The organism is Vibrio sp. DW001 (assembly GCF_029016285.1).
In the GTDB taxonomy this organism is placed as follows: Bacteria; Pseudomonadota; Gammaproteobacteria; order Enterobacterales; family Vibrionaceae; genus Vibrio.
This window is the reverse complement of the sequence record NZ_CP091976.1, coordinates 922743-980413: the sequence shown is the minus strand read 5'-3', so window position 1 is coordinate 980413 and position 57671 is coordinate 922743. Positions and strand designations below refer to the sequence as shown.

54 protein-coding genes (2 of these 54 cut by a window edge) are annotated in these 57671 nt (G+C 41.9%); 13 read left to right on the top strand and 41 right to left on the bottom strand.

Features of this window, described 5'->3' with window-relative positions:
* Positions 1-497, top strand: the 3' portion of a protein-coding gene (locus L3V77_RS21765; RefSeq protein ID WP_275136913.1) for a cation diffusion facilitator family transporter. 400 nt of this gene lie to the left of the window's left edge; the window shows 497 of its 897 coding nt (coding positions 401-897); its start codon lies beyond the left edge, outside the window; its stop codon occupies positions 495-497.
* 17 nt (positions 498-514) lie between these two features.
* Here the strand turns inward: L3V77_RS21765 and L3V77_RS21760 are convergent, their stop codons facing one another.
* The 4 genes from L3V77_RS21760 to L3V77_RS21745 all read right to left on the bottom strand — a co-directional run bounded on the left by L3V77_RS21760 (position 515) and on the right by L3V77_RS21745 (position 2583).
* Positions 515-1081, bottom strand: a complete 567-nt coding sequence (locus L3V77_RS21760) for a DUF2850 domain-containing protein (RefSeq protein WP_275136912.1) — start codon at positions 1079-1081, stop codon at positions 515-517.
* Between the two features lie 183 nt (positions 1082-1264).
* Complete coding sequence (locus L3V77_RS21755) at positions 1265-1663, bottom strand: OsmC family protein (protein WP_275136911.1); 399 nt, start codon at positions 1661-1663, stop codon at positions 1265-1267.
* Between the two features lie 151 nt (positions 1664-1814).
* Positions 1815-2105: a putative quinol monooxygenase gene (locus L3V77_RS21750; RefSeq protein WP_275136910.1), complete on the bottom strand. Its 291-nt coding sequence runs from the start codon at positions 2103-2105 to the stop codon at positions 1815-1817.
* 187 nt (positions 2106-2292) lie between these two features.
* The gene (locus L3V77_RS21745; protein ID WP_275136909.1) at positions 2293-2583 is read right to left on the bottom strand and encodes a putative quinol monooxygenase; all 291 of its coding nucleotides are present in this window, start codon (positions 2581-2583) and stop codon (positions 2293-2295) included.
* A gap of 127 nt (positions 2584-2710) precedes the next feature.
* Between L3V77_RS21745 and L3V77_RS21740 the strand changes: the two genes are divergently transcribed.
* Positions 2711-3649 carry a LysR family transcriptional regulator gene (locus L3V77_RS21740; protein ID WP_275136908.1) on the top strand — a complete coding sequence of 313 codons (939 nt, stop codon included), beginning with the start codon at positions 2711-2713 and terminating at the stop codon, positions 3647-3649.
* A gap of 121 nt (positions 3650-3770) precedes the next feature.
* Here the strand turns inward: L3V77_RS21740 and L3V77_RS21735 are convergent, their stop codons facing one another.
* The 9 genes from L3V77_RS21735 to L3V77_RS21695 form a co-directional block, all read right to left on the bottom strand.
* Positions 3771-4979 carry a glycine betaine/L-proline ABC transporter ATP-binding protein gene (locus tag L3V77_RS21735; protein ID WP_275136907.1) on the bottom strand — a complete coding sequence of 403 codons (1209 nt, stop codon included), beginning with the start codon at positions 4977-4979 and terminating at the stop codon, positions 3771-3773.
* On the bottom strand, positions 4972-5871 hold the full coding sequence (locus L3V77_RS21730) for a proline/glycine betaine ABC transporter permease (RefSeq protein WP_275136906.1): 900 nt from the start codon (positions 5869-5871) through the stop codon (positions 4972-4974). Before L3V77_RS21730 ends, L3V77_RS21735 begins: the two co-directional genes overlap by 8 nt.
* A gap of 69 nt (positions 5872-5940) precedes the next feature.
* On the bottom strand, positions 5941-6924 hold the full coding sequence (locus L3V77_RS21725; RefSeq protein WP_275136905.1) for an ABC transporter substrate-binding protein: 984 nt from the start codon (positions 6922-6924) through the stop codon (positions 5941-5943).
* Positions 6925-7081: 157 nt separating this feature from the next.
* Positions 7082-7573, bottom strand: coding sequence for a MarR family transcriptional regulator (locus L3V77_RS21720; RefSeq protein WP_275136904.1), 492 nt, complete (start codon positions 7571-7573; stop codon positions 7082-7084).
* A gap of 342 nt (positions 7574-7915) precedes the next feature.
* Positions 7916-8056, bottom strand: coding sequence for a hypothetical protein (locus tag L3V77_RS21715; protein ID WP_275136903.1), 141 nt, complete (start codon positions 8054-8056; stop codon positions 7916-7918).
* Positions 8057-8095: 39 nt separating this feature from the next.
* Entirely contained in the window at positions 8096-9187 is a 1092-nt protein-coding gene (gene ugpC / locus L3V77_RS21710; RefSeq protein ID WP_275136902.1) for a sn-glycerol-3-phosphate ABC transporter ATP-binding protein UgpC, read from the bottom strand.
* A gap of 21 nt (positions 9188-9208) precedes the next feature.
* Positions 9209-10372, bottom strand: coding sequence for a carbohydrate ABC transporter permease (locus L3V77_RS21705; protein ID WP_275136901.1), 1164 nt, complete (start codon positions 10370-10372; stop codon positions 9209-9211).
* On the bottom strand, positions 10373-11383 hold the full coding sequence (locus L3V77_RS21700; protein WP_275136900.1) for a sugar ABC transporter permease: 1011 nt from the start codon (positions 11381-11383) through the stop codon (positions 10373-10375).
* Positions 11384-11644: 261 nt separating this feature from the next.
* Positions 11645-12994, bottom strand: a complete 1350-nt coding sequence (locus L3V77_RS21695; protein ID WP_275136899.1) for an ABC transporter substrate-binding protein — start codon at positions 12992-12994, stop codon at positions 11645-11647.
* A 282-nt stretch (positions 12995-13276) separates the two neighbouring features.
* Here L3V77_RS21695 and L3V77_RS21690 point away from each other — a divergent pair, with 282 nt between their 5' ends.
* From L3V77_RS21690 to L3V77_RS21680, 3 genes are all read left to right on the top strand, one after another.
* Positions 13277-14317, top strand: coding sequence for a LacI family DNA-binding transcriptional regulator (locus L3V77_RS21690; protein ID WP_275136898.1), 1041 nt, complete (start codon positions 13277-13279; stop codon positions 14315-14317).
* A gap of 34 nt (positions 14318-14351) precedes the next feature.
* On the top strand, positions 14352-16037 hold the full coding sequence (locus tag L3V77_RS21685; RefSeq protein WP_275136897.1) for an alpha-glucosidase: 1686 nt from the start codon (positions 14352-14354) through the stop codon (positions 16035-16037).
* Between the two features lie 232 nt (positions 16038-16269).
* The gene (locus L3V77_RS21680) at positions 16270-17019 is read left to right on the top strand and encodes a flagellar brake protein (protein WP_275136896.1); all 750 of its coding nucleotides are present in this window, start codon (positions 16270-16272) and stop codon (positions 17017-17019) included.
* A gap of 94 nt (positions 17020-17113) precedes the next feature.
* Here L3V77_RS21680 and L3V77_RS21675 read toward each other — a convergent pair whose 3' ends face one another.
* On the bottom strand, positions 17114-19474 hold the full coding sequence (locus L3V77_RS21675) for an ATP-binding protein (RefSeq protein WP_275136895.1): 2361 nt from the start codon (positions 19472-19474) through the stop codon (positions 17114-17116).
* Positions 19475-19777: 303 nt separating this feature from the next.
* Here L3V77_RS21675 and L3V77_RS21670 point away from each other — a divergent pair, with 303 nt between their 5' ends.
* Complete coding sequence (locus L3V77_RS21670; protein ID WP_275136894.1) at positions 19778-20920, top strand: GGDEF domain-containing protein; 1143 nt, start codon at positions 19778-19780, stop codon at positions 20918-20920.
* A gap of 6 nt (positions 20921-20926) precedes the next feature.
* Here L3V77_RS21670 and L3V77_RS21665 read toward each other — a convergent pair whose 3' ends face one another.
* The 8 genes from L3V77_RS21665 to napF form a co-directional block, all read right to left on the bottom strand.
* Positions 20927-21256 (bottom strand): hypothetical protein, encoded by a 330-nt coding sequence (locus L3V77_RS21665; RefSeq protein WP_275136893.1) that lies wholly within the window; start codon positions 21254-21256, stop codon positions 20927-20929.
* 284 nt (positions 21257-21540) lie between these two features.
* The gene (napC, locus tag L3V77_RS21660; protein WP_195705670.1) at positions 21541-22122 is read right to left on the bottom strand and encodes a cytochrome c-type protein NapC; all 582 of its coding nucleotides are present in this window, start codon (positions 22120-22122) and stop codon (positions 21541-21543) included.
* 8 nt (positions 22123-22130) lie between these two features.
* A complete protein-coding gene (locus L3V77_RS21655; protein WP_275136892.1) occupies positions 22131-22565 on the bottom strand; it encodes a nitrate reductase cytochrome c-type subunit in 435 nt (144 codons plus the stop codon).
* Positions 22555-23421, bottom strand: coding sequence for a quinol dehydrogenase ferredoxin subunit NapH (gene napH / locus L3V77_RS21650; RefSeq protein WP_275138226.1), 867 nt, complete (start codon positions 23419-23421; stop codon positions 22555-22557). The genes L3V77_RS21655 and napH overlap by 11 nt, the downstream gene beginning before the upstream one ends.
* Before the next feature lie 5 nt (positions 23422-23426).
* Positions 23427-24230, bottom strand: a complete 804-nt coding sequence (gene napG / locus L3V77_RS21645) for a ferredoxin-type protein NapG (RefSeq protein ID WP_195705672.1) — start codon at positions 24228-24230, stop codon at positions 23427-23429.
* 23 nt (positions 24231-24253) lie between these two features.
* Positions 24254-26740, bottom strand: a complete 2487-nt coding sequence (gene napA, locus L3V77_RS21640; RefSeq protein ID WP_275136891.1) for a nitrate reductase catalytic subunit NapA — start codon at positions 26738-26740, stop codon at positions 24254-24256.
* A gap of 10 nt (positions 26741-26750) precedes the next feature.
* Positions 26751-27002, bottom strand: a complete 252-nt coding sequence (locus L3V77_RS21635) for a chaperone NapD (RefSeq protein ID WP_275136890.1) — start codon at positions 27000-27002, stop codon at positions 26751-26753.
* Positions 27003-27536 carry a ferredoxin-type protein NapF gene (gene napF / locus L3V77_RS21630; RefSeq protein WP_275136889.1) on the bottom strand — a complete coding sequence of 178 codons (534 nt, stop codon included), beginning with the start codon at positions 27534-27536 and terminating at the stop codon, positions 27003-27005.
* Positions 27537-27779: 243 nt separating this feature from the next.
* Here napF and narQ point away from each other — a divergent pair, with 243 nt between their 5' ends.
* Positions 27780-29465, top strand: a complete 1686-nt coding sequence (gene narQ, locus L3V77_RS21625; protein ID WP_342752078.1) for a nitrate/nitrite two-component system sensor histidine kinase NarQ — start codon at positions 27780-27782, stop codon at positions 29463-29465.
* A 34-nt stretch (positions 29466-29499) separates the two neighbouring features.
* Positions 29500-30129 carry a response regulator gene (locus tag L3V77_RS21620; protein WP_275136888.1) on the top strand — a complete coding sequence of 210 codons (630 nt, stop codon included), beginning with the start codon at positions 29500-29502 and terminating at the stop codon, positions 30127-30129.
* Positions 30130-30245: 116 nt separating this feature from the next.
* Here L3V77_RS21620 and L3V77_RS21615 read toward each other — a convergent pair whose 3' ends face one another.
* Both L3V77_RS21615 and L3V77_RS21610 read right to left on the bottom strand, forming a co-directional pair.
* Entirely contained in the window at positions 30246-31121 is an 876-nt protein-coding gene (locus L3V77_RS21615) for a hypothetical protein (protein ID WP_275136887.1), read from the bottom strand.
* 96 nt (positions 31122-31217) lie between these two features.
* On the bottom strand, positions 31218-32093 hold the full coding sequence (locus L3V77_RS21610; RefSeq protein WP_275136886.1) for a helix-turn-helix domain-containing protein: 876 nt from the start codon (positions 32091-32093) through the stop codon (positions 31218-31220).
* A gap of 239 nt (positions 32094-32332) precedes the next feature.
* On the opposite strand from L3V77_RS21610, the gene L3V77_RS21605 reads away from it, so the two are divergent.
* The gene (locus L3V77_RS21605; protein ID WP_275136885.1) at positions 32333-33727 is read left to right on the top strand and encodes a diguanylate cyclase; all 1395 of its coding nucleotides are present in this window, start codon (positions 32333-32335) and stop codon (positions 33725-33727) included.
* A 69-nt stretch (positions 33728-33796) separates the two neighbouring features.
* Here L3V77_RS21605 and L3V77_RS21600 read toward each other — a convergent pair whose 3' ends face one another.
* From L3V77_RS21600 to L3V77_RS21590, 3 genes are all read right to left on the bottom strand, one after another.
* Positions 33797-34714, bottom strand: coding sequence for a LysR family transcriptional regulator (locus L3V77_RS21600; protein ID WP_275136884.1), 918 nt, complete (start codon positions 34712-34714; stop codon positions 33797-33799).
* Between the two features lie 146 nt (positions 34715-34860).
* Complete coding sequence (locus L3V77_RS21595; RefSeq protein WP_275138224.1) at positions 34861-35586, bottom strand: MBL fold metallo-hydrolase; 726 nt, start codon at positions 35584-35586, stop codon at positions 34861-34863.
* Positions 35587-35848: 262 nt separating this feature from the next.
* Complete coding sequence (locus tag L3V77_RS21590; protein WP_275136883.1) at positions 35849-36130, bottom strand: hypothetical protein; 282 nt, start codon at positions 36128-36130, stop codon at positions 35849-35851.
* 229 nt (positions 36131-36359) lie between these two features.
* Here L3V77_RS21590 and L3V77_RS21585 point away from each other — a divergent pair, with 229 nt between their 5' ends.
* Both L3V77_RS21585 and L3V77_RS21580 read left to right on the top strand, forming a co-directional pair.
* A complete protein-coding gene (locus L3V77_RS21585) occupies positions 36360-37622 on the top strand; it encodes a hydroxymethylglutaryl-CoA reductase (protein ID WP_275138223.1) in 1263 nt (420 codons plus the stop codon).
* 76 nt (positions 37623-37698) lie between these two features.
* Positions 37699-38466, top strand: a complete 768-nt coding sequence (locus L3V77_RS21580; RefSeq protein ID WP_275136882.1) for a DUF4344 domain-containing metallopeptidase — start codon at positions 37699-37701, stop codon at positions 38464-38466.
* A 79-nt stretch (positions 38467-38545) separates the two neighbouring features.
* On the opposite strand, the gene L3V77_RS21575 is transcribed toward L3V77_RS21580, so the two are convergent.
* Positions 38546-40963, bottom strand: coding sequence for an EAL domain-containing protein (locus L3V77_RS21575; RefSeq protein ID WP_275136881.1), 2418 nt, complete (start codon positions 40961-40963; stop codon positions 38546-38548).
* A 26-nt stretch (positions 40964-40989) separates the two neighbouring features.
* Positions 40990-41721 carry a transporter substrate-binding domain-containing protein gene (locus tag L3V77_RS21570; RefSeq protein ID WP_275136880.1) on the bottom strand — a complete coding sequence of 244 codons (732 nt, stop codon included), beginning with the start codon at positions 41719-41721 and terminating at the stop codon, positions 40990-40992.
* 472 nt (positions 41722-42193) lie between these two features.
* On the opposite strand from L3V77_RS21570, the gene L3V77_RS21565 reads away from it, so the two are divergent.
* Complete coding sequence (locus L3V77_RS21565) at positions 42194-43825, top strand: dihydroxyacetone kinase subunit DhaK (RefSeq protein WP_275136879.1); 1632 nt, start codon at positions 42194-42196, stop codon at positions 43823-43825.
* Positions 43826-43885: 60 nt separating this feature from the next.
* Positions 43886-44968 carry a glycerol dehydrogenase gene (locus L3V77_RS21560; RefSeq protein ID WP_275136878.1) on the top strand — a complete coding sequence of 361 codons (1083 nt, stop codon included), beginning with the start codon at positions 43886-43888 and terminating at the stop codon, positions 44966-44968.
* A gap of 272 nt (positions 44969-45240) precedes the next feature.
* Here L3V77_RS21560 and ugpC (L3V77_RS21555) read toward each other — a convergent pair whose 3' ends face one another.
* The 12 genes from ugpC (L3V77_RS21555) to L3V77_RS21500 all read right to left on the bottom strand — a co-directional run.
* Complete coding sequence (ugpC, locus tag L3V77_RS21555; RefSeq protein WP_275136877.1) at positions 45241-46335, bottom strand: sn-glycerol-3-phosphate ABC transporter ATP-binding protein UgpC; 1095 nt, start codon at positions 46333-46335, stop codon at positions 45241-45243.
* A gap of 46 nt (positions 46336-46381) precedes the next feature.
* Positions 46382-47824: an FGGY-family carbohydrate kinase gene (locus L3V77_RS21550; protein WP_275136876.1), complete on the bottom strand. Its 1443-nt coding sequence runs from the start codon at positions 47822-47824 to the stop codon at positions 46382-46384.
* A gap of 5 nt (positions 47825-47829) precedes the next feature.
* Positions 47830-48666, bottom strand: a complete 837-nt coding sequence (locus L3V77_RS21545) for a carbohydrate ABC transporter permease (RefSeq protein ID WP_275136875.1) — start codon at positions 48664-48666, stop codon at positions 47830-47832.
* The gene (locus L3V77_RS21540; protein ID WP_275136874.1) at positions 48663-49601 is read right to left on the bottom strand and encodes a sugar ABC transporter permease; all 939 of its coding nucleotides are present in this window, start codon (positions 49599-49601) and stop codon (positions 48663-48665) included. Before L3V77_RS21540 ends, L3V77_RS21545 begins: the two co-directional genes overlap by 4 nt.
* Before the next feature lie 167 nt (positions 49602-49768).
* Entirely contained in the window at positions 49769-51049 is a 1281-nt protein-coding gene (locus L3V77_RS21535; protein ID WP_275136873.1) for an extracellular solute-binding protein, read from the bottom strand.
* 85 nt (positions 51050-51134) lie between these two features.
* Positions 51135-52097, bottom strand: a complete 963-nt coding sequence (locus tag L3V77_RS21530) for a transketolase C-terminal domain-containing protein (protein WP_275136872.1) — start codon at positions 52095-52097, stop codon at positions 51135-51137.
* On the bottom strand, positions 52094-52924 hold the full coding sequence (locus L3V77_RS21525; protein WP_275136871.1) for a transketolase: 831 nt from the start codon (positions 52922-52924) through the stop codon (positions 52094-52096). Before L3V77_RS21525 ends, L3V77_RS21530 begins: the two co-directional genes overlap by 4 nt.
* Positions 52921-53826, bottom strand: a complete 906-nt coding sequence (locus L3V77_RS21520) for a MurR/RpiR family transcriptional regulator (protein WP_275136870.1) — start codon at positions 53824-53826, stop codon at positions 52921-52923. The genes L3V77_RS21525 and L3V77_RS21520 overlap by 4 nt, the downstream gene beginning before the upstream one ends.
* Before the next feature lie 491 nt (positions 53827-54317).
* The gene (locus L3V77_RS21515) at positions 54318-55991 is read right to left on the bottom strand and encodes an ABC transporter substrate-binding protein (protein WP_229638323.1); all 1674 of its coding nucleotides are present in this window, start codon (positions 55989-55991) and stop codon (positions 54318-54320) included.
* 157 nt (positions 55992-56148) lie between these two features.
* Complete coding sequence (locus tag L3V77_RS21510; RefSeq protein WP_275136869.1) at positions 56149-56421, bottom strand: DUF2160 domain-containing protein; 273 nt, start codon at positions 56419-56421, stop codon at positions 56149-56151.
* 9 nt (positions 56422-56430) lie between these two features.
* Positions 56431-57231 carry a carbohydrate ABC transporter permease gene (locus L3V77_RS21505; protein WP_195705712.1) on the bottom strand — a complete coding sequence of 267 codons (801 nt, stop codon included), beginning with the start codon at positions 57229-57231 and terminating at the stop codon, positions 56431-56433.
* A gap of 20 nt (positions 57232-57251) precedes the next feature.
* Positions 57252-57671: the end of a sugar ABC transporter permease gene (locus L3V77_RS21500; RefSeq protein WP_275136868.1), read on the bottom strand. Its footprint extends 444 nt past the window's final position; the window shows 420 of its 864 coding nt (coding positions 445-864); the start codon falls outside the window, past its right edge; the stop codon is at positions 57252-57254.

The following is a 57671-nucleotide window of genomic DNA, read 5'->3' as shown; positions in this document are numbered from 1 at the left end:
ATATAGTAAATCGTAGCAGAACGTTCTCTTCTGGATTAATCGAAGCGGAGTCGATGCAATGGAAAATGGATACCTTGTTGAGTGTTGGTGTCACTGCTGGTTTCCTTGTTGCTTGGGCGCTTAGCTACACGTCGTTCGCTGGATATGCTGTCTATGCGGATCCACTGATGATGTGTATCATTTCGGTATACTTTATCAAGGTACCTTTGGATATGCTAAAGGATTCAATGCGAGAATTACTGATGATGCCGCCAAGTGAAGAGATACGCAATCAGGTTGATGAAGGTATAAACAAGGTTGATAAACAAGGCACTCAGCAAATAAAACTGACCGGTTTAACAAAAGTAGGACGTGAACTTCGAGTCAATGTTGATATCAATACGCAGGAAAATCGTTCTATTAACGTAGAGGATATTGAAAAAACGCGGCAGTCTATCGCTCATCAACTTTCAACCATGCCGTTTAATTTACGCTTAAATTTTCATATTGCTCGATAACACAAGTGACAACGACGTTATTTCTTACTTTGAAAATGCTCGGCTAACGAAACACGTCTCGCAGGGCCAATACCATCTTCTTGTGGGAGCGTATGTTCATAGCCTTGTTTTATGAATGACGCTACATGGCCACCACCAGATAAACGCTTTAGCCGTTCATTATTGGCCCCAAACACCTTATATTCATATCGTTCACCACCTGCATTGAAAGAAGCAATAGAGCCATCAAACTCGAAAGTAGAAGCAATATATCTGCTGTCAACCATGACCCCTTCGGGTGTAAGTATAAATTGATCCGTTGACCAACTAGGCGCACCGATCTCTGACCAATGGCCATAGACACGTACTGGATCGATATATTCTTTATAGCTTTTAATGGCAACGTAAATACCTATAGCCGCGGTCACTAGAAAGAAAAACAACCACACATACAGAGCATATTTAGGCCCTCTTTCCAGGTCATCGTCTTTGCTATTTTTACGCGGTGTTGTTCGTCCCAATGATGCCATTACGTTCTCTTCAATTCGCCATCTTCCATTTAATCCTAACCTAGCCAACAAGATAGTGACAGTAATATCGGTCAATTCTGGGTCTGATAAAAACGACGTTGTTGTCAGTGAAATTAGGATTAAATCCTAGATGGGTAAGTACGCACGTAAAGGTATTTTAACGTAATCAGACAACTATCAGGTGACTAAGGATCAGTTATTTACGTATTCGCACAGTAGAATAACTGACCCTAAAATTGGCGCTAGTCGTCAAATTCTTTATACCACTTCCCATGAATGAGTCATGGTTACGCCCTCACCCAACATTAAGCAAACAGAACAGTATTTTTGCAATGAATCTCGAGTCACTTTTTCTACTACAGCCGCATCAAGCCCTTGCCCACTTACTTCAAAGTGAATGTTGACCCTGGTAAATATTCTTGGTGCCGTATCTCTTCTTTCAGTTGTCAGCTTAGCTATACAAGAATCTATTTTTTGACCCGCTGACTTGAGACCATCGACAACATCTACGGAACTGCATCCGCCTGCCGCCATTAGCACCAATTCCATTGGGCTTGGTGCAGATGATCCCCCGTTTCCATCCATTACAATGGCATGACCGGATTGGGAATTTCCGATAAAGGTAAAGTCATTTACCCACTTTACTGCTGCTTCCATTTAGATCTCCACTCTTGGTATTTTCTTTAGTATAAGGCCAACCAATTTAGGCTTACTACATTTATTCTTGAGATCAAACGTCGGAACTTATACAAAAAAGGCAAGCCATTGGCCTACCTTTTCTTATTTCTTTAATTACCGTGCTAATTCATTAGGCTATATGCGTCATTTCACTGACAACGAATTCTTCTACAGCGCCTTCCGTTGCTGCTACATAATCGATCAAATGCTGGTTGCTCATATGAGCCTGCCACAACTCACGTGACGCCCAGTTCTCGAAAAACTGAAAGTGCGCCAAATTATCGTTGTCTTGGTGCAAATCATAATTGATACACCCTTCTTCCGCGCGAGTTGTTTCAATCAACTTCAATAATTCACTTTTAACCAGTTCAATCTTGTCTGATTTAGCAACAATATTTGCAATAATTGTCAACTTTGTCATGTGTTATACATCCTCATAATGACGAGTGATCGAATATTCATTCAGTTCGGTTCAATTATAATAGCGCTTCTTATTAACTTTTAATTTAACCAACAACTTATATTTCAAAAATAACCGTTTGGTTATGAATACTCATCCTAAATCTGACCCTTACAGTAGGAGAACAGCTTTAGTCTAGGCAAACATATTAAGCAATGCTAGTCATCTCATTTAAAATAAACTCTTCCACTGCGCCCTCAGTCGCGACCATATATTCTTGTAGATGTGTATTGCCCATGTGAGTTTGCCAAAGCTCGCGAGATACCCAGTTTTCATAGAAGGTAAAGTGTGCTGGATTCTCATTATCTTGATGCAAGTCGTAGTTGATACAACCTTCCTCAGCACGAGTGATATCGATAAGCTTCAGCAACTCGGCTTTTACTCGATCGATTTGGTCTGCTTTTGCGAAAATATTTGCGACGATAGTTAATTTAGCCATGAAATGTTCCTCTATTTAGATTCCGTGTTTCGGTAGTTCTCTCTTTAAGTTGTGCTCATCGTAACCTTTGATTACACTCCAATAAACAGCAACATAATTGATTCATTATCAAAAATTATTAGATAATATGTTATTAGAAGATCTGAGAGTTATTCTTAAAGTGGCGGAATTTCGCAGCATTACTGCCGCCGCATCACATTTAGATATGCGAATGGCAACAGCAAGTGCTGCGGTCAAACGTGTCGAACGTTCTCTAGGCGCCGACCTTTTCATTCGTACCACTCGTCAGCTTAGGCTTTCTACGGCAGGTGAACGATATATACCTCAATGCGAACAAGCTTTGTTGATGCTAGAGCAGGCTAAACAGAACATGAAAGACGATCTTGATATTGTCGATGGAGAACTTCGTATTGCTCTATCATCCGATTTAGGTCGTAATTTGGTCGTTCCATGGTTGGATGAGTTCTTGCACACCTACCCCGAAGTTCACCTTAGAGCCAATATAAGTGATAGCAATATCGATTTTTATCGCGACGCCATCGATATAGCCCTTCGGTATGGCTCTCCAGATGATGCCAACCTCTATGGATTTAAGATCTGTAATGCACCTAGGCTCTTGTGTGCCACACAAGGATATCTGGATGCAAATGGGACTCCAATGCATCCCGATGACCTAACAGAGCATAACGGGCTTCTCTATCAGCTATATGACGTACTGCACGACGAGTGGGTGTTCTTACGTAAGGATCAACAATATAAGATTAAAATGAAGGGAGATCGGGCCTCCAATGATGGTGATTTGGTCCGGAGATGGTGTGTCGCTGGCGAAGGACTTGCGGTCAAATCGTGCCTAGATATGTCTCAAGACTTATTGGCAGGAAATATCCTTCCTGTCATGACAGATTATCAACCTTATCCCACAGAATTATGGCTTATCTTTCCAAGTCGACAATCTATTACACCTGCTGCAAGATTGATAAGAGATGCATTAAAGACAAAATGCGCCTCTATTTTAAAACAGTTGGTCGATAACGGGATCCTAGACGTCAGTGTTCTGAAAAATTGAATTAAGGTCTTAAATACATCAATACACGTCTGTCAAGATACGAAAAAGGGAGCCGATAAATCGACTCCCTTTAAAATTATGTCTCATTCAACAAACACAAATCGATGATTCTAAATGCAGGCTAACTATTTGATTCTTTCTCAGTGCTTGATTTCTCAGAAAATATTTCAGCGACAGATTCTTTCTCTAAAGAGCCTTTGAAGTTACCTTCACTATCAACAACAGGCAAAGAGTAGTCAGAAGAGATTGTCTCGGTTAACACGTCTTCAATAGCCGATTCGGGAGAGATCGTCGGAACATCTTCATAAATGTCAGGGTGAATAGCCCCACTTGTTTCTAAAGAAACCGCTGACTCTAACTCTTTCTCAGTAATAATACCTTGGAAACCATCTTTGGTGATGTGATAGCCGTAATCATGAGTCGATTTCCTCATTTGAGCTAACGCACCTTCAATAGTTGCGGCCGTTATTCTCATCGCAGGACGCTGCATTACCGTCTCTACAGTCAACGCTCTTGCCCTGTTTACGTCCTTTACAAAGGCTTCAACATAATCGTTTGCAGGTTCGAGTAAGATTTCATCCGGCGTACCTTGTTGAACTAACTCACCATCTTTTAGAATGGCAATTCTATCGCCTAACCTTAATGCTTCATCCAAGTCATGGGTGATGAAGATAATCGTTTTTTGTAACGTCTCTTGCAGATCAATCAGTTGATCCTGCATCTCACTTCTAATCAATGGGTCAAGCGCGGAGAATGCTTCATCCATAAGTAATATTTCAGCGTCAGTACAGAGTGCTCTTGCTAAGCCTACACGTTGTTGTTGACCACCTGAGAGTTGAGAAGGGTATTGCTCTTCATACCCCTTTAAGCCAACTGTTTCTATCCACTCGCTTGCTTTCGCAAGCCTTTCTACTTTATCAATCTTTTGAATTTCAAGTCCATAAGCAACATTAGCGATCACTTTTTTATGCGGGAACAAACCAAAGCGTTGAAAAACCATCGACATTTTGTGGCGGCGAAATTCCTGTAGCTCATGTACACCAAACTCCATAATATTGGTGCCTTCCACCACTATCTTGCCTTCCGTTGGGTCGATTAGTCGGTTGAAATGGCGAATTAGCGTCGACTTACCTGAACCAGAAAGACCCATGATAACGAAGATTTCAGCCTTCTTAATTTCCAGATTTATGTCTTTAAGTCCAACAGTATGTCCCGTCTTTTCTAATATTTCATCCTTACTTAAGCCTTCCGCAATCATAGGGAGGACTTTTTTAGGGTTAGGGCCAAATATCTTATATAGACCAGAAATTTTAATTACTGACTCAGTCATGCTTCTGGTCTCCTAAATGGGCTTGAGTACGCTTTGCGTAAGCTTGTGATGCACGGTCAAAAAGAATCGCCAAGGCAACAATAGCAAAGCCATTAAGTAAACCCAATGTGAAGTATTGATTGGTTATCGACTTTAGAACCGGCTGACCCAATCCTTTTACCCCTATCATCGATGCGATAACAACCATGGATAGAGCCATCATGATAGTTTGGTTGATACCCGCCATAATGGTAGGCATGGCTAAGGGCAATTGCACCCCAGTCAACCTTTGCCATGGGCTAGAACCGAACGCTGTCGCAGCTTCGAGAACCTCTTTGTCCACGAGACGGATACCTAAATTTGTTAAACGTATTACGGGAGGGATAGCGTAAATAATAACCGCAATTAAACCCGGAATTTTACCAATACCAAGTAACATAACAACTGGAATCAGGTATACAAAGGCTGGCATAGTTTGCATGATATCTAGCATCGGTGTCACAACAGACTGCACTCGATTTGAACGGGCCATTGCGATACCAATTGGTATCCCGATGGCTATAGCCAAGAAGGTACATACGGTAATAATACTAAGCGTCCGCATCGTATCCTCCCACATGCCAAAGTAGCCGATAAGCAACAGCGAAACAAAGCACGCGACCGCAAGCTTAACCGAACGACTCGCGACATAAACTAAGCCAGTACAGAGCAGAAGTACTATCCACCAAGGTGTACTTAACAAAAGCTTTTCAAACCAAATTAGAAAGGAGAGCAACGGGTCAAAAATAGACTCTATTAAATCGCCATATTCACGTGAGAACTCTTTATAGGCACCATCAAGTGTTTTTCGTATTGCACGAAGACTTGAACGCTCCATTTCGGGAAAGCTGTACAACCAGCTACTATCAGCCATCTTTAATTCCTTAATGCGAAAAGAGTAACTTGTAGCAAGTTACTCTTTTTATTTTTAAATATTAACTAATTACAGCGCTGCTGCTACTTTCTCAGCCGCTTCTGTAGACAACCAAGACTTCCAAACCGTCGGATAGTTTTCAAAGAAGTAGAACATGGCATCTTCTGAATCTGCTTGTTCTTGTTCCATCCATGCTAGAAGTTTGTTCATATCAGAGTTTTTAAATCCGCGCTTTCCTAAATACTCCATAACCGGTTGGTTATTTTTAGAAAATTCCGTTGAGGTGACCGTGAAGACAGGGGATGCAGGATAAGATGTAACTTTAGGCGACTCGCAACCTTCGATTGTTGTGCAATTAAAGTACTCAGCTTCATTAACCTCTGCACCGAAATCGACTTTAACCATTTCATATTTGCCTAGAATGGCAGTAGGAGCCCAATAATATCCAAACCAAGCTTCTTTACGTTCGTAACTTTTTGCGATTGATCCTGAAAGACCAGCAGCAGAACCTGGATCAATCAATTCAAAATTAGCATCCGCCAGTTTTAGTGCTGTAAATAAATTCGACGCTGAAATTTGACAACCCCAACCAGCTGGACAGCCATAAAAACCACTTACGTCTTTATTTTCTGGGTGTTTAAATAATGCGGCGTGTTTTTTAACACCTTCGATGGTTTTAAGTTCTGGGTATTGCTCTACCATATACTTTGGTACCCAGAAACCTTCTTCACCACCATCAATCAATGACGGGCCAGCAAAAGTTAATCGACCTTCTTTAACACCAGCATCAACCGCTTCTTTTACCGAGTTAGCCCATATTTCAGGTGCTATATCTGGCTGTCCCTTTTCGATCATCGATGTTGTCGTAGGCATGGTATCGCCGGGAATTAATTCCGCATCGCAACCATAAGCATTTTCTAAAATAAACTTATCTACATTGGCTATTAAGCTAGCAGAACTCCAGTTCATGTCAGCGATAGTCACGCTCCCACACTCACTAGCAGATACGTTGGCACTAGCGAGTAAAGCAAGCGCAGCAAGTTTCAGTTTCATAACAATTCCTTTGAAGATATTCCCTAATTAGGTTGAATAGCATACCTACAATTTGATTAGTGTTCAAATGATTAGAGGTATTTGCATTTCAAAGGTAGTTATAATTTACTGAAAAAACGAGGCTATTATTGCAAAAATATCATGAATAATGAGATTTTCATTTTTCAATTGTCACTTCTGGATCCGTGATATTACCCAGTTCCAATACAGGTGCCACATCATACGATTCCGCATTCATCATACTGGCAATGCGCTGCACTGAAGACAGCAATAAACTTCGCTCCCATTCATCTAAGCTATGGAATTTATTGATGAAGCTCTCTTGCAAAGGTAACGGGGCATGGCTAAGTAACTCTGCCCCTTTTGCGGTAAGGTTCGCATGGACTTTACGTTTATCTGTCGTACTACGTATGCGTTCTGCTAGCCCATTTCGTTCTAATCGATCAAGTATTGTTGTCGCCGTAGCTGGACTCATATTAGTATGAGTGGACAATTGCCTAATAGTCACTTCACCTAACTCTCTAATCGAACGCATGAGTATCAATTGTGGGCCAGTAAGACCCGACTCTTTGCTCAATTTTTTTGAGTGCAAATCAATAGCTCTAATAATTTGTCTCAGTGACACCAAAACTTCTTCATGCTTTTCCAACTCGTAACTCCGTAATAATAGGGGCATCCAAAACTACAGCGAAAATAACTGACTTTATACAACTTGAAAAGCGTTGATAAAAGAAAATGCCATAATGCGCCTTAAATTAAGCTTAGGTTAACCGATGCAACGACCTGTAATGATTTGTAATCGAACTATTTATAATACACTTTAGCAGCTAAAACGGAGCCACACCGTGCATTAACAGGATATTCAGTCAGAAAAAATATAAAAATACGAATGCTATTGAACCATTTGGTAGCAATAATAACGTAAGCAGGTGACATACGCGAAAAATGTTTGTTAAAAATACAATGTACACGAATGATTAGTATGTCTGTTTCATAAAATCACCACTCGTCGCCATCCTATTAAACCAGAGACATCCAACACAGTATCGGTAGCACAGACGGCCGTATCGAGAAGGATAGTGACTAAAAAAAGCCAACAGGGCGTACCCACTGGCTCTAATACAAAATCCATTACGCTATCTTAAGACAACACACCAGCCCAATAACTTAGCTATAGATACCGAACGGATATCCCATCGGTATTGAACAGGTGTATTTTGTCTGCTGCGGCTTTCAAATGAACTGTTTCACCTTTGTGAAGATCATGAATACCCGGTATTTTGACTACAATGGCGTCTTCATTATTCGGCACATTAATGTGAAGTTGTGTCACCTCTCCTAACGATTCTACAAAAAGAACGGTACCTGAGACAAAGGCTTCATTTTCAGTTGCTAGTTCAAAATCTTCTGGTCGAATACCAAGTTGCCCGGTTGTGTCAACTAAATGGGTAGGCACAGGAAATGCGTAATCAGCTTCTTTTTTATTATCAAACCTAACTCTACCCGTTTCACCTCCGGCAATAATATCGGACTTAATAATATTCATGGAAGGTGAACCAATAAACTTAGCGACAAAGACATTCGCCGGATTAGTATAGAGCTCTAAAGGCGTACCGACTTGCTCTATTCGACCTGCAGATAAAACGACAATTCGGTCTGCTAGCGTCATTGCTTCAACCTGATCATGTGTTACATAGATCATGGTTGTTTTTGGCATCTTCTCTTTTAGATTGGCTATTTCTATACGAGTTTGAACCCTTAACGCGGCATCAAGATTAGATAGCGGCTCATCAAATAGAAATACCTTGGGATTACGGACAATAGCTCGACCTATCGCAACGCGCTGTCTTTGCCCACCAGAAAGAGCTTTGGGTAGGCGGCCTAGATACTCCGTCAGTTGCAGCATTTCGGCAGCGGACGTCACTCTTTGGTCAATATCTTCTTTTGATTCTTTGGCAATACGCATCGCAAAAGCCATATTGTCATAGACCGTCATGTGAGGGTAAAGCGCATAGGTCTGAAATACCATAGCAATACCACGCATAGCCGCAGGTAGATCGTTAACGATTGCACCTTCGATTTCTAAGTCACCATCCGTGATATCCTCTAACCCTGCAATCATTCGCAATAAAGTCGATTTGCCACAACCAGATGGACCAACGAAAACAATAAACTCACCAATATCGATTTCTAAGTCGATACCATGAAGAACTTCAGTTTCGCCGTAGGCCTTTTTAATATTTGTTAGTTTTAAACCATTCATTGAATTCTTCTCTTAAATCAATTATTTTACTGAGCCAGCCAGAAGGCCGCGTACTAAGTAACGCTGCAAACTAAAGAACACGGTTAAAGGTACCGCAATAGAAACAAATGCTGACGCCGTTAAAATTTCCCAGTTACCGCCACGGGAACCTAATAGCTCTCTTAACCGACCTGTTAGCACCAGTTCATTTTCGCCATTTCCCAAAAATACGGTTGCGACTAACAGATCATTCCACACCCACAAAAACTGGAAAATAGAGAATGATGCCAACGCTGGGAAGGACAATGGCAATACAATACGAACAAATATTTCAAAGTCTGTCGCGCCATCTACACGAGCAGATTCAATGATCTCTTTCGGTAGGTTTGAGATATAGTTTCTCAGAAGGTAAATAGCTAGCGGTAAACCAAACCCGGTATGGGCCAGCCATATGCCAAGATAGGTCTTTGCTCCCACACCAAAAAAAGCACCAATGTCGTTATACAATCGCAACAACGGTATAAGTGACATCTGCAAAGGTACCACCAATAAACCAACAACTAGCGCTATTAGTAATGGACGACCGGGCATGCGCATCCACGACAATGCATATGCAGCAAACGCAGCGATGAGAATAGGAATGACAGTAGCCGGAATAGTCACCGTCAGTGAATTAATAAATGACTGACCAATTCCCTCTGAGGTAAGCACTTCACGGTAGTTATCTAGGCTAAACTTAGGTGGGATATTAGCGGTAAAGAAAACCCGTTTTCCACGAGACCCGGTAAAGGGTTCTGGCGATGTCATCGTATACTGACCAGTAGAGCTCACTGTAAGAGTTTGACCTTTACGCATGGGCGCCAATGCCCCAGGAAGATACGCCGTCGGAGCTTTAGATGTCCAACCGAACATCCTCACATCTACATCTTTCCCATCTTCGCCAATCGATCCTTTCAAAAGATAGACACCATTTTCTTGCACCTGAGTATCCGGGTGTGCAGTGCGTCCAATGAGATTTTGATCCGAGGCCGACAATGCCGTCCACCAGCCGGATATCGCGAGTTGATCTTTGTCTCTAAAAGAAGAAATCAATAGCCCTGCGGTTGGCAGCGTCCATAAAACCACAATAAGCAAAACAGACAGGTGTACCAAAATCGTTAACGGAGAACGCCTTAATTTACTGAGGCTAAGCTTTGCACCTGACATTTAACGACCCTCCATTTGCACATTGGCTTGGCGAATGTTCCACACCATAACGGGTACAACAGCGAGCATAATCACCACTGCAATAGCGGCACCTCTTCCGAAGTCACCACCACCTCTAAACATCCAATCAAACATCATATTGGCCAATACTTGCGTGTCCCATTGCCCATTAGTCATGGCTAGCACAATATCGAATACTTTTAATACCGTTATCGTAATCGTTGTCCAAACAACCGCTATCGTCCCCCAAATTTGAGGAATCAAAATTTTAAAAAAGATCTGAATGCCATTCGCACCATCTAGTACGGCCGCTTCAACCGTTTCTTCTGGAATACCACGAAGTGCCGCAGATAAAATAACCATCGCAAAACCCGTCTGAATCCAAACAAGAATGACCATTAAAAAGAAGTTGTTCCAAAAAGGAATGGTTATCCATGCCTGCGGTGTCCCACCGAAATACTCGACTATTGCATTCAATATACCAATCTGCTCCGACCCTTCAGCGCGGAAATCGTATACGAATTTCCAGATAATTGATGCGCCTATAAAGGAAATAGCCATCGGCATAAAGATCAAGCTTTTAGCAATGTTACCCCAACTGATTTTATCGGTCATTGCTGCGATAACAAGACCAAAAAATGTAGAAGCCGCCGGCACCACGAGTAACCACAGAAGATTGTTAAAGAGAGACTCACGAAATTCACGGTCATTCACTAACCACATATAATTTTTTAGGCCGACAAAATCCTCTCCTGATCTATCGCTCAATGAAAGCATAAGCGAATCAAATACGGGGTAAACGAGATACAATCCTAAAAAGCTTAATGCTGGACCAAGAAACAACCAAGGCCGCACCGACGCTGCTAGACGAATATTCTTCGCCATTTGCATATTGGAAACACCGCGAGTCGGAAATATCAAATTCAATACTATGTTGCTACCAAAAAAGTAAAATACACAGCCAGTAACACCGAGGACCATGATAAAGAGGGAGGAATATAACTGATCCATAACAGCCTCACTAAAGAAAACAGAAAACCAAATTGGGGAGAATCTCCAACGATTCGATACTTAATCATAATGGAGATTCAACCAGTACAGATGCACGTAACGCCGAACGTTTAAAACGACCTAACTTCGTTTTTCCCGCAGATCTGGGAACCTAACGCCACGTAAGTCCCCGCTTTACACGGGATAACAACGATTTTATAAATACGTGTGTTAAACAAACAACATTAAATACAAACTGTACCAGCCAATTACTCTAATAAATTACTTAATTGCATCCCAAGTATTCTGGATTTCGTCTGCAACTTCTTTCGACGATTTGCCACCACTGTAATCAACCATTCCCGTCCAGAATGACCCTGCCCCGATTTTACCCGGCATTAAATCTGAGCCGTCAAAACGGAATGTCGTTGCACCAAGAAGAATTTGACCTTGTTTCTTCAGTGCCTCGTTTGCGTACGCATCAAGATTGGCACCTTTAAATGGAGTCAAGAATCCAGACTGTGCCATCCATATTTCGTGAGCAATTGGTAAACGAAGGAACTTCATAAATTCTCTCGCGGCTTTTGAATCTTTGGTCACACTCCACATTGTTCCAGCACCAAGAACTGGTTTACCAAGATCTTTACCTTCATAGGCTGGAAAGTAGAAGAAGTCCGCATCTTCACCCAATGTCGTCCCTTCAGGGAAGAAACTCGGTATGAACGACGCTTGACGGTGCAAATAACACTTAGCCGGAGAGCTAAACATGCCTTTAGGGCTATCACGGAAATCGGTTGCTGCAACAGCACGAGAGCCACCATCAACATATTTATCGTTTAAAAACCAACCAAATTCATCAATGGCGGCGATCACTTTAGGATCGTTAAATTTAAGTTCATTTTTTGTCCATGCATCGTAGTCAGCCGGAGATTGAGTACGTAGCATCATATCTTCTACCCAGTCAGTAGCAGGCCAACCCGTCGCGCCACCACTGCCCAACCCGATACACCAAGGTGTATCTCCATCGGCAACGATTTGCTTTGTTAATGCCTTTAATTCTTCCATAGATTCTGGAACGTCATAACCCGCATCTTCAAAATTTTCAGGCACATACCAAACTAGAGATTTCAAATCGACCTTGTAAAAGAAGCCATATAGGTGGTCTTTACCCTGCTTATCAGCGAAGGTACCTAGATCAACCCATGAAGTACCAGCTGCATAGTTGTCCTTGATCCATGGTCCCCAACTCTGCTCTAAGGGTGTTAAAAACCCTTTAGAAGCGAGATCAGCAGCCAAACCAGGCTGCGGAAAAATAGCGATATTAGGCGCACTTCCTGCTTGTACATCAATCGCAATTTGTTGTTCGAAAGAATCAGAGCCTGCGTATTGAACATCAGCACCCGTTGCCGCTTCAAAATAGGCAATGACACTTTGAACTAATTCTTTATCTGGACCCAACCAAGGGCCGCGGATAGTAATAACTTCACCTTGCAGATCCACTTTCTTTAAGTAGTCGTAGCTTGACCAGCTAAAGCGACCATCATCTCCTGGTGCATACTTAAGATCAGCAGCCATAGCAGATGAGGAAAGTATCGCCAGAGCCACTGCGCTCATTAGTAGAGTAGTTTTCATTGGTTCGAACTCCATGTCTTTAGTTACTATTATTCTTTTGTCTTCACGTTAAGACTTAATCGTTTAAGTCCATTCAAGTACAGTAGACTGCATTTACATAACCGACCAACTTTCAGTCAATAATTGCTAAATAGATCATATAATTTGGTGATATTACGAGCAATTCGTGATAAAGCTCAAACTAACCATGAATAATACAACAATCGTATTTCTAAATATTACTTAATCGTTCTAGAATCCCCTTGTACCTCAACTTTAGGTCGACGAAATTGGGAAAGCAACATGAAAGCGAATAACATAAAAAAACCAACGCTTAAGATTGTCGCGGCAAAGCTTGGCGTTTCAACCGCCACCGTTTCAAATGCGTTCAACCGTCCAGATCAACTGTCGGCTGCCTTAAGAGACAAAATCCTGCACCAATGTGATGAACTGGGATATACCGGTCCGAGCTTAACTGCTCGGAGCTTACGCACAGGAAAAACAGGGGTGATTGGGGTTTTATTAGCGGATAGTCTTTCTTTCAACTTTACCGATCCCGTAGCGACGGAATTTCTGGCCGGTATCTCTCAAACTTTAGATGCGCAGCACGTTAATATGTTATTGCTGCCTTCCAACGCCGAAAATTATCAAAGTACGCAAGTTGAAACGATCCCAGACTGCTTTATTGTGTACGGAAGGCCAGTAGATTCCAGCATAATCGAACGTATTCAACGCCAAGGTAAACCATTAATTACCGTTGATTTTACTTTAGAAAACACCCCGTCCGTCGGCATTAACAATAAAAAAGCGGCATATGACATCGCTTGTCACGCACTTAAAGACAGCCGACACAAAACGCTTATTTTGGGTCTACGACTCGAGCCCTCTTTATCGCTTTCGCTCGCGAACTTCGATAGCCTTTACACAAGCGATGAATCAATCTCACGCTGTCGTTTCGAAGGCTATAGAGAAGCACTTGCGGAGATTGGTCATGAGTTAACCACGCAAGATGTTTGGCAGATTCATCATTTAGAACCGGAATCCTTAAAAACCATATTAAGAGGCGCACTTACCGCGCCAGATCATGTTGACGTTCTTCTGTGTATGAGTGACAAGATTGCGTTGGCCGCTCTAGACATCGCCCATGAGCTAAAATTAACTATCCCAGACGAATTAAAGATCGTCGGTTTTGATGGTATTCCAGAAGCAAAAGAGAAAGGTCTGACGACCATTTCGCAACCTTTATCTGAAAAAGGAAGAGTCGCTGCACAGATGGCGCTAAACCTCATTCCATATGAATCTGTTGAGCTACCGTTCCAGCTAGTGAATCGTCACAGCAGCTAATCTAATCAAACGCCTGCTTAAGGAGTAAGTACCCATGAGTAACGAACAACTCGAAAAACGTTGGTGGCACGATGCCGTCGTTTATCAGATATATCCGCGTAGTTTTAACGACTCAAACGGGGACGGTATCGGTGACATCCCAGGCATTATTGAAAAACTCGATTACATCAAGCTGCTTGGGGCCAATGTCATTTGGTTAAGTCCAGTATACAAATCACCGATGGACGACAACGGTTACGACATTTCCGACTATATGGAGATTGCTCCAGAGTTTGGCACCATGGCGGATATGGACAGCCTTATCGCACAAGCGGACGTGCGTGGCATCAAGATCGTTATGGATTTGGTTGCCAATCATACGTCCGACGAACACCCTTGGTTTATTGAATCCAAGAGTAGTAAAGACAGCCCTAAACGCGACTGGTATATCTGGAAAGATCCAAAAAATGATGGCAGCGAACCAAACAACTGGGAGTCTTTCTTCACTCCTAAAGCGTGGAGTTTTGATGAGAGTAGTGGCCAATACTATTGCCATCTTTTTAGCAAGAAACAACCTGACCTTAACTGGGCTAACCCCGAAGTACGCGATGCAATCTATGACATGATGCATTTCTGGCTTAAGAAGGGGCTCGGTGGTTTTAGAATGGATGTTATCAATATGATTGGGAAACCCTCAGACTATCCCGATGCAACTATTTTTGATTCTGGCGTCGCTGGTTGGGAACATTGGTCTAACAACCTTCTCGTTCATCAATACCTGCGCGAAATGCATGAAAAAGTTCTCTCACATTATGATGTATTAACCGTTGGTGAGACACCATTTACCACCACGTTAGATGGTCGGTATTACTCACATCCAGATCGAAATGAAATGAGCATGATATTTCATTTTGAGCACATGGGTATCGATCGAGAAGAACACAATGCTGTGCGTAAGCCTTTTGATTTAGTTGAGTTTAAATCCATTATGTCTAAATGGCAGAATGACCTTTATCAAAAAGGGTGGAACAGTTTATATTGGAGCAATCATGACCAACCACGTGCTGTTTCACGCTACGGAAATGACAGCCCTGAATACCGTATCATTAGCGCCAAAATGCTAGGCACAGTACTTCACATGATGAGTGGGACACCTTACATTTATCAAGGTGAAGAGTTAGGAATGACCAACAAGTTCTTTGCTAACATTGATGAATACGACGATCTAATGGCAAAATTCCATTATCAAAAAATGTTGGACAGCGGTATTTCACAACAAGATGCGCTCGATTTCCTAAATTACTTCTCACGTGACCACGCCAGAGTCCCACTTCAGTGGAATAAAGAGACAAATGCTGGGTTTACAACAGGAACACCTTGGTTGGCGATGAATGAGAATTATGTTGATATTAATGCTGAGCAATCAACAGATGATGAGAACTCCATATTTCATCATTATCGTAAGCTTATCGCGCTGCGTCAGAGTGACAAATATAGTGATGTTATCGTATACGGTAAACACCAATTACTTGACGAAAATGATACTGATGTGTACGCATTTTTGCGTTTTTATGATGGTAAAACACTACTTATCGTTGCTAATTTTACTGATGAACATCAAATACGACATTACGACTACCAACTTAAAAAGGTGATCATCAACAATTACTCTGATGAATGTGAATCTATACAAAAAATCACGCTTAATCCTTACCAAGCGTATATCTTCAGCGTTGAATAACACGTAGTTCTAATGAGGAAGTCATTGGCATGGTGGATTTATAGCAGAGCAATGACTCCTCACACCAACGCAATTGATTTCACGGTCGACGGTGAGATCACAAATCATTCAATCAAACGCTAATGTGTGTCCATGTTTTGAAAAGTGAGTTGCAACACTAATAATAATCTTTATTATTCATATAATAGCAATGATAAGTTTCAACAAGTATATACACTCAGGAGTCGATTAAGTGAGTGCTCAACATTCAGAAAAAAGACAACATAAAATAGATGTAAAAGAGTCTCCGGCTATCGATGGAAATGAAAGTACGATTAATAGTACTGATGCGATTGATATGGTCGACCACGGTAGTGAACTTACTATTAATTTGACGACACCTGTTGGTATCAAATATATGGGTAAGACCAAGTTCGTCGGTACCCACTCAGATAACTTTATCCTCATGGAGATTCCAAGTATATCCGAAGAGGATCAAGACTATTTCTTTCAGGAAGGTTTCTGGATGAATATCAGGGCTATCTCTCAAAAGGGAGAAGGCGCTCTTATCTATTTCCGCACGCAGATCATGCATATTCTTAAAGAACCTATCCCGATTATTTTGGTTTCTATTCCCGGCATGATGAAAATCAACCAACTGAGAAAAGAGCCAAGGTACGATGTCGCACTCAGAGCCCACGCCGAGGTTGGTCAGACTAAAATTGAATGTGAAGTAAGGGATCTGTCTAAAGGCGGATGTCGATTCATTACCAGCCCTCTAGGGAAGAAATATGATGTCGGTGAAGAGGTCATGATCAATATCAGCACACCGCCAAACTCTAAGGTCAAACTGCTTCCACTGTACGGCACTATATGCAACTTACAATCTTCTATGCACTACGCCAAGTATGGGCTTAAGTTCAATGAAACTGGTACGACCCACGTAAAGAGTTTACTTGGTCTGCTTAAATTCGATGGTGTCAAACTTACCCTAAAATTGTAATAACTTATCCTGTAGCAACAATAAATAGAATAGAGGCCTAGGTTGGTGGCAGCAAATTGATACACATCACCCTTAGACCTTACTATTTATCGCATCATTTGCGCAAAGCATTCAATTTAGCTTGAGCGATTCCAAATATAGTATCTATTGGATAGCTTCCCTCTTCGCTCGGCTCTCCCGCTGGTTTACCAGTAAATAGCTCTATGGCTTCAGACACATGATCGATGGCCCAGATGAAAAACTCCCCTTTATCTACTGCTTGTACAACATCTTTACGTAGCATTAGGTTATGAATATTTGACTTGGGGATAATGACCCCCTGATTTCGAGAACGCCCTTTCACTCGACAAACATCGAAAAAACCTTCAATTTTCTCGTTGGCACCACCAATAGGTTGTGATTCCCCAAACTGATTCATAGAACCTGTAATCGCAATATCCTGCCGATTGGGCTGTTTAGAAAAGGCTGAAACCACCGCGCAAAATTCCGCCATACTGGCGCTATCACCATCAACACCACCGTAAGACTGTTCAAAAGTAATGTTAGTCGTCAAAGGAACCTTTGCAGTTTTACCAAACACAGAGGCCAAATAAGCAGACAAAATCAGTACCCCTTTGGAATGAATACTACCACCCAAATCAACATTCCTTTCAATATCAATAACTTCACCATCACCATAAGATGTCGTTGCGGTTATTCTATTGGCGGCGCCAAACATGTAATCACTGGTTGATAATACGGATAGAGCATTAACCTGACCAACGGCTTCACCTTCCGTTCGAATAAGGGTTGTGCCATTAACAAAGCTTTCCATTACGTCATCTTGCAAGCGACTAACACGCATCTTCTGATTATCAAGAGCCTTCTCTACATGGTTAGCGCGGATCAAGTTTGAACGCGCATTTCTTGCCACATAATTGGATTCTCTCAACAGGTTAGCAATGTGAGCAGAATGAAGCGACAGCTTATTTTGATCCCCAGCGCTGCGCGAGCTGTATTCAATAATTCTACCCATCGCCTTTTTATCGCAATGGAGCATATTATTGTCACGCACAATACTGGATATAAATCGTGCGTAGTGCAGTTCTGAGTCAGGAGTTCGTGACATTTCGTCTTCAAAATCAGCGGTCACTTTGAATAACTCACTAAACTCTGGGTCATAATGTTGCAGTAACTGATAGGTCCGATAATCCCCAAACAGGATAATTTTCACATCCAATGGAATAGGTTCAGGATCGAGCGAGACGGTCCCCGTCAGCGTCACCTCCTTCTCTAGTGAAGTAAAACTCAGTTGCTTGGATCGAAGCGCTCTCTTCAATCCATCCCACACATATGGTTGCTCCAACACTTTTATTGCATCCATCAACAAAACACCGCCGTTCGCCTGATGCAAGCTGCCCGCCCTGATCAATGAAAAATCGGTAAACACGGTCCCTTTGAACGTCGCGGTTTCTGTATAACCAAATAGGGAATGATAATTAGGATTTTCTTCAACAATAATGGGAAAAGCATCAACACTTTGGCTTACCAGAACATTAATCTTGTATCGACGAGGGAGCTTCTTGTCTAAAGAAGCGGCAGCAATTTCACCCTGCTCATCACTTTCCTCCAAAAATATTTCGACATTCTCGACGATATCTTTTTGTAAATCAGTTAGGTATTTCTTAATTTCACTAAATCTCGCGTACTCTTTTTTAAGTGCCTTAATGAAGTGAGTAATCACATCTAACGTGACGTCATCATTCAATTTTTGAATTTTTTCGCTGTATGTCTCTTCCCATTCAGTTAATTGGCGAACCATAGATCGAAGCTGTATCTCTAAGGCATCAATATTTTTACCAAACTGGTCCTGATCTTTTTTTGTTAATGCATCAAACGTTTCTTCGGTATGTTCTTTTTCGCCATCCATCGCTATAAATTGGTAATCCCCCTGCGTGGTGAGGGTTAAGCTGATATTCTTCTCTTTAGCTATTTTACTAATATCTTCTAGTTCACTTTCCTGTTTTTTTGCAAGCTGACTTTTTAACTTTTCAGCCCGTGTAAAATACATTTCATTATCAAAAGCCAACGGGATTGCTTTAATTAGCTTCTCCATCAGCTTTTCAATATCGTGCTTAAATTTGTTCCCCATACCAATTGGAAGTTTGAGTACTTTGGGTGTTCGAATATCTTCAAAATTAGCGACATAACACCAATCAAACAACGAGTTAATCTCATGTTGGTGTCGATTCAAATATCGCAATATCATGGTGCGCTTGCCTAGTCCATTTCGACCTATAGCATAAATATTGTACCCTTTGTCTTTGATAGACATCGCGAATTCAACCGCTTTCTGCGCTCTCTCTTGCCCGACTATTTCATCTAAAGGTGGTAACTCCTTGGTCGACTTGCAAGGCAACTTTTCTAGCGTCGCCACATGATAAAGTTGAGAAGAATGCAGTGGAGTTATTGGCATAATCACCTCCTGTGATAATTTATGTAATAGATCTCTTTTCAGTGTAGATGCTTTTTTATTACATTTTAGTGCGTTACACAACAATTGAGCTCTAAGTGGTTAATATTACATCAATTTAGCCTAGATAGTGGTCAATATCGATAAAAACGTTTAGTGTTAGTGTAGATTTTAAATGTGATCTCGCTTCAAAAAATATGTAACAAGACGACATTGGTCACAGTATGTTCACCTGAAATAAGACCAATTCTACCCAAAATTCACTACAATATTATCTGTCTATCTAAGGTCCAAGAAGCCGATAATATGCGTGATCAACTAAGAGGAATCAAACTCGAAGCAATGGCGGATATTCGCCAATCAAGAAAGAAGAAACTATTGATCACCTTTTCTTCTATTGCGCTTGTCCTTCTCTATCCGTACAGCATCGTAAACTATATTGCAGGCAAAGAACTGATCGCAGAATTTAATCTTGTTGCCGCTTTATTTTGCTCTGTGCATATTGTTTACCTCTTGGTGATCAAGAATGTCCAATACAGCCCGCTTGTCCCTTCTGTTGCCGTGCTGTTGAATGCGTTTATCAATATTGCTGAACCCAATGGAACCATTTTTTGGGTCTATCCTATTGTCGCTGCCGTTCTAATGATCAATGAGTTTAAAGCTGCCATCATCTACACTATTGTCTTTTTTTTAGTGACGGCAGTAATACTGGCTTTCAACGCAACCAATTCTGTCGACTATTTTTCGTTACAAAACCTATCAGAAACCACTTTTTTATTATCCATGTTCACTCTCTGCCTTATTGCGCTTATTTCAAATTATGGCTATAAAAACGCATCCGATTATCTACAAAGTCTTTATCAAGAAGGTATTGACCAACTCGCCTACCGAGATAGATTAACAGGCTTAGCGAATCGCTGGAGTTTTGAAATATGGTCAAAAGAGAAACTAAAAATAGCAGACTCGCAAGATAGTATTACCGCACTACTGTTTGTGGACATTGATAACTTTAAAGGCATCAATGACACATACGGTCACGATAGCGGTGACAAATTACTACAGCTTTTTTCTAAGCGTATCATCAGCAATATGAGAGCCGCTGACCGCATAACCCAAAAAGATGATTACTCTATCGCTCGTTACGCAGGTGATGAATTCATGATTTTATTGCATGACGTACCAACGCTTGATGACATACAGCGAATCGTACATAGGATCAATATTCTGTTTGATGATGAACTCAATCAAACAGAATTAGCCGCCCATCTTACGTTTAGTATTGGAATTGCCTTATATAAGCAAGATGCAGACAATTTAGAGGACCTCATACGATGTGCCGATAAGGCGATGTATAGCGCTAAAAATTCGGGTAAAAATCGTTATCGATTCTATCATGCCTCGCAAAATACCCCTGCAGATAAAAAAATCATTACACTGAATATTGTTTAACTTTGGTTAACTACTTGGAAACATAAACAGTATCCAAACCCAAAACGCACCCAAAGTAATAGACCACATCAACACTCTCCAAAAAGAGAGCACTGGTACCTTAATCTTCCGTTGAGATTTTTCTAACTGTGCCTGTTGTTGTTGAGCTTTAGCTTGTGCGATTGCTTTGGCTCTCAACTTCTCAGGATGAATGACCGCATCATATAACTCGCGCTGCTCCTTTTTCTCTTCAGCCTTATTCGCCACATCGGAAAAGCGCTTGCGTTGGTTATTGGTAAGTTCCTTATTTGGATCATAGGGTTTACCAGGGTCAGTATGCATGCGTGTAACAGCCATATATTCCTCCCTTAAAAAGTTATCTATAACTTACAGTATAGACACCAATCACAAGCAAAGTCATGTTACAGATAGACACCATATTAATATGGTACCAAGAAATAGTAAAAAGCATAGTTGATGCAATGAGGCGGACGTCAATAAGCATTGAAGCATATGACTACGTGCATAAGGACGTTTTGAGTGTTCTGTGGAAAGGTATTCATATTATTCACAAACTTACTTAGCTTGATATAACATAAAAATGGCACCCAATTGGGTGCCATTTTATTAACAAAGCAACATTAAAACTCTTTCTTAATGTTATGTCCTTTCGGTAACTGGTGAGCAATACCCTTGTGACAATCGATACAAGTTTGACCTTGTTCTTCCGCCAAATTATGTATTTGCGCCGCTACAGGTTTCTGCTCTACGTAATCCATGTACTCAAAGTTATGACAGTTACGACACTCTTGAGAGTCGTTAGCTTTCATTCGGGCCCATTCACGCGTCGCCATTTCAAAACGATGTTCTTCAAACTTTTTACGTGTGTCGACAACACCAAAAACTTTCCCGTATAGCTCTTTACTTGCTTGGATCTTACGGATCATTTTTGGAACCCATTCTTTCGGTACGTGACAATCCGGACAGGTTGCACGAACACCAGAACGGTTCGAATAGTGAATGGTACCTAAGTACTCTTGATATACATTATCTTCCATTTCATGGCAACCAATACAAAATTCTTCTTGGTTTGACATCTCCATACCGGTGTTAAAACCACCCCAGAAGATAATACCCGCAATGAAACCAACCGTTAAAAGCGTTCCAAGAGCCAAATGACTCGGCTTGGTAAACCACGCCCATAGGCGTTTAATCATTCCCATACCGCCCCCTACTGGCCAAATTTACCAGCTGGTTTGAAATCATTAGCGACCAGAGGTTTCGCGTCAACTTGTGTTACGTGACATTGCAGACAGAAATAACGGCGTGGCGCTACATCAGTCAACATTTTGTTATCACGATCCATGTAGTGAGTTGGACTCACACGTGGCGCTCCAGTTTTGCGATAAGTACTTACATCATGGCACTCGAGACAACCGTTATTACTTACATTCAGTTGCACTTGAACCGTTGAGTGTGGGATAAGTGGTGGTTGGTTTACATAATCCAACGCTAGCTTATCTTGTTTTTTGGGTAACTGCTTAATAGTAGATACCTCATTATTATCGCTTATACTCTGATCGCCGCGAAGTGATGTCACTTCGGCGAATGCTGCCGTACTTACAAAAGCCGCCAGCATTGCAGACACGACAAACTTACTCTTCATATTTAGCTCCAGTTCTTATTCTAAATTCGAATACTTTCTCAGCACAGACATCAATACATCGACCGCATGAAATACAATCCTGACTCATGATTTTCCTGTCGCCCTCTTTCAACGGTTGCCTTAATATTTTTGGTTCAGGACAAACGTTGTAACAGTCCATACAGTTATTGCACTGCTCCCTGTTGGTCGCAGTGACACGCATTAGACTATAGCGACCGATAACGCCATAAGTGGCTCCTAACGGACATAAGTGACCACACCAAGCATGCTCAACCAAGAGCAAGTCAATAAGAAACACTAGAAGGATTAACACAGAACCGGCACCAAATCCGAAAATAATACCTCGGTGAAGGGCAGATACTGGATCTAACCATGTCCATAAAAGTGTGCCTGATACAGCACTACCTATTAGGATTGCTGCTAATAACCAATAGCGTAGTGAAGATGGCCATTGATAACTTGCTTTAAGTCCCGTTTTTCTTCTCATCCATGCGGCCAAATCTGTTACCAGATTCATCGGGCATACCCATCCGCAGAACATTCTTGGTCCTGCAACAGCATAAAACCCTGCAACAATTATTCCGCCGAGAATCGCTGTAGTTTCAGGCCAATAACCTGTTGCCATCGTTTGAAGCAATAGTAAAGGGTCGGACATAGGAACCGTACCTAGCAACACGCTAGAAGATAAATTCCCTTCCAATACACCCCACGTTGGACCCATAATAAACAGACCAATTACCGAAAACTGACACAGTCGACGTAAGATTAAGAATCGATAGGCACTCCACCAACCGAACTTTTCTCTTGCTTCTTTACCTGCATCTTTTGCCAGATTTTTTACACTCTTAGGTTTCATTGCCATCACAAACCTCCTTTATTAATGCCATCTGGATTAATACCATCTGGATTACCAAGGGGTTTACGATTTGGTAAATCGAGCTGCTCTGGAATCAAACTTTCACCGCCATGTTTCGCTTTCTCTTCCCAACCTAAACGATAGTGGTGACCTAATTCACCTTTTGCTAACGCGATTGGAACAACTTTGATTGCCGTTTCTTCAAGCACACATGCTTGTTCGCATTTACCACAACCAGTGCATTTATCTGACACTACGGTTGGGATAAAACTTGCATGTACACCAGTACGTTGGTTACGTATTGGCTCTAGCGTGATCGCTTCATCAATCAATGGACATACTCGGTAGCAAACATCACAACGTAACCCTTGCCAGTTCAAACATGTCTCATGGTCTATGAGAACGGCGGTTCCCATTCTCGCTTTCGTTATGTCGGTGAGCCCTTTATCAAGAGCACCACTAGGGCACTCAACCACACATGGAATATCGTCACACATCTCACACGGAATATTTCTCGCGGTGAAATAAGGTGTCCCGGTTCCCACTGGAGACAACATTGTCGCCAACTTTAAGGTGTCATAAGGGCAAGCTTGGACACACAAACCACATCGTAAACAAGCGTTTAAAAACTCTTGCTCTGCTAATGCACCTGGTGGCCGAATAGGCACACCGGACGTATTAGCGGCTTTACTTTGTGTGGTTTGCAACCCAAGTACTGTCGTTGCGGCACCAACTCCAACCGCTGTACGAATGGCGTCTCGCATGAAACGCCTTCTACTTGCAGATGGCAAAGAATGTAAGATTTTCATTCTTTACTGCTCCATAACAACAACTAGGCTTTTCCGATCTTAACTGCGCATTTCTTGTAGTCCGTCTCTTTTGATAGTGGGTCAGTCGCATCAAGGGTTAGCTTGTTGGTTAACTGACTAGCATCGAAAAACGGCATAAATACGAGGCCTTGCGGTACCTTGTTACGTCCACGAGTTTCAACGTGACTGGTAACTTCACCACGACGCGAAGCAATCTTTATTGCGTCTCCACGGCGTAAACCACGTTTCTTAGCGTCCAATGGGTGCATATAAACAACAGCATCCGGGAAGGCGCGGTACAACTCAGGCACACGACGGGTCATAGAACCTGTATGCCAATGCTCAAGTACACGACCTGTACATAGCCATAGGTCGTACTCTTCATCTGGAGATTCCGCTGCTGGCTCATAAGGAAGCGCAAATATCACGGCTTTCTTATCTGGTTTACCGTAGAACGAATACTCTTCACCTTCATTTACATATGGGTCATAGCCTTCAACATAACGCCATAAGGTTTCTTTACCATCAACCACAGGCCAGCGAAGGCCACGAGCTTTATGATACATATCGAATGGTGCTAAATCGTGCGCATGACCGCGACCAAAGTAGGCATATTCTTCAAACAAACCTTTTTGAACGTAGAAGCCAAAGTCACGAGACTCATCATTCAATTGGCCTTCCGCTAATTCATCAACGCTGAATTTATTCACTTCACCATTTTCGAACAAAACTTGGAACAATGTCTTACCAGCAAGCTCTGGTTTCTTATCGATAAGTTCTTGTGGCCAAACCTCTTCTACTTTAAACCGTTTGGAGAACTCCATTACTTGCCACATATCTGACTTAGATTCACCCGGTGGTGAGACTTGTTGACGCCAGAACTGCGTACGACGCTCTGCGTTACCGTAAGCCCCTTCTTTTTCTACCCACATTGCGGTTGGAAGAATAAGGTCAGCAGCCATAGCCGTAACCGTTGGATACGGATCCGAAACAACGATGAAGTTTGCTGGATCACGATAACCAGGAAGGCGATCTTCATTCATGTTCGGGCCAGCTTGCATGTTGTTGTTACATTGAACCCAGTAAGCATTTAGCTTACGGTCCTTCAACATGCGATCTTGAAGAACCGCGTGGTAACCTGGTTTTGCAGGAATAGTGCCTGCAGGAATATTCCACTTGGTTTCACACATTTCACGGTGTTTAGGATTCATTACCACCATATCTGCTGGTAATCTGTGTGCAAACGTACCGACTTCACGAGCCGTACCACATGCGGAAGGCTGACCAGTTAGCGAGAATGGCCCACAACCTGGCTTAGAAATCTTGCCTGTTAACAAGTGAATGTTATAGACCAAGTTGTTTGCCCATACTCCACGAGTATGTTGGTTGAAACCCATTGTCCAATAAGACACAACTTTAACTTTAGGATCAGCATACATTTCAGCAAGTTCTTCAAGCTGATCTACTGGCACACCTGAAAGCTTAGAAACGGTTTCTGCATCATAATCAGCGACGAATTTCGCATAGTTCTCAAAAGACATTGGCGTCGATTTTTTACTACCTGGATTCTTCGCCGCTTTCTCAAGTGCATGCGTAGGACGCAACCCATAACCTATATCAGTCTCACCTTCACGGATATTAACGTGCTTATCCATAAAGTCTTGGTTCACCTTATTATTAGAAATAATGTAGTGAGCGATGTAGTTAAGAATCGCAAGGTCAGTTTGTGGCGTAAAGATAATCGGGTTATCGGCTAACTCATAAGAACGATGCTCATAGGTAGAAAGAACCGCAACACGAACATTCTTATCAGACAAACGACGGTCAGTTAGACGCGACCAAAGGATTGGGTGCATTTCCGCCATGTTTGAACCCCAAAGTACGAATGCATCTGCGTACTCTAAGTCATCATAACAACCCATAGGTTCATCCATACCAAAGGTACGAGCAAAACCGACAACCGCAGACGCCATACAGTGACGAGCGTTAGGATCGAGGTTGTTAGAACGGAAACCTGCTTTAAAAAGTTTGACTGCGGCGTAGCCTTCCCAGACAGTCCACTGACCAGAACCAAACATGCCCACGGCCGTTGGTCCTTTTTCTTTCAGTGTTGCCTTGAATTTCTCTTCCATTATATCGAAAGCTTCATCCCAACTTACTGGAGTAAATTCGCCTTCTTTATCGTAAACACCATCGGTTTTACGCAATAACGGTTGAGTCAAACGGTCATTTCCGTACATGATCTTCGGTAGGAAATACCCTTTAATACAGTTCAAACCACGATTTACTGGTGCGTCTGGGTCACCTTGAGATGCTACTACTCGGCCGTTCTGCGTACCGACTAGAACACTACAACCAGTACCACAGAAACGACAGGGTGCTTTATCCCAATTTACTTCATTATCTTTTCCAGCAGCCTGAGCAATCGATGTTGGAAGTATAACTCCCGTTATCGATGCCGCAGCAACCGCTGCATTTGCCTTCAAGAAACTTCGTCTACTGACACTCATTTTTGCTTCCTCAGTCAAGCTCAACTTGCTCATCCATTTGATGGAAAACCAGAGTTGCCGCTAGCACCCCTGGCAATAGTTTAATTTTATCAAAACGTTCCGCGAGGCTGTCACGACTATCACCTTCGATAACCACAACTAACTTGCCCACTTCACTTGTTCCAGGGACTTCGGTTCCTGGCATTGCCTCTATTGCAGCTTTCACCGCTTCGAGTTTGTCAGCGGCGGCATGCACCGCTAAACTGCTCACGTGATAACTCATCTATGCTTCCTGTTTTATGCTTTCCATTTTATACATACCGATTGCATCAGATGGACATGGCTTGATACAGCCTCCACATCCAGTACAATCAAATTCATTTATTAATGGCTTTGCACTGCCACCCACTTGAAGGCGGAATTTAATTGCTGAATATTCGCAATTATCACCACAAACTCGACACTCAACACCTTGTATCGACAAACACTTGTCATTAATTTTTGCGACTTGTTTCCAAGGTTTTTCAGTCCGCGAAACAAGAGGTTCAACTCGTGGAAAAAAAAGAGGTTCGGGACATGTATCTGCACATTTTTCGCAAAAGGAGCATTCACCTTTGCTAAAATCGACTTCAGGAAAACCTCCGTCTCCCTGAATAATGATGTCGGTTTCGCATACGTCTAGACACTTATTACAACGACTACATCCAGCGATAAAAATCTGTTCATCGACAAGCCATGGCATCCGTTGAGGTGCTTGTGTATCTAATTGCGCTTTTGGTATTCGGCTAAACAAACGACGCCGTGCTAAATCGACCAAAGCTTTCCTCTGTAAATGACTGTGATAATTATGTTAGTGGCCAAATTAACAAACATCTATAAGTAGACATTTTTGTTAATATTTTTATTTATTCATTATAACTTTAGTCTAAGATGTGGGTTCGGCTAATAAATACCTACAAAGAGGTAATTAGCTTGTGAACTTGAGCAAGATCAATATTTATCATCGCTTTAGTTCACACAATAACCAATTCTATTCCATGCTCAATCGGAGGAAATTTAATTGCGACGCGCTCAGATTTCTGTAACGAAAACAATTGCAAGAGCAATGATAATCATTCTCCTTTTATCAGTGATATCAACACTGATAACATTGATATCGCTATACTCCAATTTAGATGATGCCGAAGCCATAAATATTGCGGGTTCCCTTCGCATGCAGAGTTATCGCTTAGCCTTTGATATAGAGACACAATCGGTCCTATTTTATGATCATATTGTCAGCTATGAACGTTCTCTAAACTCGCCAACGTTACGTGCTATTGAAAATTGGATAACGCCAGATTCATTGGTAAATAATTATCAACAATTATTAGAACGTTGGGAGGCTCTACACCCAGCTTTGTTATCAGAAAACAAATTTTCCTACTTAGATGAAGTTGCCACATACGTCAATCAAATCGATATTTTTGTCTATGAGTTACAGAAATTCTCTCAACTAAAACTTCAAATATTATCTCTCGCTTATGGAGTGGTTTTTTTACTTATATTGACGGTTGTTTCATATGTCATTTATTTTTCTCAGAAAAAAATCGTAAAACCACTGAGACAATTAATGGTTGCAAGCAAAGAGGTCCAATCTGGTAATTTCAGTTTCAAATTGAGAATTAGGAGTCAAAATGAGCTTGGTGTATTAGCTGGCGCTTTTAACGGAATGTCCACTGAATTAGAAAAATACTATTCTGAGCTTGAACAAAAAATTTCTGAGAAAACACACCGTTTAGAGCATGCTAAAAACTCCCTTGAGGTTCTATATGGATGTCAACAAGAACTCTCTGTCAGCCATTTAGGTGAAGACAATTTTAAGAAAATACTCTCTTACTTACAGGCTACAGAAGGGGTGACTGCGGTACGTCTAGTTGTTAAAGAGGCTCATGCAGAATGGGATCTTCTCGTCGGTGACGCAGACAACTCTACTTGGCATTTTGAACCGCTAAAAATTGATGACGATATAATGGGGAAACTTGAATGGCAGTTCACCCTCCCTTGCCCTGACCAAGAGCTCATCGCTAACGTAACCAATATTCTTGCTCGCGGTCTATACTATAATAATACTCAGAAACAGACCCAACAACTGTTGCTAATGGAAGAGCGCGCAACCATTGCCAGAGAGTTGCACGATTCGATTGCACAGTCTCTATCTTACTTAAAAATTCAAACGACGTTACTCAATCGAAGTATTGCGAAGCCGAATATGGAACTTGCGGGCGAAACAGCAAAAGAAATAGACACGCAACTGAGTGCGACTTATACACAGTTACGCGAACTGCTCAGTACGTTTAGATTGACGATTGGCAAAGCAAATCTAGAGGAAGCATTGCAAGAACTACTGAAACCATTAGAAGAGCAGACAAAGGCGGAGATAATTCTAGACAACACACTCGCATCAATATCTCTTCGCGCAAACCACCAGGTACACGTTATACAGCTGATTAGAGAAGCCGTACTCAACGCCATAAAACACGCAAATGCATCCGAAATAAAGATAAATTGTCACCAACAAGATCGATCAGTTAATATCAGTATTGTTGATAATGGTAACGGATTCTGCACTAGCATTGAAAAGCTCAACCATTACGGCTTAACCATCATGTCTGAACGCGCTGATCGTCTGAATGGTGAGCTCAAAGTATTTAGTAGCCCGGGCGAAGGCTGTACAGTACAGCTGTTTTTTCCCTTACAGATGTAGGTGAACCTGAACTCGGATTAAATTAGGAAAAGAAATGTCAAATTGGAACGTACTATTAGTCGATGACCACCCTCTAATGAGAAGAGGAGTGAGTCAGCTCCTATCTTTCGAAGATGAGTTTACCGTTATTGCTGAGGCCAGTAATGGTGCCGATGCCGTGACCATAGCTTGCCGAAAAGAACCTGACTTGATATTACTCGATCTCAATATGAAAGGCATGTCCGGTCTCGACACCCTTAAAGTACTGCGAGAGGAAGGCGTAACATCAACCGTTATCGTGCTTACGGTCTCTGACAACAAGCAAGATATTAAAGCATTAGTCGATGCTGGTGCCGACGGTTACCTGCTTAAAGATACCGAACCAGATGAACTCATTCGTCTGCTTAAACAAGCGATGGTCACAGGGAATGCATATAACGAGTATGTATTGGAAATAATGCGTGATAAATCTGTAAGTGATGACATGTTTAGCTCACTAACGGATCGCGAAAAAGAAATTCTTGTTGAAGTCGCGAGAGGCTTTAGTAATCGACAAATCGCTGATCGGTTATTTATTTCTGAAGCGACAGTAAAAGTACACATCAAAAGCTTACTTAAAAAGCTTTGCGTAAAATCTCGCGTTGCGGCAACCGTCCTTTATTTAGAAAATAAAGGCAAATCCTAACCCGTTTCCCAAATAACTCTTGTTATTGAGAGGTGACTTAATCAGCCGTCACCTCTCATCGGTTTCCTTCAGGCCTTAATTACCTGAAGGAAGCTAACGCTAGCCTTCTTCGAAGGTTACTTAAAACCGAACTTACCGTTTGTGTTTTTCCATTCAGCTTTAACTGGAATCGCTTCAATCGTATCCCAATGTTCAACAATCATGTCATTCTCAACTCGAAACAAATCGTAGAATGCAACATGCTTCTTCATGAACTCCCCTTCGCTAATCGCAATAACAAAGTTACCTTGACCTAATATTTTATGATTTTTAGTATAAATCATTGGTGACCCCGCTTTTGTTAGCGCTTTCATTGCTTCACTTAAGCCACTTAGACCATCAGCAACAGCTACGTTGTGTTGTAAGTAGTCGTCATCTTTAGGACCAATAAATTGACCAACTTTCGAAAACTCACCTTTGATAAAAACTGAATCAACTAAATCGGCAACCAGTGCTTTGTTTTCTTTTGTTTTTTCTAGATCTTTAATCTCAGTCGTTCCATCAAACTGAGTGCGACCACTACGGTTTATTGGTGCGATTTCTTGCAAGTTATCCCAATGCTCAACGATTCGTCCTTCTTCAAAACGAAATACATCAAAACCAGCTTTAGGGCCGAAGAAATTGTATTCAGTATGGAGAACAACATACTCACCGTCTTGGAATACACGTTTAACATCGGCTTTCGCACTGCCTTCTGGCAGCATCTGCATCACAGCGCCAAAACCTGCTAGCCCATCGCTAACGGCCAAATTATGCTGAATATATTGTTCAGGATTGATGTAAGCGATGGGGGTTGGGTCACCGGTTTCTATAGACGACACAAGTTGAACCGCTTTATCTCTATTTGACACCGTTTCTGTTTCACTCACTACTGAAGAACATGCTGCAAGGCCTAGAATACCAGCGGCGAAAAGGCTATTACCGAATACATTTGAAAGTGATAATTTGTTCATTTTTTGTTCCTTTGATTGGATGAGTGCATATTAATCACTATTTCCAAACAAGGGCAGAGTAGATATTTGCCTAAAAATGGTCAATATCGAACCCTACTACAATAAGGGCTTCAGGTAGGCTTTCTGGAATTGGCTTGGTGTCGCATCGGCGTGTTTCTTAAAAAACTTCACAAAATTGCTCGCGTCTTCAAACCCAAAATCATAGGCAATCTGTTGTGTTGTGATATTGCTGACTACTAGGTTTCTTTTGATTTCTATCATCGTGTACGCGTCAATCAATTGTTTCGCTGTTAAATCAGTGGCAAGTTTACATACCTGATTGAGTGTTTTGTACGTGGTATTAATTTGATTGGCATACCAATTTGCATCGCGTATTTTCTTAAAATGCTCAAAAAGTAAATTCAAAAATCGAGCAAACTTATTGCTCTGCTCATGAGAAAGCTTATCGTGGCGAAGCTCTGGCCGTAAGCGATGTAACATCAAAGATAGGGAGGAAAAAAGATACATAACGATAAGCGGATCCGATTTTAAATGCGCTATCTCATTTGCTATTTCACCAAGCAAGGTTTTACATCGACCATTATCTTGCTTATTTAGCTGTATCAAAGGTGTATGGTGACTATTTAGATGAGTCGGTGTGTAATTCGGCAAGCGCATATTGGCATGCAGTCGGTCTAAAAAATCTTGAGTAAATAGTATGATTTTCCCCTTCGGTTGAGAAGAGAAATCAAACGCATGAACCTGCTCTCGTTGAATAAAGACAAAAGACCCGGCAGTAAATGGATATTCTTCGAAATCCACCATATGCACACCCTCACCCTCCTCTATATACAAAAGCATAAAAAAGGTGACACGATGTGGATCTTCAGGCCTCTGCTTCAAATCCCGTTGGTAAAGAGATTCGAGCTCAACCATTTCAAACTCGGCTTGATCGCATTTATTATGTTTAAATCTAATCGCTGGAATATTCATACCACACCCCATTTATACCAAGCTAAGTAAGTTTGTAAACCACTGCTTTTCCAGATTGATGTTAATACTTTTACTCCAGTTTAATGAAAGGAATCGAAGACACAAGATTCATTCACCAAATCTGTAATACGATATATAAATACCAACTTTTATATATGTATCTATTATTCTTAGCAATTATCACCATTTAGAGCGATACTTTTAGACTCGCCAACCGAAATAGGGACGTTAAGTCTGTTATGACTGACCACATTGATACAGCATTGCCACTAGACGTCAAGACACTCTCAGTTGTGTTTGCGCATATAGAAACAGCCGTCATACTCGCGAGCTTAGACCGAAAAATTGTCAGCATTAACGACGCAGCAAAAACACTTTTCGGTTTTAGTGACAAAGAAGTACTAAACCAAAGTACTCGAATGCTATACGCCAATGAGCACGATTTTTCTGATTTAGGTAGAAATCGTTTTAATGACACAGCCGACTATATCGACGAGTCTTCTGTCGCTACCTTCAAAAATAAATCTGGATATATTTTTAAGTGCCAAGTGACCGGAGGACCTATAAAGAATGCTGCAGGAAAAAGCCTCTTCTATGTTGCGATGATTCAGGATGACTCCTCGCGCCTTAATGCGGAAGAGACGTTGAACAAACTCCACTCCATAACCTCCAATCAACAGCTTAGTTTCAAACAAAGATTAGAGGCCATACTCCTGTTGGGTTGTGACCACTATGGTTTACCTATCGGGATATTTAGTAAAATTGATGGTAATCGTTATGTCATTCAACAGGCTGTACACCCGGACAACCAGTTAGAAGAACAAATGGCCTTTGCTTTAGATGAGACATATTGCACACACGTTTTTCAGGCTAACAAAGCAAAAGGATTTCATAACGTTGCGACGAGTGAAATTGAATCTCATCCTTGTTATCAAAATTTCAAACTCGAAGCATACATAGGCGTGCCAGTGTTCGTTGATGGCCTACGTTATGGCACACTCAACTTCTCAAGTAATTCACCAACCAAACCATTTATAAGACAAGATTATGAATTGATCCGATTATTCGCGGAGTGGGTAGGCCATGAGATTGCTCGCAATAATGACCTAGATGCATTGAAGAACGCCCACGATCAACTCGAAATATTAGCCAATACTGACGCATTAACTGGATTAGCTAATCGAGGATTTCTAGAACAAGTATTACAAGACTATTTACAAAATAGATTTCGACATAAACATGGACTAGTTGTAGCACTATTTGATTTTGACAATTTCAAAGACATTAACGATAAACATGGCCATGATATTGGAGACGAGGCGTTAAAGGTTTTTGCTCATGTTGCCAATGAATTTAGCCGGAGTGATGACGTCTATGGTCGCTGGGGCGGCGAGGAATTTTTAGCCATATTTCCCACCAAAAACGTTCAAGGCGTCTCAACATCTTTAGAAAGGCTGCAAAACAACATTAGACAAGCAGGTTTGAAAATTGCAGATAAGGCGATCATATTAACCGTGAGTGTCGGTGTCACTATGTTGGAAGATGCAGACGATATTTACACCTTATTAAAAAGAGTAGATACGTTACTTTATAAGGCCAAAGATAACGGACGAGATCGCATTGAAATAGGTTAGTGCTTATCAATGCTACGATACAACCCCAAATTAGTGGCAGAGATCTGTACTTCGAGAAAGATCCTGCCTTTATACTTCACTTGACGATATTCGGTCCCAGTATGGTTCATCTCCATAGTATTCAGAAACAAAATCGACAAAACCACGCACCTTACTTGGCAGAAACTTCCTGTTTGCATAGACCATATAAAGTCCAACTGCTTCTGGTTCATAATCGACCAAAATACGCGTTAAAGCGCCGTTTGCTAACGCTTCACCTGCTATAAAAGTGGGTTGAATGACAATTCCACCACCACATATCGCCGCGTTAACTAATAGGTCACCATTATTTGCAGTCATGTTACTCGATAGCTTTAAATCCACTAATTTTTTATCAAATCGGCTAAAAAGAAAAGAGGCGTCTGTATAAGCATATTTAAGATAGGTATGATATTGCAATTCTTCCGGTGACTGTGGCGTGCCTTTTTTCTGCAAATATTCTGGCGATGCCATGATAGCAATGTTGATAGGTGCGATTTTCTTCGCAATCAAAGACGAACTCTTTAGTTTTCCAATCCTAAGTGCGACATCGACCCCTTCTTCTACAATATCTATTTTTACATCTGTAAGCTTCAGATCTAATTCAAGGTCAGGATACCGAGACTGAAAATCCACCAATAACTTAGGCAAATGCTTGACGCCAAACGACATAGGGGCGCTTATCGTCAATACACCAGAAACATGCTGCCCTAAATTTGTCAGCGAATATTCCATATCCTCAATATCTTCGATCACTTGTTGGCAACGGAGATAGTATCGATCACCGGCTTCCGTCGTACTCACCTTTCTTGTCGTACGATGCAACAAGCGAGTTCGCAGATTTTCTTCCAATGCCAAAACATATTTACTAACCAACTGAGGTGACATATTGAGCTTTTCAGCGGCTTTTGAAAACGATCCTTCCTGAACCACCATCAAGAAGGTTTTCATTGTATCGATCTTATCCATTTAACGATTACCTATTTCGCTTTATTACCAAATAACCTTTTGTTTAACAACTTGTTGCTCGATCTGTTGCACGACAACACGCAGCTTATAACACCTACATTAATAACATAAATATCATTCCATGAGTCATAACTATCGCTGCTGATCTACTTATTGGACACCAATCCACTCATCAACCTTTTGATCTTTATTTTTGTAAATCGCCAATGGGTGATCGGCTGTTTCGGCGCGGTACTTAATAATTGTTGATAAGCCACGGCGTCAAATGTAACTTCACCACCATGTGCGGCTAACAAAAACGTCGGTTTTAACTCGTATACCCTCTCAATTGAGCAGCGATATTGATTAGGGTGAAAAATCGGAAATGGAGCAATGAGTGTGTTTTTGACTTCCACAACAAGATCAGCGACATATAATATCCCCTGTTCTCTATGATATATGGAAAGGTCTCTATCTGTGTGTCCAGGCGTCTCCAGAACTTGCCAGTCTTCAAAACCTGGAATAGCATCACCGTCGAGCATTTCAACGTCAGGTTTTAGCTTACGCGAATACCACAGGTTCTGTTTTGGTTTACGCATTCGCTTTGCCACCCATAGGGCCAGCATCAAGTCTGTCAAATGCATCAACCAACCATCCCATCCACCATACCAATCTGTCTCTCGTTTTGCCGCCAAAAGAGTACAACCCGTTAGCGTCCGCAATTTATGCGCGGCACCCGCATGATCCGGATGCATATGAGTGACAACCACTAATTTAAGGTCTGTAAATGGGCGTTGGAGTTGATGCTCAATGAAATCTCTTAAATGAGGAATATCCGCTCGACTACCACCATCCAGCAGCATCAGCTTATCTGGATACTCAGCCAGATACATGGTCTGAATATACCCTTGAATTCTATGCAGTTGCAAAACATGTCCTTATGTTATTTAACGTTCGGCATCCAATGTCTTGACGCCGAATCATCTGGTCGGACCAACTATAGCAGCAGAATGCCGGAAATGTTAAATATATGTTACAGTGTTGCGAGGGCGACAAAATAGCACGTGCAAATAGAATGTATAGAAAGCAAAATCGCCACCATAACTGGTAGCGATTTTGTTTTCTATATAGACGTCTTCGATGGCAGCGACAGCACTACAAAATAGAGACACCTTCTACTTCCAAAACAGTATTGGCATTCGCACGTTCAATAATCTTAAGCAGCGTAGTTTGAATCGCTTCATCTTCTCTAGCGTCAGTTTTACTTGCGAACCGCTCTTCCATAACATCCCCACCCTCATGCAACGTAAACTGAATTGAAACTTCTGTTGCACAATCTATTTTTTCACCAAAATATGTCATCGAAATGATTGGATAGCCCTTATCACCCTTTTTAACATGCTTCGCGATGCGCTTTTTGGCTTTATCGATATTCATAAACAGTCCTTAGAGTACTGACCCGTTCGTTAATTGAAATAGTATACCTTCCACCATAATCTATTGATTGGATAAGGTATAACAAATTAAAAACGATTTATAAGCTGGCTCATGCTTTAAACCAGTAAGGTATTGCCAGAATCCAATAAACTGTAACACAGTATAAGCAAACCTTGTGTCTGAAAAAGAAACCCGTAGAATCAGCAAAAATTTCAAACGTGAGAAAGATATGCCTAAACTCGAACTACATCGTCGCGACTACGTTTCCATTCTTGGTGGCGATATCACAACACAAGAGTTGAAGCACACGTTGTCTCCAAATTACGCACCAGCCAAGAAAAGCCTTTTACCAAGTCCTTATTTAACCGAAAAAAATATTGAGCGACGTTGGCGTGATCTGGATAACCTTTCGTTGAAAGCGGAGTTACTGGATGAACATACGCGACATCAAGCGAGTGCTTATCAAAAAAATATCGAAAACTTTATTGGTACCGTTAAGGTTCCAGTTGGGTTAGCTGGCCCGTTAAGGGTTAATGGCTTGTTTGCGAAGGATGATTTCCTTATTCCATTGGCGACCACAGAAGCCGCTTTGGTGGCGTCGTATAATCGAGGTTCTAAGCTCCTCACTGCGTCAGGTGGTGTTAGTGCCATGCTACTCAATGAAGGTGTTACCAGAACACCAGGTTTCGCTTTTTATGGCCTAGCGGAGGCTGGTCAGTTTGTGGCTTGGGCTGTGACTCAATACGACCAATTTAAACACGTCGGTGAATCCACCACCGCTTACGGCAAGCTCACGGATATCAATATCAATATTGAAGGCAATCATGTGTACCTTGTCTTTGAATATCTAACAGGCGACGCTTCTGGTCAGAATATGGTGACCATCGCAACGAACGCCGTATTTGAATACATTTTGGCACATACACCCGTAGAACCAGAGTACGCCTTTCTAGACGGAAATTTATCAGGTGACAAAAAAGCCAACACTCAAACTCTGCGTAGTGTGCGTGGAAAAAAAGTGACGGCTGAAGCCCATATCTCTGCAGAATTAATCCAAAAGTATCTACATACAACACCTGAAAAAATGATGCAGTTTGGTCAAATGACCACAGTAGGGGGCGCATTAAGTGGGGCTATTGGGATAAATGCACACTATGCAAATGCACTAGCGGCACTGTATATCGCCTGTGGACAAGATGCCGCATGTGTTGCTGAATCGGCCATTGGTATGACTCGTATGGAAGTCGACAAAAATGGCGGGTTATATGCAAGCGTCACTTTGCCAAATTTGATGCTTGGCACCGTTGGTGGTGGGACGGGATTACCCAGTCAAAAAGCCTGTTTAGATCTGATGGGGTTACATGGTACTGGCAAATCACAAGCCCTTGCTGAAGTGTGTGCAGCTCTTTGTTTAGCGGGAGAGTTATCTATCGTTGGCGCTTTTTGTGCCGGGCACTTTGCACGAGCTCACCATAAACTTGCGCGAAAATAATTCGCGCGACTAATCGCCAAAACTGAGGTTAGTTTGCTAAACTCATAGACGACCATTTTATGACCATTGGATTGTTATGAGGCTCATCACTGCTGTAATTCTTACCTTTTTCTGTATTACTACCGCTTACGCCAATGAAAGTGTACAGGTAACGTTTTCGACTCCACAGTCCGTTGCTGAAGAGCAAGCAATGCAAGACATAAAGGTCAGTGGGGTAAGTAATACTATTGTCGATTTATCAAACAAATGGTTTCCTTTCAACAATACCTTATTCATTCAGTTTGGTGGTAGCGAAGGACCACTTTACGACCCAGAAAAGCACACTGTATTTATTCCCTATCGCTTCTATATTGAATCACGCGACTACTTCGATAAGAATGATTACGAAAAGAAATTTGGCAAATCGGCTAAAGATGGTGCTCTAGATACTTTATTACATACACTTTTACATGAAGCTGGCCATGCCTATATCGCAGACAACCATATTCCTGTGTTAGGTAAAGAAGAAGATGCGGTTGATAACTTTGCATCAATCATATTATTAAATTACGTCGATTCAGGCGACGATATAGCCATCGGCGCTGCCGATATGTTTGCCTTTGAATCCGATGACAGACCTGACTACTATGAGTTTGGTGAGTATATCGACGAACATAGCTTTGACTTACAGCGCTATTTTTCAACCTTATGTTTAGTGTATGGAAGTAACCCAGATAAATATAATTATTTATTGGATGAAGTAGAACAAGATTATCTAAAAGACCGCAAGGAATACTGTCTCTATAATTTCGATGCCATGACGCAGAACTGGTTGGTTTATTTAGGGCCGCATGAAAACCAATAATCAGGATATATCATCGAATCACATCCAGATAAAATAACCTGACGTGGGCTTAACGTTGACGCTTTGTGAGTCACCTTGTTCAGGTCTCCGCAACCTTCTCATTACTCAACTGTTTTGTGAATTCATGGGAAGCCTGTGGATACCCAAGTAGATAGCCCTGAAACGCCTTACAACCAAGCTTGGTCAGCAATTCTAACTGTTCTTGAGTCTCTACACCCTCAGCAATAACGCCCAACTGCAGGTTCTTCGCCATTGTTATTACCACTTCAACGATTGACGTCGTATCAGAGCCGTCGGTTAAGCCAGAAACAAAAGATCGGTCTATCTTAAGTTCATCGAGTGGAAGTTCTTTTAGGTATTTTAACGACGAATAACCGGTACCAAAATCATCGATAGAGAAAGAAAGACCTTTGTTTTTTAACTGCAGCATTTTGTTTTTAGCCAATTCAAAATTATTCAGCAGTAAATTTTCTGTTATCTCTAGTACGACGAGATTGCCTGGAACTTGATACCGTTCAAGCAGATTAATCACATAAATTACAAAATCAACTTGGAGGAAAAAGGTAGGACTTACGTTGATAGCCAACTTTTCAAGATCGCCTATTACACCGTCATCCCTCCATTTCTTTAATTGCTTGATACTTTCTTTTAGGACCCATTTATCAATATCAATAATCAGTCCAGTTTCTTCCGCATGAGGAATGAATGCCTGTGGTGTCAGTAAACCACGTTGAGGATGATTCCATCTAACGAGGACCTCTGCTCCGAAAATAACATCATTTGTATTAACCTGTGGCTGAACCCATATCTCGAACTGATTTTTATTGATAGCTTCGTAGATACCTTCTTCCAAAGCTAATAGATGTTGCGCAGCATACTGCATCTCTCTTTTGAAAAACTGTACACCATTTCGGCCCAATGATTTTGCTTTATACATGGCCGTATCTGCGCGCCGAAGAAGTTCGTGAGCATCTATAGCTTCATCTGGAAAGAAGGCAACACCAATACTACCTGTTGTGTGTAGCGTTATGTCTTCGAACTGCAATGGGTCAGAGATACGTGACAACAGACTGTTGGACATCTGTAACGCTTGCTCAGCGGCATATTCGGCATTATCAGCAAGGTCCATCAGGCCAATAACAAACTCGTCACCGCCAATCCTGCCACATAGCGCTTGGGTTCCAAAAATCTCCCGGATACGCGATGCAACTTCAATTAATACACTATCACCAACCGAATGACCGAGAGAATCGTTAATTTTCTTAAACTGGTCCAAATCGAAATAAAGCAAGGCACCATATCTATTATCATCTTTATGCCGTTCTATTTTACTCGCTATCTGCTCAGTAAAGAGCCTTCTATTGGCAAGCTGGGTCAACGAGTCATAATAAGCAAGCTCATGAATTTTTTCTTGTGCTAACTTTTTCTCTGTGATGTCTCGAGCATTCACCATGACGAATGCTTCACCATCGATGACTATAGCGGTAGCTCTGCACTCTAAATACACGCTTTTCTGCTCTTGGAGAACGTTAGACACTAAAGTATCTTCATACCCATGAACTTCTTTGGCGATTACTTTTTTGAATATGGTTTCCAGTTCACAGTCTGAATAGGTTCGACTAAAATTGGCCAAGCTATTACCGATCAAATCAGATGAGGTTTGACCTGTTAATTTTTCAGCTAAATTATTGACCAAATGGATAGTTGAGCCGTGATGGCACAAGAACATTGCATCACTAGAATTTTCCATCAACATTCGTGAAAAACGTTCACTTTTTTTCACATTATCTAACATCTCATTAAGTTTTAAAGAGGTTGACTGATTTTCTTGCCACTCTTTACTAAACCGATCAACTAATATCCCCAACTCATCATCTCTGGTATATGGAAGAGAAGAGATGCTTTGGGCTTTATTTAAATTATTAACCCAATGGGCTATACGAATGACTGGTTTGGAAATATAGGTGTAACTAAGCGTGACAAGAATGACCGTCAATAGAACAGTAAATAGGAGAGAAACACCAAAGTTAACCATCAGTTTCTTTATCAAGTCATTAGCTAAGACCGATTCATCAATGACGATCGTTAATATTGCGTGTCTCACTTCATTTGAACCGACGCTTATTTTATAAATTTGCTCGGAAGGAATGTTGACCAATTCAGAAACGAAACGAAGAGAGGCTGTCATTGGATAGGTATCCCCGCGCATCTGTTCGCCTAACACATCTTTGAAATCATCTAAAAGCAATGCACGCTTTATTAGAGGCTGTCGTATTAGCGAGGTCAATATTTCGTCGGCTTGCGTTTCATCTAATATGTAAGCAGCGCGACCAAGCGTATCCCGATGTAAATCGACTGAACGAGCGATCGTTTCTGTTTGTAGAATTCTGTCTTGCTGCAAACCAAGGTAAATCTGCGCGGCAGAAGATAACGCTCCACAACACAGAGATGCAACGAGAACGTAAATAGCTTGTCTGACGGAAATACTTAGTTTCAAATTCGTGTTATTCCTTAAAACCCCAGTTAGAAGTACTTCGCTTGAATGTTTTTATACGCGCCATTTTGCTTAATGATTTTTAGCCCACGATTAAATTCATTTAAAATGTCATCACTGTGTGGATAACCCTTGCTAATACACAAATGAAGTTTGTTCGAAGTAACATCCTCCAGATACGTCGCTTTAATGTTATCTACTTCTCCCATGTTTTTTGCATCGTGCATCGCAGGAATTTCAGGCCCGTATAAAATATCGACGCCGCGATGTAACACATTGACCAACCCAGAACGAATATCGTTAGAGTTTATATAATCAATCTGACTCATACGCAATTGATTCGCAGTTCCCCAACTGGAGACCGTCGTCACACTATAATTCTTAAAATCATTGAGATGTTTAATCTGGCTTGTATCCATGCTTTTTAGAGTGATGGCAGCTTGTCGAGTTTCACTAATATACTCGCTAAATAACATATAGTTTTCCCTTCCCTTGCGTTTACTGCAAGAAAGTCCCCCAGCGATTTCCCCTGCCTGCATCAATTTCATAAGACGCTTCCACGGAAGCACCTCAAAACTAACAGGTTGCCCACTCTCCTTAAAAGCCGCAGAAACAACATCGACATCCATACCTGATATTTCATTTTTATCATTAATGATCATATAGGGTGGATAATTGACCACATAAAAAACAAGCGCTTCTTTAGCCGAAACCGACATGCTTAACAAACAAAAACACCCAAAAGCCAATCTAGATATCAAGTGATTCACCATAATAATTATATTGATACTATTAAAATTGGCTCATATTTGCAGTAAATGCAATTATGGTACCCCAATATTAGGCATTTGCCATCATATCCCCACAAGCCCCATCGTATTGTTAATTTTTTCACCTCCTTCCCTTCACCCTAGCTAACAAATTGTTCACCGCATTAACAAAATGCTCACAGCACAATGAACAAATCGACAACACCTATTGTTATTTTCAATTTTTATCATTAATTATCAACTGGTTAAAATAACACCTTCATTTGGCATGAAATTGGCATGTTAATCAAAAATCAGCAAAACTTAACCGTCTGTACGCTTTGGTTTGTTGTTGTACAAGAGTCGCTTCTAATTGCCTCACATCATGAGGTTCTTGTCCAACGTCCGGTAGTATGTCTCTGGGAACTCAAGTCTACGAATACTGAGAAATTTAGATTTCACATATAAATACAAGGAATTTTCAATGTCAAAATTATTTTTTAATGAGCGTAAAACGCTAGTTAGTGATGCAATCGACGGCCTTATTTATAGCAACCAACATGATAATTTAACCCGATTAAACATAGACGAGCATATCCGTGTTGTCATCAGAAAAGACTGGGATAAGAGCAAGGTTGCGCTGATATCCGGCGGTGGTGCAGGGCATGAACCCGCCCACGCAGGTTTTGTTGGGGAAGGTATGCTAACGGCTGCGGTATGCGGTGACGTTTTCGCCTCTCCAAGTGTTGAGGCAGTATTGAACGCTATTCTTTATGTTACCGGAGAAGCGGGTTGTTTGCTGATAGTTAAAAACTACACAGGAGACAGATTAAATTTCGGCTTAGCGGCAGAGAAAGCGAAAAAATTAGGCTACAAAGTGGAAATGGTCATCGTCAATGATGACATCTCAATAAAGGACAGCAAACAGCCTAGAGGCATTGCAGGCACAGTATTTGTTCATAAAGTTGCTGGATATTACGCACAACAAGATGCAAGTTTAGAAGACGTTCGACGTAATGCCGAAATATGTAATGAAAACGTCAGTAGTATTGGTGTCGCCATTACTAGCTGTCACGTTCCGGGCGAAGAGAGTGAAGATCGTGTTCCTCCACACAAAGCGGAACTGGGGTTAGGCATTCATGGTGAACCTGGCATTGCCATCATAGATATTGACCATTGCAATACGGTTGTTGAAGTATTAGCTGAAAAATTATTAGAAAAAACCAATAATCAAAAACACGCACTATTGTTAAATAACTTAGGCGGAACCTCTCCTTTAGAGATGAGCTTGCTGACGAAAGATGTCGTGGAATCATCTTTGGGCAAAAGCATGCAGTATCTATTTGGGCCAAAACCTTTCGTTACCGCGATCGATATGAAAGGTTTTTCACTTTCTTGCGTTGTCCTGACCGATGACATAGAGAAAGCATTATTGGCGCCAGTGTCTGTAGAGTCTTGGTCCCACGGAATGACAGTTAATGAATGCGCACCTATTACCATAGAAAAAGTATCAAACAGTGTTGAGTTTACCCCTTCTCAGTCCGCTGGTGTTGAATCCATTGTTGGACAAATCTGCGACACCATCATTGAGCTGAAGTCGGAATTAAACCGTCTTGATGCCCTTGTAGGTGACGGTGATACAGGATCGACTTTCTCGTCTGGTGCATTAAAAGTACAGCAAGAACTAAACAATAAGAACTTACCTTTGGCCGATGTTCAAAAACTGCTTGAGCTCGTTGGTGAGCACCTTGCTATGTCTATGGGTGGTTCAAGCGGTATCTTACTCTCCATCTTCTTCACCGCAGCTGGCACTCATTTTGGTAAACATCAAGATTTACCAGAAGCATTGCTTAGTGGTTTAGAGCAAATGAAGTTCTTTGGTGGCGCCAAAGTTGGCGACCGCACCATGATCGATGCATTAGAACCCGCATTATTAGCGTTAAGAGATGAAAACATTTCTTCTGCAGTTCAAGCTGCAAAAGTAGGTGCAGATAGCACTGCGCAAATGTTAGAAGCAAAAGCAGGCCGTTCAGCTTACCTCAACAGTGAAAGCCTCCGTGGTGTTAAAGACCCGGGTGCCGTTGCGGTAGAAAACGTATTTGCAATATTTAAATAACACGATCTTTTGATTATTAAGCCAAATTGATCGAACACTTTTTTAATAAGGAAAAAATCCATGGATAAGATTATCATTTCTCCAAGCAAATATGTTCAAGGCGAAAACGCACTTGCTAGCATCGGCGATTATGTTAAACCACTTGGGCAAAAAGCCTTAGCAATTGCAGATGATTTCGTAACAGGGCTTGTGGGCGAGCAAGTAAAAGTGAGCTTTGCCCAATCAGAGGGTGAGTTGGTACTAGAGAAGTTTAATGGTGAATGTAGCCGCGTAGAAATCGATCGCCTAATTGCACTAGCAAAAAGCAACGAGTCTCAAGTTATCATCGGCATCGGTGGTGGTAAAACTCTAGATACGGCTAAATCCATCGCTTTTTACTGCAATGTACCTGTCGTCGTTGTACCGACAATTGCCTCTACGGATGCGCCAACGAGTGCATTAGCGGTTATCTACACACCAGAAGGTGAATTCAGTGAGTACTTGATGATTCCGCGTAACCCTAACATGGTTATTATGGACAGCAAGATAATTGCTGCAGCGCCAGTTAGATTGCTAGTTTCAGGTATGGGTGATGCTCTATCCACCTATTTTGAAGCTCGTGCCAATGCACGTTCTGGTGGTCAAACAATGGCAGGGGGTGCACCTACACGTGCAGCTCAAACCCTTGCAAAACTGTGTTACGACACACTCATCGAAGATGGAGTAAAAGCCAAATTATCAGCCGAAAATGGACTGACGTCACCAGCCGTTGAAAATATCATTGAAGCCAATACTTATCTTAGTGGGATCGGTTTTGAAAGTAGTGGATTGGCTGCTGCTCACGCGATTCACAATGGCTTAACCAAATTAGAAGAGTGCCATCACCTATACCATGGCGAAAAAGTGGCATTTGGAACCTTGGTTCACCTCGTTTTAGAGAATGCACCAATGGCAGAAATTCAGGAAGTATTAGCATTCTGTAAATCTGTTGGTCTACCAACCAATCTACATATGATGGGCGTTAAAGAGCTTAACCTTGATAAGTTATTAGAAGTCGCTCAGGCTTCATGTGCAGAAGGTGAAACCATCCACAATATGCCATTCGAGGTGACCGCCGCTTCCGTACTTTCCGCTATCTTAACGGCGCATGAAATGGGTAAATAAAAACCAATTAAGTCCAAAACCGGTCTCTTCACTTCACTGGGCCGGTTTTTTTTATTTTTCTTATCGCGTATGACTCTTAAATTCTTCCCTAATGGTGTATATCCCTTTCATTCCGTACTGTCATTCCTCCCATTAACTGGGCACGTATTTAAATAAAACTATTTTGACATACAACATAGCGAGTTTTGCTGGGGCGAACAAAAAGCACGGTAGAATTGGGACACTATTGCGTTTTTATCATCGCTAACGATAGGTAATGTTTACAACGGATTCTAATAAATTTTATCTTTTGATACTCGAAGGCCTTGTTGATTAAACAAATGACTACGACACGAGGAGCCGTATATAGTAATAATGTCACCAACTTTAACGGTTAGTATTTCACCCCCTTTAACGATGATCTCTCGATCATCGAAATACACATATAGATAACTCTCACTGCCTAATAATTCGACCGCAAATAGCTTAGCATCGAAAGAGAAGTCAGCATTTTCGAGCGATAATGACAGATATTCAGGACGGATACCGAGCAACAACTTTTCGTGATTACGAGCCATTTGTACACATTGAAATGACAACTCGCTGCCCTCACACAATATTGTGGTCTCTCCCTCTTTGTTGTTATCGATTGTCGTGACGGGAATAAAGTTCATCGCTGGCATACCAATGAAACTGGCAACAAAACGGTTGCTAGGGTTATGAAATATCTCTAATGGTGTGCCTTGTTGCTCAATTCTACCTTGGTTTAATATCACGATACGATCGGCTAGCGTCATCGCTTCCGTTTGGTCATGCGTAACATAGACCATGGTAGCTTGAAGTTTTTGCTTAAGCTTAATCAGTTCAAGTCTCATTCCTACACGTAACGCTGCATCTAGGTTTGACAATGGTTCGTCGAGCAAAAATAATTTTGGATTACGACTTATTGCACGCCCTATTGCCACTCGCTGACGCTGTCCACCAGATAGCTCTCTGGGTTTGCGTTCTAATAAGTGAGTAATTTGTAATGTATCTGAAGTAGTACGCACACGTTTTTTAATCTCTTTTTTATCCATACCCGCAATTTCAAGACCGAAGCCGATGTTACGTTCCACGGTCATATGTGGGTATAACGCATACGACTGAAATACCATCGCGATAGCGCGGTCTGCTGGTTCGTCATCGGTAACGTTTTCATTATCTATCAACACGCTGCCACTGGTGACTTTTTCGAGACCGGCAATAATCCGAAGCAAGGTTGATTTTCCGCATCCAGACGGGCCGACTAGCACGCAAAATTCGCCGTCTTGTACACTAAGATCTAACGGTAAGATCACTTTAGTATCACGGAAACTTTTACTCACATTAATTAGACTAAGGTTCGCCATTGTGTGCTCCATTTTCTGTTTTAACTTTTATCTCAATAGGACAAGTTCAACATGCGCCGTTTGGCTTTAACAAAGCTCGATATGATTGCCACTGCTTCCGATATTCGTCGCTAACTGGATGTCGGTCAGCCGTTTTTATTTCTATACAAGGCAACACAACATGCTTGGTTGCTATCTGTGAATCAGCAGCAAGCAAGGCAGCACCAATCGCACTGGCATCGAGCTCATCTATCTTGTAGCACTTACAATTCGTGGTACTAGCAATAATCGCTAATAAAGCGTCGATATGTGCGCCGCCACCAGAAAATACCAGTCTGTCCACAAAGATATTGAGCTGTTGGGCCTGACGAATGATATGACAAAATTCCAGTGCCATTCCGTTGAATAACGCTCGGATAAGATCGACCAACTCAGTACTTGTTGACTCATTAAACCAAGCGGCACGAACATCGTGAGTAGGTTCTGGCGCTCCAATACCGGCCATAAAAGGCATAAAATAGACGTTTGAACTCTGATCTAGAGCCGTCATTGAATGAGACTGAAATGTTTGTTTCGACAAATTATGTAAGCGCATAAACCAGTCGAGAGTGCTACCAAGTGATGGAACAGTACCAATGATTTGCTGCTTGTCATCAAATCCAATTGGAAACCAATGAAAGTCGCCTTTCCACACGTTCGGAAACGCCTGTTTATCGAGATTAAATGACAACACACCTGAAGTGCCCAAAGAAACAGAAACAACCCCCTCTTGGTGGCCTCCTACAGCACGAGCCGCGGTAGCTTGATCACCAGCACCGACGATAAGTGGGACCATTTCGCTTTGTTTACCATAATCAGCGAGGTCGAGATATCCGGCTTCTGTCCGTGCGTCTACTACTGCGGGCAGAACAGACAAGGGCAACTTGGCCATTTTGATAATGTCTGACTGCCATTGTTCATTTGCTGGGTCAAAACATTGAGTGCCTGCCGCTTCATTACTATCGATAACAAATGGCGCATTAGGATCTAGTCCAGCGCGTATGATGTCTTTGGCGCAGTATAATCGAGACACCTTGTCAGGCAGGTGCGGGTCTTGTTCCATCGCCCACAACCATTTGGCTAACGTAAAGTCAGGCAAAGGTATGTTGCCTGTCCTCTCAAGCCATTGGCGGCGAGATAAACCTATCTTGTTTAAGGCCTGAAAGCCGTCCATGTCGAGCCAAAGTTTAACGGGTGCAATCGTGTTGTTGTGTTTATCTACCGCCAAGAAAGTGTGCATTTGCCCTGTAAATCCAATAGCATCTGGTATTCGAATCTGCAATAACTGCTCCAGAAGCTGATGAGCAACCGCCAACCATTTATCAGGGTCGCGTTCCGGCGTTCCCGATTCGTTATAGGGGCAACCTTGGCTATACAACACCCTACATTGGTCGTTTGCTATCTCTATTAACACGGCTTTCATCGATGAGGTTCCTACATCCAAACCTGCAAAAATTCGTTTCTCTTTCATGGCTGTTATCCTTTCACCGCGCCTGCTGTAAGCCCACGGACGAATGCCTTCTGAACAAGGACGTAAAGAAAAATGAGGGGGATAGCAATAATGGCCAATATGGCAAACAATGCACCGGGATTAGCCATATAAAAGCCGGAATATTGCATAGGGATAATAGTGATCGTTTTCATTTCTGTTTCCGTCATAATAACTAACGCAAGAAAAAACTCGTTCCATGTCACGATGAACTGCCAAATGGCCACAAAAACTAATGCAGGACGAACCATAGGCAATGCAATATGCCAATAGACCTGAAAGGCATTACACCCATCTACTTTCGCAGCATCAAACAACTCTGTAGGTGAGTCTTCAAAAAATGCTTTGAGTACCACGACCGAAAATGGCACTCCTAATGCGATATAAGGCAATATCAAACCTAGGTAACGGTTCACCCAATCAAAGTTTTTTAAAAGGATCGCCAATGGCAGGACTAGTGACGCAATAGGCACCATCAATGTGGTCAACAAAATGGCATACAGTACCAATGAACCCGGTAATTTTAATACCGAAATAGCAAACGCAAACAGTGATGAAAGCACAATAACTGCTAACACGGTCATCACAGTGACGATAATGCTGTTAATGAAAAACACATGTAGAGGGTTCTCTACTATCACGGTAACAAAGTTGTCCCAAGTGATTGGCCACACAAATAGGCTTGGGTCAAAAACTTGCGCAGGCGTTCTTAGTGCCATGGTAAACATGTAAATTTCAGGAATCATCCAGATCATCAACAACACCAAAAGCACCACATGAATAACGATGCTTTTTCTGTTTTCTTTGCTTAGCCATTGCTTCATGGGGTATTCCTTTTATTGTCGCTTTCAAATTGGCCGCCCAAATAAACGATCTGCAGGACAGATAAAATGAAGGCGATCAACAAGACAATGACGGATAATGCAGCACCAACGCCTAAGTCACCAATAACAAAAGACTGTTTAAAAATGTAGGTACCAAATATCTCACTGGCACGGTTTGGCCCACCATTGGTCATAAGAAATACCACGGGAAACGTTTGTAAGGTGCCAATGATGCCGAGCATTAATAATGACTTGGTCGACGATGACAACATAGGGATGATGATGGATACTGCCATCCTCAACCCCTTCGCACCGTCAACTCTTGCTGCATCTAAGATCTCTCTTGGTAAGTTACTCAGCCCTGCGATATACATCAGCATCGAAAAGCCAGTCCATTGCCAAATATTGACCACTATTAAGGCGAAGATCGTATATTGAGGGTCGCCCAACGGTGAGTTGGCCAATTCAATACCAAATAATTTTAGGTACTCTTGTCCTATCCCATAATAAGGCGCGTAGATTTGAATCCAAATGAGACTGACGACAGAGACGGATGTCACCACGGGAATAAAGAATAAGGTGCGAAAAAAAGTACGCCATCTTTCGGTATAAAACTCAACATAATAGGCAATCACACCACCAATGATCATCTGAACTGGAATGGTGATTGCCGCCCACAGGAACATGTTTCTCATTACAACCCAAAAAACAGGGTCGGTAATAACCGTTAGATAATGTTGTAGCCCTACAAAGTTACCTAATGCTACCGATTCACCGTCAAATGCACTATTTGTGACCACCCATGCGATTGGGTAAGCGATGAAAACCATAAATATTACCGTTGCAGGTACCAAAAATAAATAACGACCAAATTGGCGCAATATTGAGCGTTTTCTAACATAAGAGACATTCATGTCCAAAGGTGTGGAATTCATCGATACGTCACCTTGAGTCGGTCTTTTTGATGCACCATCCGTCGTTATTAATATAAATGAATAAACGGGTTTATGACGATGCTTAAATTATCGAACCTTTTCTAGTGATGATTGCCACTGTACGTCTTCACTCAGTGGCAGATCATTCACTCATTCTCGTTACCCTGTTACTTTGTCAGCGCTTTATCTGTTGCAGCCTGCATTTTTTCCATTGCATCAACGGGCGTAAGGCTACCCGCTGCGACACCTGCCAATACGTTCTCTAATGCATCCGATATGCTTGGATTAGCGAACCTTTGATTCTCTGCTACTGCTAAATCATTCATAAATCGAGCTGAAAGTGACTCAACATGTGCACTAATCTCTCCCTTCGGCGTGTGGCCAACGAATGCGGGAAGATCATTGAGATCATTTAGTGCTTGTTGCAATGCAACACCATTAACCAAAGAGGCAAGGAACTTCCAAGCGGCTGGATTTTCTTTACCATTAGCCGTCAATCCATATCCAATATCGATACCACCAACAGGTGGAGACACTCGGTCTGAGTCTGGCATTGCAGGTAGATGGAAGAAATCAAAGCCATCCATGTTTTGAACGTATTCCGACAATGGCGGCGGAAATTTACTCTCTTGCATCCACCACGATCCTAACGCCATCATACCGACTTTACCCTGTGCAAAAAGTTGCGCTCCGGTTGGATACGCATGTGCACCCAACGCCCCTTTTTGAAAGACACCATCATCAAACAGTTTCTTCCACGCGGCCATTGCTTTAACCAGCTCAGGATCATTCCATTTCGCTTGCCCATATTGGGCCTTTTCGACCAATCCTGGCGAGTATTGATTGGCAAGCATCAAGAACACATTGATATTCTGCCATCCATCCGCTGCGCCCTGGAACATTGGGATGTAGCCCCCATCCGACAGTTTTTTCGACGCTGATACCAATTGATTGTAGTTTTCAGGTGCACTTAGACCTAATTTATCGAAGATTTTTCGGTTATACCAAATCGCCAATACCTGCGATTCTTGAGGCAAGATATAAAATTCTTCGTCCCCTGACGGATTTCCCATTTGCATCTGTTTGATATTAATAGGGAATACGCCGTTCAACCAGTCATCGCCCCATTCTTTAGAAGCGAAACCATTTAATGGGACTAAATGAGACCGATAACGTTGCGTGAATGCACCGGGTTGCAAGCCGATGACATCAGGTAAACCACCAGATACTGCGCCCGCTTTTAACGCGGTAATGTATTCTGGTGAGTAATTGTAATAGGTGTATTTAACGTCAATATCTGGGTTGGCTTCTTCAAAGGCCGCTATGGATTTTTGCATTGTTCCTTGCACAAACCACGACCAAACATTGACCGTTTCTTTCGCGAAACTCGACGTACTCAGTACCGCTATAAAGAGTGCGCACAAAGTTATTTTCCATCGACTTTTCATATTGCTGAACTCCATTTCCGTTTCAGCCACTGGCGCCTCATCTCGCATACTATAATGAACTGCCAGAGGGTAATTTTGTCAGTTTTTAAACCAGTACTGACAGCCTATTAACGAGCGGATCACCCGCTAATTCAAATGCTTCCATCAGAGCGTCTGGATGACCAGACTCACCAAATCGGTCCTCAATCCCAATTCGATGTAATAAATGTGGGTGGTTATTGTTGTCTAGTAGACTGCCTATCGAGTCGGCCAACCCACCATGAACGGAATGTTCTTCCACCACAGCGATTGGCCCTTGCCAAGATTTAATGGCGTCTGCTAATTCATTAGCCAATGGTTTTATGCACGTTATTGCCACGACTCGAGCATGGATACCTTGCTCTGCCAAGACATCGACTGCATCCATTACTTTAGCTGTCAAGGTGCCTGTCGAAAAAATCGTCAGATCTTCGCCTTCTTTTAATACTCGGTATGGGGGTCTGGTAGAGTGAGGTTTGCTTCGGGGCGACAATAATGTCGGAGAGGGGAAGCGCGATAGACGCACGTATGTTGGCCCATCGTATGCAAGAATCTCCTCTATTACCCAACTCAAATCATTTGCATCGATGGGTGAATATACTCGAATATTAGGAATCGAACGCATAATCGCAATGTCTTCCACCGCTTGCTGAGTCGCACCATCTTCTCCCAAATTAATACCGCCGTGAAAACCGAAGAATTTCACATTAAGTTTTGGATACGCCACTGACATTGCAATTTGGTCACAAGCTCTGCGAGTTAAAAACGCCGCAAAAGTATTCACAAATGGTACGAATCCCATCGTTGCAAGGCCCGCCGATATACCAACCATGTTCTGCTCAGCAATACCAATGTTGAGATGACGTTTCGGGTATTTTGATGCGAATGAGGCGGTTTTAGTTGACTTAGAAAGATCGGCATCTAACAAGTAAACATCTTCATGTTTTTCACCTACCGACATCACCGCAACGGCATAAGCATCCCTCAGAGAAACTAAGCTGTATTGTTCAAAATCCGTTGAAATACTCATGATGCTACCTCTTCGCAAGCTGCCAAATATTCCTCATCACTCAAGGCATGACTGTGCCAATCTACCTGATTTTCCATGAAGGACACGCCGGCACCTTTCGTGGTATTTGCAATGATAAATCGCGGAACATCACCATGTATTGACGAGGTAGCCCACCGCATGGCCTCCACCATCTCAGCCATTGATTGACCATCTATCTCGGTTACAGCCCAACCAAACGCTTCTAATTTCGGTCGATATGGGGTGAGGTCCTGTACTTCTGCAACAGTGCCATCATTTTGAATACCATTCGCATCCAATATCGTCACGAGCTGCGATACACCAGCGGCACCTGCATAGGCTATCGCTTCCCAGATTTGTCCGCTGTTCATTTCGCCGTCCCCTACAATAACAAACGAAAAATTTTTGCTGCCTATTCGCTCTAAGGCAATGGCTTGTCCTATACCAACTGACAGCCCCTGTCCTAATGACCCTGTTGACATCTCAATTTCTTTGAGCCTTGAACGGTCCGGATGACCTTGCAATCTTGAACCAAGTTGACGCAAGGTTTGCAGTTCTTCGACTGGCAACAGTTCAACTAATGCAAGCACAGCATAAAGTGCAGGCACTGCGTGGCCTTTGGATAAAATGACATGGTCTCGATCTCGTTTCTCTATCCAACCCCCTTGTGGTTTAATTCTGTCGCAATACAGCGCAACGAGCATTTCAATGCACGACAAGCTACCGCCTGGATGGCCGGAGCCGGCTGCATATATCTCATCAAAAACATATTTTCGAGCGAGCTTTGCTTGAGCTTCCAACTCAATAATTTGAACTTGTTCTGTCATGTTTTTTTCCTTTTCGTTTCTTTCAGGAGTTTTCCACGATCCAGTGCTCGGTTAACCTGATCGGTGACGACCATTCTTCCCGGTGAATCGACGACAAGACACTGGTAAATAACTTCATTAAACATAATTTGCATCATTCGGTTCATGGCCGCGTCCATGCCATATAACCCAGTTCCTGGCGGAGTCAGTACGGTGATATCGGCTAATTCACTCAGTGGTGAGTCCGCTTTCGCTGTCACTATCAATAGCCTGCTACCTCGCTCTTTAACGATCCGAGCGACTTCGACGATTTCACGTGTAACCCCAGAATAAGAGATGATGATGGCAAGATCGTTTTTGCCCATTAGGGAGGCTTTAACCAGTTGGGTGTGAGAGTCCAGATCAAATTGAATCGACAAGCCAATTCGCAACAGTCGTTGGTAAAGGTCCAACGCCGCAATGGCCGACTGTCCCACACCAAAAGTGATGATTTTGTTGGCTTGGTTGATTTCTTTTAGCGTGTTGGCTAACACATCCGACTGTTCAAGAATGTCGGAAAATCGCAGAGCTCGAACCGAGCAGTTACTGAATACTTTGTGGGCAATATCTAGCGGTGTGTCATCAATAGATAAGTTAGGACCGCTGTCTTGGCTACTTTCAATTTGAGCTTTCATTGCTCGGCTGCTTTTCATTATGTCAGCACGTAATTCACGTTGCCCAGAACAGCCAAATCGTTTTGAAAGCCTGCCTATTGTTGCGCGACTCGCTTTAGCACTTTGGCAGATTTCATCTGTGTTTAAGGTCGCGAGTTGGTATTCCGACAAAGACAGCAAGTATTCAACCAGTCGTCTTTCTGCTGGGCTCACTTTTGTCTGTGTCATTCTATGAATTATATTTTCATTTGGCATAGTAGAGTTCAACACACGTTTTCCTTGTCAATTTTGATGTAATTATGAGTCACTTTAACTCATACTGATCATTTTTTAACCATATGTGAACTATAGCGACTCACATTCGACAGATCAACTGTACAATAAACAAACAACGTCTCAATTTTGATATTCGTAGATAAAGATTAATATGGCCAAAAATCGAGAATAATTCTCAAAGATAGCAAAGCATTGTTTGTTCAATGAAAGAGGGGAATAAAACACGAAAACGAACTGCTGTATTAAACTCAAGTTGATAGAATCCAGTGCCATATGGCAACAGAGTGGACAGAAGACTTTGTGTGATGTGACGGTGAGGAGGATTTACCTTTCTTACGTCGTTGTTCCTTTTATTTCTGGTACGCTGAGTAAGCATTTTAAGGACTAATACGTAATGTTTATCACTTACTATAGTGTTACAGAACTTAATTGATAAAAAAACCGGCCATTTATTAGGCCGGTTTTTTATTAACACATCTTAGTGATTAACCACCAATTAGATCTTTATAAGCAATCGTTTTACCTTGAGGTTTCTCGTTAGATAACTTCGCTTTTGGTGAACCAGGTTGGCTCAACCAAAACTCAGGATCTTTCTCAGGGTTAAGCTTAGGACCACATTCGCCCTGCGCTTTACTACGCTCTAAACGCTTCAATACTTTGTCTTGCGCTAGTGCTAGACCATCCATCGCTTGTTGTGGTGTTTTTTCACCACTAGCGGCTTCAGCAACATACTGCCACCATAATTGTGCAAGCTTCGGATAATCAGGGACATTGGTACCTGTTGGTGTCCACTGCTCACGAGCATCACTACGATAAAACTCAACCAAACCACCAAGTTTAGGTGCCATGTCTGTCATCGCTTGTGAATTAAGGTCAGATTCACGAATAGGTGTTAGACCAACGATAGTCTTCTTCAAAGAGAGCGTTTTTGAAGTAACAAACTGCGCATACAACCACGCGGCTTTACGATGATCAACAGGTGTTGAATTCAAGAAAGTCCACGCGCCAGTATCTTGGTAACCCAGCTTCATTCCATCTTCCCAATATGGGCCTCTTGGTGACGGAGCCATACGCCATTTTGGTGTGCCATCTTCATTTACAACAGGTAGGCCCGATTTAGTCATATCTGCAGTAAATGCGGTATACCAGAATATTTGTTGAGCGATACTACCTTGAGCCGGTACAGGACCTGACTCACCAAAGGTCATGCCAGCGGCTTCAGGTGGCGCATATTTTTTCAGCCATTCTACATACTTGGCAGTCGCGTATACGGCGGCTGGACCATTTGTAGCACCACCACGAGCGACGCTCGAACCGACAGGGTTACAACCTTCAACGCGAATCCCCCACTCATCAACAGGAATACCATTAGGAATGCCCTTATCACCAGCACCAGCCATTGATAACCATGAATCAGTAAAACGCCAACCTAGAGATGGATCTTTTTTACCGTAATCCATATGTCCATAAATACGCTTACCATCAATTTCTTTTACTTTTACAGAGAAGAACTCGGCAATATCTTCATAAGCAGACCAGTTTAGTGGCACACCTAGCTCGTAACCATAATCGTCTTTAAATTTCTTTTTAAGATCAGCGCGTTCAAACCAGTCAGCACGGAACCAATACAAGTTAGCAAACTGTTGATCCGGTAATTGGTAGATTTTTCCATCTGGTCCAGTAGTAAAGCTCAAACCAATAAAATCTTCTAAATCTAAGGTTGGAGAGGTGACAGCTTTACCTTCACCAGCGATAAAGTCACTGATTGGTACTACTTTTCCGTAACGAAAGTGCGTACCGATTAAATCTGAGTCATTAACGTAAGCATCGTAAATATTACGACCTGATTGCATTTGAGTTTGAAGTTTTTCAACCACATCCCCTTCTTGAATCAAGTCATGATTTACTTTAATACCAGTAATCTCGAAGAAAGCCTTCGCTAAAACTTTAGATTCATATTCGTGAGTTGTAAGGGTCTCAGAAGCGACATTAATCTCCATACCACGAAAAGGTTTTGCAGCTTCAGTGAACCAACCCATTTCGTCCATTTGTTGCTTTTGACTTAATGTTGACGGTGTAAATTCTGTACCGATCCAATTCTCGGCAGCGTCACTATATTGGTCTGCTAGCGCCATGCTGCTACAACCTGCAATTAACATCGCGATGCTCAAACGGCCCAGTTTGAAAACTGATTTATTTTTATTAAACATTCGTTCTTCCTTTGTTATTTAAAGTGCACATTAACTATGTACTTACTATTGGCACAACCTAGTGCCAAACGCGTCCTTCTCTAAGACCCCTTAATATCTTGTGTTTTCACCCCCATTTCATAACAATTAACAACCAGATTATTGCGACTACAAAAGGGACCCAAATCGACATTTCTGTAAATCCGACGAACCCTAGATGAATGTACGCAGCACTTAATAAGCTTATAAACAACCTATCTCCACGAGTAGTTTCGATAGGGAAGAACCCTTTTCTTGCAACACATGGGCGCATTACTTCCCAACAAGTCATCGCTATTAATATGCAGGCAATACCCGTATAAAATAGTGCTGAAGGCAATGTCCAAGCCATCCAATTCATATTTATCTCCTATACACGACCAAGAGCAAAGCCCTTCGCCACGTGATTTCTAACAAACCAAATAACCAACATGCCAGGTAAAATCGTTAAGACACCAGCCGCTGCTAGTACGCCCCAATCAATACCAGATGCACTCACAGTACGTGTCATAACAGCCGCAATGGGTTTTGCACTCACTGAAGTCAGTGTTCTCGCTAGTAGCAATTCAATCCAGCTAAACATGAAGCAGAAAAATGCCGTTACTCCAATCCCTGAGCTGATTAAAGGGATAAATATTTTCATGAAAAATTTCGGAAAACTATAACCATCGATGTACGCTGTTTCGTCAATTTCACGCGGAACACCAGACATAAACCCTTCAAGAATCCATACGGCTAATGGCACGTTAAATAGGCAGTGTGCCAAGGCAACACCTATGTGCGTATCAAACAACCCCACAGAAGAATAAAGTTGAAAGAAAGGTAATAAGAACACTGCTGGTGGTGCCATACGGTTGGTTAATAACCAGAAGAATAAATGGTTGTCACCAATAAAACGAAAGCGTGAAAATGCGTAAGCAGCAGGCAGGGCTACTATCAGGCTAATCACCATATTCAGTGATACGTAGTAGATGGAGTTGATATAACCCATGTACCAACTAGCATCAGTGAAGATCGTTGTATAGTTAGCAAAAGTAAAATCATTAGGCCAAAATGTAAGGCCTCCTAAGATCTCTTGATTGCTCTTGAATGACATCATCAACAGCCAATAAAGGGGGAGTAGCAAAAATAATATATATAAGCTAAGGCCCAGTGTTTTTCTCTTGTTCATAATTGAATCCTTTGCGTTAATTATTTGCTATCGCCATGGGTCATAGCAGTATAGAAAAGCCAACTGACTAATAGGATTATCAAGAAATAGATAATAGAGAATGCACCAGCAGGTCCTATATCAAATTGTCCTACTGCCATTTTAGTCAATGCTTGGCTCAAGAAAGTGGTTGAGTTGCCTGGGCCACCACCTGTGAGTACAAAAGGTTCGGTATAAATCATAAAACTATCCATGAACCGGAGTAGCACACCAATCAACAGAACACTTTTTAGTTTAGGAAGTTGGATATAACGGAAAACAGCCCAACTAGATGCTCGGTCAATACTTGCAGCTTGGTAATAGGCATCTGGGATAGCGCGTAAACCTGAATAAGCCAGCAACGCCACTAACGATGTCCAATGCCAAACATCCATCAGAAGTACCGTAAACCAAGCGTCCAT

Coding starts and splice junctions, on each gene's coding strand:
- L3V77_RS21755 (WP_275136911.1), bottom strand. CDS start 1,663: ATGGAAGCAGCAGTAAAGTGGGTAAATGACTTTACCTTTATCGGAAAT.
- L3V77_RS21750 (WP_275136910.1), bottom strand. CDS start 2,105: ATGACAAAGTTGACAATTATTGCAAATATTGTTGCTAAATCAGACAAG.
- L3V77_RS21745 (WP_275136909.1), bottom strand. CDS start 2,583: ATGGCTAAATTAACTATCGTCGCAAATATTTTCGCAAAAGCAGACCAA.
- L3V77_RS21740 (WP_275136908.1), top strand. CDS start 2,711: ATGTTATTAGAAGATCTGAGAGTTATTCTTAAAGTGGCGGAATTTCGC.
- L3V77_RS21735 (WP_275136907.1), bottom strand. CDS start 4,979: ATGACTGAGTCAGTAATTAAAATTTCTGGTCTATATAAGATATTTGGC.
- L3V77_RS21730 (WP_275136906.1), bottom strand. CDS start 5,871: ATGGCTGATAGTAGCTGGTTGTACAGCTTTCCCGAAATGGAGCGTTCA.
- L3V77_RS21725 (WP_275136905.1), bottom strand. CDS start 6,924: ATGAAACTGAAACTTGCTGCGCTTGCTTTACTCGCTAGTGCCAACGTA.
- L3V77_RS21715 (WP_275136903.1), bottom strand. CDS start 8,056: ATGGATTTTGTATTAGAGCCAGTGGGTACGCCCTGTTGGCTTTTTTTA.
- ugpC (WP_275136902.1), bottom strand. CDS start 9,187: ATGAATGGTTTAAAACTAACAAATATTAAAAAGGCCTACGGCGAAACT.
- L3V77_RS21705 (WP_275136901.1), bottom strand. CDS start 10,372: ATGTCAGGTGCAAAGCTTAGCCTCAGTAAATTAAGGCGTTCTCCGTTA.
- L3V77_RS21700 (WP_275136900.1), bottom strand. CDS start 11,383: ATGGATCAGTTATATTCCTCCCTCTTTATCATGGTCCTCGGTGTTACT.
- L3V77_RS21695 (WP_275136899.1), bottom strand. CDS start 12,994: ATGAAAACTACTCTACTAATGAGCGCAGTGGCTCTGGCGATACTTTCC.
- L3V77_RS21690 (WP_275136898.1), top strand. CDS start 13,277: ATGAAAGCGAATAACATAAAAAAACCAACGCTTAAGATTGTCGCGGCA.
- L3V77_RS21685 (WP_275136897.1), top strand. CDS start 14,352: ATGAGTAACGAACAACTCGAAAAACGTTGGTGGCACGATGCCGTCGTT.
- L3V77_RS21675 (WP_275136895.1), bottom strand. CDS start 19,474: ATGCCAATAACTCCACTGCATTCTTCTCAACTTTATCATGTGGCGACG.
- L3V77_RS21670 (WP_275136894.1), top strand. CDS start 19,778: ATGCGTGATCAACTAAGAGGAATCAAACTCGAAGCAATGGCGGATATT.
- L3V77_RS21665 (WP_275136893.1), bottom strand. CDS start 21,256: ATGGCTGTTACACGCATGCATACTGACCCTGGTAAACCCTATGATCCA.
- napC (WP_195705670.1), bottom strand. CDS start 22,122: ATGGGAATGATTAAACGCCTATGGGCGTGGTTTACCAAGCCGAGTCAT.
- L3V77_RS21655 (WP_275136892.1), bottom strand. CDS start 22,565: ATGAAGAGTAAGTTTGTCGTGTCTGCAATGCTGGCGGCTTTTGTAAGT.
- napH (WP_275138226.1), bottom strand. CDS start 23,421: ATGAAACCTAAGAGTGTAAAAAATCTGGCAAAAGATGCAGGTAAAGAA.
- napG (WP_195705672.1), bottom strand. CDS start 24,230: ATGAAAATCTTACATTCTTTGCCATCTGCAAGTAGAAGGCGTTTCATG.
- napA (WP_275136891.1), bottom strand. CDS start 26,740: ATGAGTGTCAGTAGACGAAGTTTCTTGAAGGCAAATGCAGCGGTTGCT.
- L3V77_RS21635 (WP_275136890.1), bottom strand. CDS start 27,002: ATGAGTTATCACGTGAGCAGTTTAGCGGTGCATGCCGCCGCTGACAAA.
- L3V77_RS21620 (WP_275136888.1), top strand. CDS start 29,500: ATGTCAAATTGGAACGTACTATTAGTCGATGACCACCCTCTAATGAGA.
- L3V77_RS21615 (WP_275136887.1), bottom strand. CDS start 31,121: ATGAACAAATTATCACTTTCAAATGTATTCGGTAATAGCCTTTTCGCC.
- L3V77_RS21610 (WP_275136886.1), bottom strand. CDS start 32,093: ATGAATATTCCAGCGATTAGATTTAAACATAATAAATGCGATCAAGCC.
- L3V77_RS21605 (WP_275136885.1), top strand. CDS start 32,333: ATGACTGACCACATTGATACAGCATTGCCACTAGACGTCAAGACACTC.
- L3V77_RS21600 (WP_275136884.1), bottom strand. CDS start 34,714: ATGGATAAGATCGATACAATGAAAACCTTCTTGATGGTGGTTCAGGAA.
- L3V77_RS21595 (WP_275138224.1), bottom strand. CDS start 35,586: ATGTATCTGGCTGAGTATCCAGATAAGCTGATGCTGCTGGATGGTGGT.
- L3V77_RS21590 (WP_275136883.1), bottom strand. CDS start 36,130: ATGAATATCGATAAAGCCAAAAAGCGCATCGCGAAGCATGTTAAAAAG.
- L3V77_RS21585 (WP_275138223.1), top strand. CDS start 36,360: ATGCCTAAACTCGAACTACATCGTCGCGACTACGTTTCCATTCTTGGT.
- L3V77_RS21580 (WP_275136882.1), top strand. CDS start 37,699: ATGAGGCTCATCACTGCTGTAATTCTTACCTTTTTCTGTATTACTACC.
- L3V77_RS21565 (WP_275136879.1), top strand. CDS start 42,194: ATGTCAAAATTATTTTTTAATGAGCGTAAAACGCTAGTTAGTGATGCA.
- L3V77_RS21560 (WP_275136878.1), top strand. CDS start 43,886: ATGGATAAGATTATCATTTCTCCAAGCAAATATGTTCAAGGCGAAAAC.
- ugpC (WP_275136877.1), bottom strand. CDS start 46,335: ATGGCGAACCTTAGTCTAATTAATGTGAGTAAAAGTTTCCGTGATACT.
- L3V77_RS21550 (WP_275136876.1), bottom strand. CDS start 47,824: ATGAAAGAGAAACGAATTTTTGCAGGTTTGGATGTAGGAACCTCATCG.
- L3V77_RS21545 (WP_275136875.1), bottom strand. CDS start 48,666: ATGAAGCAATGGCTAAGCAAAGAAAACAGAAAAAGCATCGTTATTCAT.
- L3V77_RS21540 (WP_275136874.1), bottom strand. CDS start 49,601: ATGAATTCCACACCTTTGGACATGAATGTCTCTTATGTTAGAAAACGC.
- L3V77_RS21535 (WP_275136873.1), bottom strand. CDS start 51,049: ATGAAAAGTCGATGGAAAATAACTTTGTGCGCACTCTTTATAGCGGTA.
- L3V77_RS21530 (WP_275136872.1), bottom strand. CDS start 52,097: ATGAGTATTTCAACGGATTTTGAACAATACAGCTTAGTTTCTCTGAGG.
- L3V77_RS21525 (WP_275136871.1), bottom strand. CDS start 52,924: ATGACAGAACAAGTTCAAATTATTGAGTTGGAAGCTCAAGCAAAGCTC.
- L3V77_RS21515 (WP_229638323.1), bottom strand. CDS start 55,991: ATGTTAATTGCAGGTTGTAGCAGCATGGCGCTAGCAGACCAATATAGT.
- L3V77_RS21510 (WP_275136869.1), bottom strand. CDS start 56,421: ATGAATTGGATGGCTTGGACATTGCCTTCAGCACTATTTTATACGGGT.
- L3V77_RS21505 (WP_195705712.1), bottom strand. CDS start 57,231: ATGAACAAGAGAAAAACACTGGGCCTTAGCTTATATATATTATTTTTG.